Here is a 57079-nt window from a genome sequence, read left to right as displayed (position 1 = left end):
GAGGTATTCCTCGCTGCCGGGTTTGAGGGGGGTGTTCTCGCAGAGTTCGTAGCCGGAGTAGACGCCCCAGGTGGGGGAGAGGGTGGCGGCGAGGACGGCGCGGAGTTCGAAGGCGGGGCGGCCGCCTTCCTGGAGGAAGGCGTGGAGGATGTCGGGGGTGTTGACGAAGAAGTTGGGCCGCATGTAGGCGGCGGCTTCCCCGGCGAGTTCGGTGGCGTACTCGGTGAGTTCCTGTTTGGTGGTGCGCCAGGTGAAGTAGGTGTAGGACTGCTGGAAGCCGGTGGCGGCCAGGGTGTGCATCATCGCGGGGCGGGTGAAGGCCTCGGCGAGGAAGATGACGTCGGGGTCGGTGGTGTTGATGTCGGCGATGACCTGTTCCCAGAAGAGAACGGGTTTGGTGTGGGGGTTGTCGACGCGGAAGATGCGGACGCCGTGGTCCATCCAGTGCCGCAGGACGCGGGTGGTCTCGGTGATGAGGCCGGGCAGGTCGGCGTCGAAGGCGATGGGGTAGATGTCCTGGTACTTCTTCGGCGGGTTCTCCGCGTAGGCGATGGTGCCGTCGGGGCGGTGGTGGAACCACTCGGGGTGTTTCTGCACCCAGGGGTGGTCGGGGGAGCACTGCAGGGCGAAGTCCAGGGCGATTTCCAGGCCCTGGGCGCGGGCCTCGGCGACGAAGAAGTCGAAGTCCTCGATCGTGCCGAGATCGGGGTGGACGGCGTCGTGGCCGCCCTCGGGGGAACCGATCGCCCACGGCACGCCGACGTCGTCCGGTGTCGGGGAGAGGGTGTTGTTGCGGCCCTTGCGGTAGGTGGTCCCGATCGGGTGGATCGGGGGCAGGTAGACGACGTCGAAGCCCATCGCGGCGATGGCCGGCAGGCGGCGGGCGGCCGTGCGGAAGGTTCCGTGGGGCTGCTCGGGGGTGCCCTCGGAACGCGGGAAGAACTCGTACCAGGAGCCGTACAGGGCCCGTTCACGCTCCACCAGCAGCGGCAGCGGCTCGGAGGACGTGACCAGTTCGCGCAAGGGGTGGTGGGTGAGGACCTCGTCCACCTCCGGCGCCAACGCCGCCGCCAGACGGGAGGAGTCGGGGCGCGTGGAGTCCCGTAGCGCGTCCACGGCGGCGCGGAGCGTGCCCCGGCCGGTCCCGCCCTCGGGGATGCCGTCGGCGGCGCGCTCGTGGAGGCGGGCGCCCTCCTCCAGGACGAGTTCGGTGTCGATGCCCGCCGGGACCTTGATGCGGGCGTGGTGCCGCCAGGTGGCGATCGGGTCGCCCCAGCCCTCCACGGCGTAGGACCACAGGCCCTCGCTCGGTACGGCCACGGTGGCGCCCCAGCGGTCGGTGCCGGGGGCGAGTTCGCGCATCGGGGTCCAGTCGGCCGGGCGGCCCTCCGGGTCCCTGAGCACGACGTTGGCGGCGACCGCGTCATGGCCCTCCCGGATGACGACGGCCGAGATCTCGAAGGCCTCGCCCACGACGGCCTTCGCCGGACGGCGGCCGTGGTGGACGGTCGGCCGTACGTCCATGACCGGTATCCGCCCGATCGTGGGGGCGCCCGGAGTCGTGGGGGGTGCCGGGGGCGGCGCGGACGGCGCGGGCGGGCCCGTGTGCGCCGGGCGTACGGGCTGTGCGGCGGTGCTGTCGGGTGGTGCGGTGGTGGTACTGGTCGTCGGGGGTGGTGACGAGTGGTGCGTGGCGGGCATGACCGCTCCTGTCCGCGTCAACGTGGGTGGGCGGATGAGGGTGTGGGGAGGTGGGGCCATTGGGGCGTACCGGTGGAGCCTTCCCACACAGTGCGGGTGGGCATTCCGGCACTTTGTTAACTACTCACGCGTATGTCTACACACAAGACCGGCCTCGTCCGAGCAGGGCGAGACCGGTCACTGTAGTCGCTCTGGGTAAAGGGTCGTTCACCTGTGGTGTTACGGCGCCCTACGGATTGTCGACGTGCAGAAGCCTGTTCGGGGAGCCCGGATATCTGTCCTTGACCTTGCCCGAAACCGCACGCTTCACCAGCGCCCTGCCCACATCGGCCGGGGCCGCCCGGGGATGGTCGGCCAGATACAGCGCCGCCGCGCCCGCCGCGTGCGGGGTGGCCATGGACGTACCGGAGGAGGTCACCCTGCCGGTGTCGCTCCGGTGGGAGGCGGAGGTGATGGACGCACCGGGGGCGAACAGGTCAAGGCTCGGGCCCCAGTTCGAGAAGGGGGCGCGGACGTCCTTCCTGTCGGTGGCGCCGACGGTGATCGCCTGTTTGACCCGGGCGGGTGAGGAGAGGCCCGCGGCGCGCCCGTCGTTGCCGGCGGCGACCGTGTAGGTGACCCCGGACGCGATGGAGTTGCGTACGGCCGTGTCGAGTTGGGCGTTGCCGTTGCCGCCCAGGCTCATGTTGGCGACGGCCGGTTTCCGCGCGTGCCGGGTCACCCAGTCGATACCCGCGATGACCTGGGCGGTCGTCCCGGCGCCCGCGTCGTCGAGTACGCGTACGGCGACGACCTTCGCCTTCTTGGCGACCCCGGCCGAGGCGCCGGCGACGGTGCCCGCGACATGGGTGCCGTGGCCGTTGCCGTCCTGGGCGGTGCGGTCGTTCTGCACGAAGTCCCAGCCGTCGACCGCCCGGCCGCCGAACTCCTTGTGGGTGATCCGGACTCCGGTGTCGATCACGTACACGGTGACGCCCTTGCCCGCCGAAGTCGGCCAGGTGAAGCTCTTGTCGAGGGGCAGGTCCGGCTGGTCGAGGCGGTCCAGGCCCCAGGAGGGCGGGTTCGGCTGGCGGCGGTCGGGGGCGGCCCGTGTGTCGTCGTGAGCGGCCTTCGTGTCGACGTATTCGGCCTGTGTGTCGTCGTAGGCGACCTTCGTGTCCTGGACGACCGAGGCCACACGGGAGTCCGCCGCGAGCCGTCTGGCCTGGCGCTCACCGGCCGTCACGGAGTAGCCGTTCAGGGCGGTGCTGTACATGTGGCGTATTTTCGCCCCGTACTTCGCCGCTATGCCCTTCCCGGCCTTCGACGGAGCCTTCGTTCCCGCCTTGAGGGTGACGATGTAACTGCCGCTGACGGAGCCGGCTTCACCGGCTCCGAGGACGATCCCCTCCGTCGCGGCCCGCGCCGGCGGCGAGATGGCCGAAAGTGCGGCGACCGTCAGTACCGCCGTGAGCCCTCCCGCCCAGCGCCTGTGCCTGCTTCTCGCCTCTGTCGGATCGTGCATGCGTGAGAACCCCCTCCCCGGCCGAGGTCGGCCGGTGCTCCACTGGGCAGCCTCTCGTGCGGTGTGAAGCCCCACAAGGCCGCGCAGAGGTGTGGAATCGGCCATATCGGCTGCGGGATGCACACATGGGGTACATGTGCGGCTTGTGTCCGGGGTGCGGCGAATTCCGGACTGAACTCCCCGGGGTGGACTGCCCGGCGGGGCGGCCGGGGTACGGATGCGCCGTAATCGCATACCGAGGGGACGCCCCGTGGTTGCCGGGCCCCCGCGCCGCTACCGTCGGGGGGAGACGAACGGCGCACAGCGGAGTGCGTCCCCCCGGCCCGTACGTCCTGGCGCGAAGGTGGAACCCTCTGTGAAGGCCATCCGCAGATTCACCGTCCGACCCGTCCTGCCCGAAGCCCTGCGTCCGCTCAGCGAACTGGCGCGCAATCTGCGCTGGTCCTGGCACGCCGAGACCCGTGACCTCTTCCAGTCGGTCGACCCCGAACGCTGGGCCGCGTCGGGCGGTGACCCCGTCCGCCTCCTCGGCTCCGTCTCCGCCCGGCGCCTCGCCGAACTCGCCGAGGACCGGCGCTTCCTGCGCCGGCTGACCGCCGTCGCCGACGACCTGCGTGACTACGTCACCGGGGACCGCTGGTACCAGGAGCAGGGGCGGGGGCAGAGCCACGGCCTGCCCCGGGTGCCGGGGCAGGCGCCGGCGCGGCCCCCCGGACAGGCGCCGGCACAGGCGCCGGAGGCGCCGGAGCCGCAGGCCGCCGTCACGTCCGAACTCCCCGCCGCCATCGCCTACTTCTCGCCCGAGTTCGGCATCACGGCCGCCCTGCCGCAGTACTCCGGCGGCCTCGGCATCCTCGCCGGCGACCATCTGAAGGCGGCCAGCGACCTCGGTGTCCCGCTGATCGGTGTCGGACTGCTCTACCGGCACGGCTACTTCCGGCAGACCCTGTCCCGGGACGGCTGGCAGCAGGAGCACTATCCGGTGCTCGACCCCAACGAACTGCCCCTGGTACCGCTCCAGGACACCGACGGCACCCCGGCCCAGGTCGGACTGGCCCTGCCCGGCGGGCGTCGGCTGCACGCCCGTATCTGGCAGGCCCAGGTCGGCCGGGTACCGCTGCTGCTGCTCGACTCGGACGTCGAGGAGAACGACCTCGGCGAACGCGGGGTGACCGACCGGCTGTACGGCGGCGGCAGCGAACACCGGCTCCTCCAGGAGATGCTGCTCGGCATAGGAGGTGTGCGGGCCGTACGCGCGTACTGCCGGATCACCGGGCACGCGGGCCCCGAGGTCTTCCACACCAACGAGGGGCACGCCGGCTTCCTCGGCCTGGAGCGGATCGCCGAACTCTGCGACGAGGGGCTGGACTTCGACGCCGGGCTGGAGGCCGTCCGCTCCGGCACGGTGTTCACCACCCACACCCCCGTCCCCGCCGGCATCGACCGCTTCGACCGCGAACTGGTCGCCCGCCACTTCGGCCCCGACGCCGAACTCCCGCGCCTCGATGTGGGCCGCATCCTCGGGCTCGGCATGGAGACGTACGGGGACGGCGACCCGAACGTCTTCAACATGGCGGTGATGGGGCTGCGGCTCGCCCAGCGCGCCAACGGTGTCTCCCTGCTGCACGGGCAGGTCAGCAGGGAGATGTTCTCGGGTCTGTGGCCGGGCTTCGACCCGGACGAGGTGCCGATCACCTCGGTCACCAACGGGGTGCACGCGCCGACCTGGGTGGCCCCGGAGGTGTTCCGGCTCGGCGCCCGGCAGATCGGCGCCGAACGGACCGAGGACGCCATGTCCGTCGGCGGCTCCGAGCGCTGGGACGCCGTCGGCGACATCCCCGACCAGGACATCTGGGAGCTGCGCCGGGACCTGCGCGAGCAACTGGTCACCGAGGTACGGGAACGCCTGTCCGCCTCCTGGCGGCAGCGGGGTGCGGGCACGGCGGAGTTGGGCTGGATCGACGGGGTCCTGGACCCGGACGTCCTCACCATCGGCTTCGCCCGCCGCGTCCCCTCGTACAAACGCCTGACCCTGATGCTGCGCGACCCCGACCGTCTGATGGAGCTGCTCCTCCACCCGGAGCGCCCGATCCAGATCGTGATCGCGGGCAAGGCGCATCCGGCGGACGACGGCGGGAAGCGGCTGATCCAGGAGCTGGTGCGGTTCGCGGACGACCCGCGCGTCCGCCACCGCATCGTCTTCCTCCCCGACTACGGCATGGCCATGGCCCAGAAGCTGTACCCGGGCTGCGACGTGTGGCTCAACAACCCGCTCCGCCCGCTGGAGGCGTGCGGGACGAGCGGAATGAAGGCGGCCCTGAACGGCTGTCTCAACCTGTCCGTCCTGGACGGCTGGTGGGACGAGTGGTTCCGGCCGGACTTCGGCTGGGCCATCCCCACCGCCGACGGTACGGCGACGGCCGAGGACCAGGACCGCCGGGACGACGTGGAGGCCGCCGCCCTCTACGACCTGCTGGAACAGCGGGTCGCCCCGCGCTTCTACGAGCGCGGACCGGGCGGGCTGCCCGACCGCTGGATCGAGATGGTCCGCGAGACCCTCACCCATCTCGGGCCGAAGGTGCTGGCGGGCCGCATGGTCCGCGAGTACGTCGAGCGCCTGTACGCCCCGGCCGCGCGGGCCCACCGGGCGCTGGTCCCGGACACGGCCCGCGAGCTCTCCGAGTGGAAGGCACGGGTCCGGGGCGCCTGGCACCGGGTGACCGTGGACCATGTGGAGACCTCGGCGGCGCCGCTCGATACGGCCGCGGAACTGGGCGCGACGCTGGTGCTACGGGTCCGGGTCGGGCTCGGCGAACTGTCCCCGGACGACGTGGAGGTCCAGGCGGTCTCCGGCCGCGTCGACACCGAGGACCGCATCACGGACGCGACGTACGTCCCCCTGAAACCGGTGACCGGCCCCGACGGGGAGGGCCGCTGGTCCTACGAGGGCCCCCTCTCCCTCGACCGCACCGGCTCCTTCGGCTACACGGTCCGCATCCTCCCCACCCACCGCCTACTGGCCGCCCCCGCCGAACTGGGACTGCTGGCGGTGCCTTCGGAGGAGCTGGGGGTGGAGGCGGGGGTGTTGATGCGGTAGTCCGGAGGTCGGCCCGGATCACTCCTTCGGGTCCCCCGCCAGCCGTCGCAGTATCACTCCGCAGCGTCGTGCGTACGCGTGTTGCAGGCCCCGGGTCGCGGGGCCTGCTGCTCGGGCGTACCACTTGGCGGGGCGGCTGAAGGCGGTGACCGTGAGCCAGACGGTGCCGTCGCCGGTGCGGTCGACTATGAAGGCTTCTTCGCCGCACTCCGGGTGGCCCGGGAGCGTGCCGTAGGCCCAGCCCTTGCGGCGGGGGTCGTCGACCGTCCAGACGACGCGGCAGGGGGCCTTGATGAGGCCGCCCAGGGTCACGGTCACGTCGACGCCCGGGGCGGCCTCCGCCGCGTCCGTCCGTATGCCCACGCCCATCGCGCGGTGCATCTCCCACGTGCTGACGGCGTGCGCGGCCCGCTCGAACACGTCCGTGCCCTCGCCTATGCGGGAGCGGACGTGGAGGGGGCTGAAGTCGGGCGGGCAGTGGCCCTCGCGGGTCGCGCCGACCGCGTCGTAGGTGAAGGGGCCCTCGGGGAGCGGGCCGAGGGGGCCATTGGTTTCGGGCATGGCGCACAGACTAGGGCGGTACCCGGAGTCGCCTTCTCTCCGGGTACCGCCCCGAGCAGCCTAGGAACCGGGCCGCGAGGTCACGCGGTCACGTTGACCGCCGCCCACGTCGCGTTCACCGCCGCGTACTCCGCGCTGCTCGCGCCGTAGAGCGAGGACGCCGCGTTCAGGGTCGCCGTACGGGCGCCCTTGTAGTTCGTCGTCGACGTCATGTACGTGGTCAGCGCCTTGTACCAGATCTGGATGGCCTTGGCGCGGCCGATGCCCGTGATCGTGGCGCCGTTGGAGGTGGGGGAGTTGTATGAGACCCCGTTGATCGTCTTGGCGCCGCTGCCCTCCGAGAGGAGGTAGAAGAAGTGGTTCGCCGGGCCCGAGGAGTAGTGGACGTCCAGGCCGCCGAGCGAGGAGGACCAGTAGTTGGCCGACGAGCCGTCCTTGCTGGGCTGGTCCATGTAGCGCAGCGGGGTGCCGTTGCCGCGGATGTCGACCTTCTCGCCGATCAGGTAGTCGCCCGGGTCCTTGGTGTTGGCGGCGTAGAACTCGACCGCCGTGCCGAGGATGTCCGAGGTGGCCTCGTTCAGACCGCCGGACTCGCCCGAGTAGTTGAGGCCCGCGGTGTTCGAGGTGAGGCCGTGGGTCATCTCGTGGCCCGCCACGTCCAGCGAGGTGAGCGGCTTGACGTTGCCGGCGCCGTCGCCGTACGTCATGCAGAAGCAGCTGTCGGACCAGAAGGCGTTCTGGTACGCGTTGCGGAAGTGGACGCGGGAGTAGGCGGCGACGCCGTTGTTCTTGATGCCGTTGCGGCCGAGGACGTTCTTGTAGAAGTCCCAGGTGACCTGGGCGCCGTAGTGGGCGTCCACGGCGGCGTTCTGGTCGGTGGAGGAGCTGGAGACCGTGCCGGTGCCCCAGACGTCGTCCGCGTCGGTGAAGAGTGTGCCCGTTCCGGACTCCGACGACGAGCGGGCCTTGTTGTACGTCTTGTGGCCACCACGGGCGGTGTCGTTCAGCTGGTACGTCGAGCCGGACAGCGAGGTGCCGATGGTGACCTGGCCGTTGTACTGGCTGTTGCCGGTACCGGTCTGGATGGCCTCCCACTCGTAGAGCTTCTTGCCGGTCTCCGCGTCGGTGACGACGTGCAGCTCCTGCGGGGTGCCGTCGTGCTGGAAGCCGCCGACGACCGTCTCGTAGGCGAGGGCGGGCTTGCCGTCCGCCGCCCAGACGACCTTGCGGGGCGCCTTGTCGGCCGCCGCCTTGGTGGAGCCCTCGGCCTGCGCTGCCTTGAGCGCCTGCTTCTCGGCGGTGGCCTTGGTGACGGCCGCGGTCAGGTCGGTGACCTCGACGGTGGCCTTCGTGGCCTTGGTGACGCTCTTGATGTCACCGGCCTTCGACTCGTGGACGACGAGGTCGCCGCCGAGGACCGGGAGGCCGCCGTAGGTGCGCTCGTAGCGGGTGTGGACCGTGCCGTCCGCGTCCTTGAGGACGTCACGGACGACCAGTTCCTCCTGGGCGCCCAGGCCTATCTCGTCGGCGGTCTCGGCCGTGGCCGCGTCCGCCTCCTTGATCAGGGCGGTGCGCGCGGCGGGGGTCAGAGCGACCGGGGCACCGGCCGGCCGGGCCTTGTCCGCGACGGGCGCGGGCTGGGCGGTGGCACCGGAGGTCAGTCCGGTGGTCAGCAGCGCGCCTGCGGCGACGGCGGTCGCGATGGCGAGGGTGGTGCGCTTGTGACGCGCGTAGAGGGGAGACACACAAGCTCCTTATGTGGGGGAGTGCTGCGGTGCTGGTGCGGCGGGTGGAGGAAGAGTGACACCTGAGTCGTGTTCATGTCAGGAGGGGATGGTGATGTTGGCCGAAAGTCGACTGGCCGGTGAATGTTGCGGGAACATGAACGGGCGCCGCCCCGGCGGGAATTGACCCACCGGGGCGACGCCTGTCAGGAGTGTGGAGCGGGTGCGCGCGGGTGACCTGCCCGTGCGCGCGAGCGGTCTACGGGAACGTCAGCTTCCAGCTGTTGATGTACCCGGTGTCCTGGGCCGCGTTGTCCTGGACCCTCAACCGCCAGACGCCGTTGGCCACTTCGGAGGAGGCGTTCACGGTGTACGTGGTGTTGAGGTTGTCCGCGCTGCCGCCGGTGCCGTACGCCTTCAGCGTGTAGGCCGTGCCGTCGGGGGCGACCAGCTGGACCTGGAGGTCACCGACGTAGGTGTGGACGATGTCCACGGCGACCGCGAGGTTGGAGGGTGCGTTTCCGGTCCGGCCGGAGACCGTGACGGGCGAGGTGACCGCCGCGCCGTTGTCCGGAATCGATACGTCGGTCGTGCTCTCGAACGACGTACCGCCGCCCCCGCCACCGCCGGGCCGGGTGCCCACGTTGACGCCCGCCCACGCGTTCGCCACGGCCGTGTACTCGGCGGACGTGGTGCCGTACAGCTCACCGGCGGCCGCGAGGGTGCCGGTGCGGGCCGCCGCGTAGTTGGTGGTCGAGGTGAACTTGGTGGTCAGCGCGCGGAACCAGATCTTCTCCGCCTTGTCCCGGCCGATGCCGGTCACCGGCAGGTTGTCCGAGGTGGGCGAGTTGTAGCTGACGCCGTTGATGGTCTTGGCGCCGCTGCCCTCGCTCAGCAGATAGAAGAAGTGGTTCGCGGGGCCCGAGGAGTAGTGCACGTCGATCGAGCCGATGCCCGAGTACCAGGCGTCCCGGGACGAGCCGTCCTTGCTCGGCCGGTCCATGTAGCGCAACGGCGTGCCGTCGCCGTTGATGTTGATCTCCTCGCCGATGAGGTAGTCACCGACGTCGGAGGAGTTGTTGGCGAAGAACTCGACGGTCGAGCCGAAGATGTCCGAGGTGGCCTCGTTCAGACCGCCGGACTCGCCGGAGTAGTTGAGGCCGGCCGTGTTGGAGGTGAGCCCGTGGGTCATCTCGTGGGCGGCCACGTCGATCGAGGTCAGCGGGTTGGCGTTGCCCGAGCCGTCGCCGTACGTCATGCAGAAGCAGGTGTCCTGCCAGAACGCGTTGACGTAGTTGTTGCCGTAGTGCACACGCGAGTAGGCGCCGACGCCGTCCCCGCGGATGCCGTTGCGGCCGTGCACGTTCTTGTAGTAGTCCCAGGTCAGCGCCGCGCCGTAGTGGGCGTCGGCGGCAGCCGACTCCAGGTTCGACGGCGTGCCGTTGCCCCACACGTCGTCCGGGCCGGAGAAGAGCGTCCCGGTGCCGGAGGTGCCGCGGTTCAGGTTGTACGTACGGTGGTTGCCGCGCGCGCCGTCGGTGAGGTTGTACGTCGAACCCGACTGCGTGGTCGTGAGGTTGACCGAGCCGCTGTACACCGTGTTGCCGGTGCCGGTCTCGACGGCCTCCCACTCGTACAGCTTGGCGCCGCTGGTGGCGTCGGTGATGACGTGCAGCTCCTGCGGGGTGCCGTCGTGCTGGAAGCCGCCGACGACCGTCTCGTAGGCGAGGACCGGCTTGCCGCTCGCGGCCCAGACGACCTTGCGGGGCGCGCGGTTGACCTCGGGGCTCTTGGCGTCCTCGGCCTTCGCGGCGCCGAGCGCCTGCTTCTCGGCCTTGCCCGCGGAGACGGCGGGGGTGAGCGACTTGACCGCGATCTTCGCCTTGGTGGCCTTGACGACGTCCTCGGTGGCGCCCGCCTTCGAGGTCTCGACGACCAGGTCGCCGCCGAGGACCGGGAGTCCGTCGTACGTCCGCTCGTAGCGCGTGTGCACGGTGCCGTCGCGGTCCTTGACCACGTCACGGACGACGAGCTTCTCCTTCGCGCCGAGGTTCAGGCCCTCGGCGGTCTCCGCCTTCGTGGCGTCGGCCTCGCGTATCAGCTCGGCCCGCTGGGCGGGGGTGAGCTTGACCGAGGCCGCGCCGGTGGCCTTGCCCGCGGCCGACGGTGCCTTCTCCGGGGCGGCGGTGGCGGAGCCCGACTGGACGGCGGCGGCCAGCAGGGCGGTGACGGCCACGAGCGCGCCGGCGGCCGCGCGGCGCCGGGTGCTGTGGCCGAAGGTGTTACCGGTGTGGGAGGTGCGTCTGTGGGACTGGCGTCTCAACACTGACTCCTTCTGCGTGGCCGCGGTTCGCACGGCCAGGGGAGAACGGACGGCTGGTGGCCGCCCGGGCAGAACAAGGTGAGAACTGATGAGAACTGGTGAACGCGAAACCACATGCGTGGGGGGTGCCGCGCGGCACGGCGCGCGCTCCTTGTGAGGTTGCTGTGCCGCGGTTGTGGGCAGAGTGGCACCAGATCGCGCTTCCTGTCAGGACCGCGTCAAGAAGTTGGCCGGAAACGCTCCGTTGACCGGTTGGTCATGTTCGCTATACGGACTATTCGCCCGACCCTTCCCCGTGCCACCTCCGCCACAGCGCCGCGTACGCGCCCTCCGCCGCCACCAGCTCCTCGTGGGTGCCGAGTTCGGTCAGGAGGCCGTTCTCCATGACGGCCACCCGGTCCGCGTCGTGGGCGGTGTGGAGGCGGTGGGCGATGGCGATGACGGTGCGGCCCTGGAGGACGGCGGCGAGAGCGCGTTCGGTGTGGCGGGCGGTGGTGGGGTCGAGGAGAGCGGTGGCCTCGTCGAGGATGAGGGTGTGCGGGTCGGCCAGGACCACCCGGGCGAGGGCGAGTTGCTGCGCCTGGGGGCCGTCCGTGCGGCGACCGCCCTCGCCGAGCCGGGTGTCGAGGCCCTCGGGCAGGTCACGGACCCAGCCGTCCGCGCCCACGGCCGCCAGCGACGCCCACAACTCCCCGTCCGTGGCCGCCGGTTCGGCGATCAGCAGGTTGTCGCGGACCGTGCCCAGGAACACATGGTGCTCCTGGGTGACCAGGACGACCTGGCGGCGCAGACGCTCGGGGTCGAGGTCGACGACCGGCACCCCGCCGACGGTCACCGTGCCGGACGTCGGCGCGTCGATGCCCGCGAGGAGACGGCTCAGCGTCGTCTTCCCGGCACCCGACGGGCCCACCACCGCGAGCCGTTCGCCGGGCCGGACCGTCAGATCGACACCGCGCAGCACCTCGCCGCCCCGCTCGTACGCGTAACGGACACCCCGCACGTCGATACGGTCGTCCACCGGTTCCGGCGTGGTCGCGGAGCCCGCGCGCGGCGCGCCCGCCAGCCCCTCCACCCGCGCGAACGACGCACCGCTGCTCTGCAACAGCTCGACCCGCATCAGGATCTCGTCCAGCGGGCCGCCGAGCTGCTGCAGATACAGGGCCGCCGCCACCACCGCGCCCAGCGTCACCGAGCCGCGCGCGAGCAGCGCCCCGCCCACCAGCAGGACCAGCACCTGGGGCACGAAGGACGAGACGTCCACCCCCGGGAAGAACACCGTGCGCAGGAACAGGGTGTGGAAGCGGCGCCGCCGGGACGTCTCCAGTGCGTCCCCGCTCGCCGCGATCCGCCGCCGCTCCAGCCGCAGCGCCTCGACCGTACGCGCCCCGGACGCGGTCGCCGCGACGATCTCCGCGACCTCCGAGTTGGCCGCGCCCTCCGCGAGATACCCGGCCCGCGCCCGGCGCAGATACCAGCGCAGCACCACCCCGATCCCGCTCAGCCCGAACAGCGCGCACACCCCGAGCAGCGGGTCCAGCGCGAACACCGCGCCGATCAGGAACAGGGCCTGCACCGAGCTGATCAGCAGCTCGGGGCCCACGACCCGCAGCGTCCGGCCGACCGCGTCCACGTCGGCCGTGCCGCGCGCCGTCAGATCACCGGTCCCCGCCCGCTCCACGACCGAGGCCGGCAGCGCCAGCGTCCGGTCCACGAACTCCTCCCGCACCCGCGCCAGCGTCCGCTCCCCGAACCGGTGCCCCACATAGCGGGCCCAGCGCGCCAGCAGCAACTGCGCCAGCGCGCACAGCAGGATCGCCCCCGCCAGCCGGTCCACCACCCCGACGCCGGCCCCGCCGCGCACCTCGTCGATGATCCGGCCCACCAGCCACGGCGCGGCCAGGCCCGTCGCGGCGGCGGCCCCGTTCAGCCCCAGCACGGCGAGGAACGCCCGCCCGTCGGCCCGCACCAGCCGTACGGTGGCCCGCCGTACGGCCGAGGCGTCGGCGACGGGCAGCCGGCCCGGGGGGTGGGTGGGTGCGGCAGCGGTCACCGTACGGCCTCCTGTGCTGGGGTGTCGTCGTCCGAGTCCTCTGCCGGGGTGTCGTCGTCCGAGTCCGCCGCGTCCCGCGAGCCCTCCGCCTCGCCCGCGTCCCGGGCCACCAGCGCCCGGTATCCCGGTTCGGCGGCGAGGAGTTCGCGGTGGGTGCCCGTCGCCGTGACCTTGCCGTCGACCAGGTGCAGGACGGTGTCCGCGTGGTCGAGGACGAGGGGTGAGGTGGTGGTGACCAGGGTCGTACGGCCCGCGCGGGCGGCCCGCAGCCGCTGGGCGACCCGGGCCTCGGTGTGCGCGTCCAGCGCCGAGGTCGGCTCCACGGCGAGCAGGATCTCCGGGTCGGCCACCAGCGCCCGCGCCAGCCGTACCCGCTGCCGCTGGCCCCCGGAGAGATTGCGGCCGTGCGCGTCGACCGCCGAGTCCAGGCCGTCCGACAGGCCCTGCACGATGTCCTCCGCCACGGCCGCCCGCAGGGCCCGCGCGGCCGTGGCGTCGTCCACGTCCCCCTGTCCGCCGCCGAGCACCTCGCGCAGCCGCCCCGCGAACAGGTCGGCCTCGTGGTCCGCGACCAGGATCCGCGCCCGGACCTGCGCCAGCGGGATCGCGTCGAGCGGGGTTCCGCCCCAGGTCACCGCAGTCGGCGCATACCGGCCGAGCCGGTCCACCACGGCCGCCGCCTCGGCCGGCCGGTCGGCGGCCAGCGCCACCAGCCGCCCCGGCGGCACCCGGACCCCGGAGTCGGGATCGTGCAGCGCCGAGGGCTCGGCGGGCGCGTCCGTGGTGCCGTGGTCCGGCAGCGGCTCCAGGCTCAGGAACCGGACGACCCGCCGCGCGGCCACCACCCCGCGGCTCACCTCGTACCCCCAGTCCACGAAGTACGACACCGGGCGTACGAGCACGGTGACGAACCCGAACACCGCCACCAACTCGCCCACGGTGATGGCCCCTTGCGCGGCGAGCCGGGCCGCCAGCCAGGTCACCACCGCCAGGAACACCGTCGGCAGCCCCACCCCGAGCGCCTGCATCCAGCTGGTCACCGCCCCCACCCGGTACCCCTGCGACCGCAGCCGCCGCGAGTCCCGGTGGAAGGCGTCCGCGACCAGCCCCTTGCCGCCGAGCCCGTTGAGGACCCGCAGCCCGCCCGCGAGATCCGCGATCCGCGCGGTCAGCACCCCCTGCCGCTCCCGGTACTCCGTCTCCCTGCCCTGCAGCCGCCGCATCAACGGCCCCACGACCACGGCCATCAGCGGCATCCCGAGCAGCACGACGGCCGCGATGGGGAGCGAGACCGACATGAGCAGCCCGGCGACCACCAGATACGCGGCGATCGCGCCGACGCCCGGCCCGATGACCGTCAGGGAGGACGAGATCGTGTTGACGTCGCCCACGCCGATGGTGACGACCTCCCCGGCGCCGACGCGGCGCGGCAGCGCGGCGCCCAGCCGGACGGCGTGCGCCACGACGACCTTCACCGTGCGGAAGTTGGCGTCCATCCGGACGCGGGTCATCGTGCGGTGGCGCATGATGCTCAGCCAGGCGTTGAAGGCGCCGACGCCGAAGAGGGTGGCGGTCCAGCCGAACAGGGCGCGGTCGTCGCCCGGTTCCAGGCCGTCGTCGATCGCGCGGGAGAGCAGATACGGGGTGGCCGCGAGCAGGACCATCCAGACGCACGAGATGAGGGAGCCGAGGGCCGAGCGGGGGGCTTGCCGCTTGACCAGCCACCAGAGGTAGTGGGCTCCGCCGCGGCGGTCGGGGGTGCCGGGGTCGTCGTACGGGTTGATCATCGGCCCCCGGTTTCTGTGTGGACTTGGGTGAGTGGGTGAGTGGGTGAGTGGGTGCGATTTCGGGTGCGGGCCCGGTGGGGCTTCTCGCGCAGTTCCCCGCGCCCCTATCGGGGCGCGGGTCTTACGCCAGGCTGTCCCGCCATGCCCGGTGGAGGTCCGCGAAGCGGCCCGTGTCTGCGATCAGGTCGGCGGGGCTGCCGTCCTCGACGATGCGGCCGTGTTCCATCACCAGGACGCGCTCGGCGATCTCGACCGTGGAGAGGCGGTGGGCGATCACCACGGCCGTGCGTCCGCGCAGCACCGTCGTCATCGCGCGCTGGACGGCCCGTTCGCCCGGGATGTCGAGGGAACTGGTCGCCTCGTCCAGGATGAGGACGGCCGGGTCGGCGAGCAACGCCCGTGCGAACGCGACGAGTTGGCGCTGACCGGCGGAGATACGGCCACCGCGTTTGCGTACGTCGGTGTCGTAGCCGTCGGGCAGGGAGGTGATGAAGTCATGGGCGCCGATGGCCTTGGCGGCGCGCTCGATGTCCTCGCGGGTCGCGTCGGGGCTGCCGATGGCGATGTTCTCGGCGACCGTGCCGGAGAACAGGAACGACTCCTGGGTCACCATGACCACCCCGCGCCGCAGCTCGGGCACCGGGAGGTCGCGCAGGTCGACGCCGTCGAGCAGGACCCGTCCGGACGAGGGGTCGTAGAAACGCGCCACCAGCTTGGCGAGGGTCGACTTGCCGGCGCCGGTGGAGCCGACCACCGCCACCGTGCTGCCCGCCGCGAGGGTGAGGTCGAAGCGGGGCAGGATCTCGCCGCCGGTGCGGTACGCGAACCGTACGTCGTCGAACACGACCTCGCGGCCCGGCAGTTCGGAGGCCGCCGCGGGCAGCTCCTTCGGCTCGGCGGGCTCGGGGACCGACGGGGCCTGGGCCAGCAGACCCGCGATCTTCTCCAGCGAGGCCGCCGCCGACTGGTACGAGTTCAGGAACATGCCGAGCCGGTCGATCGGGTCGTACAGCCGCCGCAGATACAGCACCGAAGCCGCCAGCACGCCCAGCGCGAGGGTCTCCGACGCCACCCGGTACGCGCCCCACAGCACGATCGCCGCGACCGTGATGTTGGCGACGACCCGGGAGCAGACCACATAGCGGGCCATCTCCAGGATCGCGTCGCCGTTCTTGCGCTCGTGGTGGCTGTTCAGGGCGCTGAACTCGGCGTCGTTGGCGGCCTCCCGGCGGAACGCCCGCACCGGGCGGATGCCGTTCATCGTCTCCGCGAACTTCACGATCACCGCAGCGATCGCACTGGACCGGGCCGTGTACACGTTCGCCGCGCGCCGCCGGTAGCTCCGCACGAAGCCGTACAGCGGCACGAACGACGCCACCGCCGCCGCGCCCAGCCCCAGGTCCAGCCAGAGCAGCATCGCCGAGATGTAGACGAAGGCGAGGATCACCCCGATGAGCTCCTGCAGCCCCTCGTCGAGCAGCTCGCGCAGCGACTCGACGTCCGTGGTGGAACGGGAGATGAGCCGGCCGGAGGTGTACCGCTCGTGGAAGTCGATGCTCAGCGCCTGCGCGTGCCGGAAGATCCGGCCGCGCAGCTCCAGCAGCACGTCCTGGTTGACCCGCGCGGACGCCCCGATGAACAGGTACTGCAGCCCGCCGGCCGCCAGCGCGCACGCCAGATACCCGGCCGCCACCGCGATCAGCGGCCCGTGCCGCCCGTCCCGCAGCGCCGGTACGGCACTGTCGATGGCGTACGCCACCAGCAGCGGGCCCGCCTGTACGGCCGCCTGCTGGAGCAGAAGCAGCACGCTCGCCATGATGACGCGGGCCCGCATCGGCGCGAGCAGGGAGCGCAGCAGGGCGAGGGTGGCGCCCGGGGGAGTGGGGAGGTCGTCGTGGTCGAAGGGGTCGTCGGAGCCGGGCTTCGCCAAGGAGGTCGCCCTGCCCGGCTTCCCGCCCGGCTCGCCGCCCGACGCCCCCTTCGGTTCCTTGTCCGGCTCCTTGTCCGGTTCCTTGTCCGGCGCGGTGGTCGTGGGCGCCGTCATCGCTCGTCCTCCTCGGTCCCGGACATCAGATGGGCGTACTCCGTGTTCGTGCGCAGCAGTTCCTGGTGGGTGCCCACCGCCGTGACCCGGCCGCCGGAGAGCAGCGCCACGCGGTCGGCGAGCAGCACGGTCGACGGGCGGTGCGCCACGATCAGCGCGGTCGTCTCCGCGAGCACGCGGCGCAGCGCGGCCTCCACCGCGGCCTCCGTGTGCACGTCCAGCGCGGACAGCGGGTCGTCGAGGACCAGGAAGCGGGGTCTGCCGACCACCGCCCGCGCGAGCGCGAGCCGCTGCCGCTGGCCGCCGGAGAGGCTGAGGCCCTGTTCGCCGACCTGGGTGGCGGTGCCCTGGGGGAGCGCGTGCGCGAACTCCGCCTGGGCGATGGCCAGGGCGCGGTCCAGCTCCTGTTCGCCCGCGTCCGCCGGGGCGCCCATGAGGACGTTCTCGCCGACGGTCGCGGAGAAGAGGGTGGGCTCCTCGAAGGCGACGGCGACGAGGGCGCGCAGCGATTCCCTGGGCATCTCGGTGATGTCCTCGCCGTCCAGGGTGATGCGGCCGGACGTCACCTCGTGCAGACGGGGGACGAGGGCGGTGAGCGTGGTCTTGCCGGAGCCGGTGCCGCCGACCAGGGCCATCGACTCGCCGGGGCGGATGTGCAGGTCGATGTGGGCGAGGGTGGGGGCGCTGTCGGGGGCGGCGTCGGGATAGCGGAAGGTGACGTCGTGGAACCGGAGCCCGCCAGTCTCATGGGCCGTCTCAGCTGCGGGCAGTTGTGCCGCTGGGGCGGCACGGGTGGGCGCAGCGGCACCTCGTACCGCCGAGCCGCGGGCCCCGCCTCCGGCCAACGCGAGCGCCGGGCCACCGGGCTCCTTGGTCTCGCCGGACTCCGGCTCTTCGTCCATCACCTCGAAATACCGTTCCGTCGCCGTCGCCGCCTCCTGGCTCATCGCCAGGAGGAAGCCGATGGAGTCGACGGGCCAGCGCAGCGCGAGCGCGGTGGAGAGGAAAGCGACCAGCGTGCCCGCCGAGAGCACACCGTCCGCGACCTGGACCACCCCCAGCACCAGCGCCGCCCCGATCGCCAGCTCGGGCAGTGTGATGATGACGCCCCAGATCGCCGACAGCAGCCGGGCCTTGCGCAGCTCCGTCCCCCGCAGCGTCCGCGACAGCTCACGGAACGCCCGCGCCTGGCTGCGGTGCCGCCCGAACCCCTTGATGATGCGGATCCCGAGCACGCTCTCCTCGACGACCGTGGTGAGGTCGCCCACCTGGTCCTGGGCGAGCCGCGCGACCGACGCGTACTTCCGCTCGAAGAGGACACAGGTGACGATCACGGGGACGGCGGGCCCCAGGATGACCAGCCCGAGCGTCCAGTCCTGCACCAGCATGATGATCACGCCGACCACGATGGTGACCGCGTTGACCAGCAGGAACGTCAACGGGAACGCGAGGAACATCCGCAGCAGCATCAGATCCGTCGTGCCGCGCGAGAGCAGCTGCCCGGAGGCCCAGCGGTCGTGGAAGGCGACCGGCAGACGCTGGAGATGCCGGTAGAGGTCCGCCCGCATCGACGCCTCCACCCCGGCCAGGGGCCGCGCCACGAGCCAGCGCCGCAGCCCGAACAGCAGCGCCTCCGCGAGCCCGAGCAGCAGCAGGTACAGCGCCCCGAGCCACACGCCCGCCGGGTCCCGGTCGGCGACCGGCCCGTCCACCATCCACTTCAGGACGAGCGGGATGACCAGACCCACGCACGACGCGATGATTGCCACGAACGCGGCGACGGACAGCCGCGCCCGCACGGGCCGCACATAGGGCCACAGCCGCAGCAGCGTACGTACGGCGGACCGCCCCTCGGCCCGGCCGGGCTCCTCGGCGGACTGGTCGGGTTCCTCGGCGGTCGCACGTGTCGTGGGCATCAGCAGCGAGCCTACGGATCGGCACTGACAACGCCCACCGAGTTTTGGCCGGACCGTGCTCGTTCGCGAGTCCTACGACCTGCGCGGGGCGCGGGGGCGTACGGGGAGTTCGGCGAGGTCGTAGAGGCGCATCAACCGATCGGCTGATGGCGGTTCGAGCGCGATGGCCGATGCGGTCACCCGTGCTCCGCCGGGATTCTCGACCTATGGCCCACACACCCTCCACACCAGGCTCGTCCATACGCACCCCGTCGACGTCCACCCCGGTCATCGAGGTCACCGATCTCCGTAAGTCCTACGGCGGCCGGAACGTCGTCGACGGGATCTCCTTCACCGTCGAGGAGGGCGAGATCTTCGGGATCCTCGGCCCGAACGGCGCCGGCAAGACCACCACCGTCGAATGCGTCGAGGGCCTGCGGGTGCCCGACGCGGGCCGGGTCCGGGTCGCCGGGCTCGACCCGGTCACCGAGCACGAGGCCACCCGCCGGGTGCTCGGCGCCCAGCTCCAGGAGAGCGAACTGCAGGCCAAGCTCACCGTCCGCGAGGCGCTGGAGCTGTACTCCTCCTTCTACCCGAGCCCGCTCGACTGGCGGCCCCTCGCCGAACGCCTCGGCCTCACCGGCAAGCTCACCACCCGGTTCGCCAAGCTCTCCGGCGGACAGAAGCAGCGGCTGTTCATCGCGCTCGCGCTGGTCGGCGACCCCCGGATCGTCGTCCTGGACGAGCTGACCACCGGCCTCGACCCGCGCGCCCGCCGGGACACCTGGCAGCTGATCGAGGACATCCGCGCGAACGGGGTGACCGTCCTCCTCGTCACCCACTTCATGGAGGAGGCGCAGCGGCTGTGCGACCGGATCGCCGTGATCGACCGGGGCCGGATCGCGGCGCTGGACACCCCGGCCGGGCTCATCCGCCGCTCGGCGGGCGCCACCGTCATCAGCTTCACACCCTCCGCCCCGCTGGACGACCGTGACCTGAACGCGCTGCCCGCGCTCGCGGCGATCGAGCACAAGGACGGCCGCCTCACCCTCTCCGGCACCGACGAGACCGTCAACGCCGTCCTCACCCTCCTCGCCCGCACCCACACCACCGCCCGGCAACTCCGGGTCACCGACGCCACGCTGGACGACGCGTTCCTCGACCTCACCACGGGGACGGGACAGCAGGAGCAGAAGAAGGAGGCAGCGGCATGAGCGGTATCGCCCTCGTCGACACGGCCGTCCTGCGGACCGAGATCCGTCTCTTCCGCCGTGAACCCGGCAGCCTCTTCTGGATCCTGGCGTTCCCCACCCTCCTCCTCGCGATCCTCGGCTCGATCCCGTCCTTCCGCGAGGCCGACCCGGCCTTCGGCGGACTGCGCCCGGTCGACGGCTATGTCCCGGTGAGCGTGCTGCTCGGCCTGATCGTCGGCGGGGTGCAGGCCATGCCGCAGACCCTCACCGCCTACCGCGAACACGGCGTCCTGCGCCGGATGTCCACCACCCCGGTCCGCCCCACCGCCCTGCTGTCCGCGCAGATGGTCCTGTTCGGCGGCGCCGCCCTGCTGTCGGCCCTGCTCGCCCTCGCGGTCGGCCGCCTCGCCTTCGACGTACGGCTGCCCGAGCAGGCCCTCGGCTACGCGGTGGCCCTCGTCCTGGCCGTCCTGGTCGCCCTCGCCCTGGGGGCCGTGATCTCCGCCGTGTCCCGCACCACGAGGATCTCGGCGGCGATCGGCTCCGCCGTGTTCTTCCCGGCGATGTTCTGCGCGGGCGTGTGGATGCCGGTGCAGACCATGCCCGACGTGCTGGCGCGGTCCGTCGGCTACACCCCGTTCGGCGCGGCGGCCCAGGCCCTCAACGAGGCGGCGGCGGGCGACTGGCCCGGCTGGGACCACCTCGGCGTCCTCGCCGCCTGGACGGTACTGCTCACGTTCGCCGCCTCGCGCTGGTTCCGCTGGGAGTAGGCGGGGGCCGGCCATGCAGACTGGGGAGATGACCGCCGCGGACCAGCTGATCGAACGGAGATGGGACCAGTTCCACACCTGGGGGCCCTACGGGCTGCTCGCCGTCAGCGCCGTCCTCGCCCTCGCCACCAGCGAGCTGATGGCCGATGCCGGCGAGTGGTACGTCTGCGGGGCCCTGATCGCCGCCGCCGTCCTGCTCCAGGTGTGGTGGCACCTCGCCCGCCCCCGCCGGACCGACCGCCGCTGCCGGACCCCGTCCCCGGCCGGGACGGGCTACTACGTCGTCCGCTGGGCCATCGCCTTCGCCCTGACCTGGATCAACCCGTTCTTCGCGTTCTACGCCGCCACCGGCTACATGGACGCCGACGAGCTGATCCCGGGCAGATGGCGACGGCTCGGACTCTTCGCCAGCGCGGTCACCGTGGCGGGCGCGCAGTCCAGTGGGCTGCCACCGAGCGGCGTGGGCCACTGGATCGTCTTCGCCGCCCTGCTGGCCGCCAACTCCGGCCTCCAGATGGTGGTCGCCCATCTCACCGAGCAGGAGGAGCAGCGGACCCGCGAGCGCACCGCGACCATCGCCGAACTCGAACGCACCAACACGGCGTTGCAGCAGGCCCTCGACGAGAACGCCGCGCTGCACGCCCAACTCCTCGTCCAGGCACGGGAGGCCGGGGTCGCCGACGAACGGCGGCGGCTGGCCGCCGAGATCCACGACACCATCGCCCAGGGGCTGACCGGCATCATCGCCCAGCTCCAGGTCGTGGCGAACGCCCCCGACCTCGGCCTCGCCCGCACCCACCTGGCCCGCGCCTCCGACCTGGCCCGCCACAGCCTCGGCGAGGCCCGCCGCTCCGTGCACAACCTCGCCCCGGTCGCCCTGGAGCACGACGGCCTGCCCGAGGCCCTGAAGAAGACGGTCACGGAGTGGGCCGAACGCACGGGCACCCGCGCGGAGTTCACGGCCACCGGACGCGTGGAACCCCTCCACGACGAGGTCTCGGCGACGCTGCTGCGCATCGCCCAGGAAGCCCTGTCGAACACGGCCCGGCACGCCGCCGCCGGCCGGGTCGGCGTCACCCTCACCTTCCTCGGCGACGAGGTCATCCTCGACATCCGCGACGACGGCCACGGCTTCGACCCGCTCGCCCTCCCCGAACGCACCCGCACCGGCGGTTTCGGCCTCGCCGGGATGCGCGTCCGCGCCGAACGCATCGCCGGCACCTTCACCGTCGAGTCCGAACCGGGCCACGGCACGGCCCTGTCGGCTCGCGTACCGTTGGTCCGCCATGACTGACGAGGCCCATCCGAAGCAGACCGTCTCCCTCCTGATCGTCGACGACCATCCCGTCGTACGGGACGGTCTGCGCGGCATGTTCGAGAACGCCCCCGGCTTCCGTGTGCTCGGCGAGGCGTCCAACGGCGTGGAGGCGGTGGACCTGACCGCGACCCTCGACCCCGACGTGGTCCTGATGGACCTGCGGATGCCGGGCGGTGGCGGGGTCGACGCCATCCGGGAACTGACCCGCCGCTCGGCCCGCGCGAAGGTCCTCGTCCTCACCACCTACGACACCGACTCGGACACCCTCCCCGCGATCGAGGCGGGCGCGACGGGCTACCTCCTGAAGGACGCCCCGAGGGAGGAGCTCTTCACGGCGGTCCGCGCGGCGGCGGAAGGCCGCACCGTCCTCTCCCCGGCCGTCGCCTCCCGCCTGGTCTCGGCCGTCCGCAGCCCCGCCCACGAGCCCCTCTCCGCCCGCGAACGCGAGGTCCTGACCCTCGTCGCCCGAGGCACCCCCAACCGCGAGATCGCCCGCGAACTCTTCATCAGCGAGGCCACGGTCAAGACCCACCTCACCCACCTCTACACCAAACTGGGCGTCAAGGACCGCGCGGCAGCAGTGGCCAAGGCCTACGAACGAGGCATCCTCGGCTAGTCGCCGCCGAGACCGGGAAGGACCCCCGGCGCGTACGAGACGTCCCGGCTAGTTCGGATACGGCAGCAGACCCGCGGCGACCTTCTCCCAGGCGGTCTTCAGCTCGGCGAGCAGTTCCGGCTCGTCGGGGGCGCGGTCGGCCTGTTCGCGGGCGTCGGCGGCCAGGTTGTAGAGGTGGTCGGTGCCGGTGGCGTCGCGGTAGTACTTCCAGTCGCCGCGGCGGAGTGCGCGGTTGGCGCGGACCCGCCAGAACAGGTCCCGTTCGGGCACCGGTTCACCGCGCAGCAGATGGCCGGCGAGGCTCGTGCCGTCCAGCGGGTACGCGGGGTCCGGGCGGGCGCCGCCCAGTTCCAGCAGGGTCGCCGTCCAGTCGGGGGAGAACACCGGCTCGTCGCTGACCTGCCGGCCGTCGATCCGGGCGGGCCAGCGCAGGATCGTCGGCACCCGGATGCCGCCTTCCAGCAGCACGAACTTCTCGCCGCTGAGCGGCCAGTTGTAGGAGTAGCGCTCGCCGCCGTTGTCGCTGGCGAACACCACGACCGTGTTCTCCTCCTGCCCGGACCGGCGCAGCTCGGCCAGCACCTCGCCGACCGCCGCGTCCAGGCTCTCCACCATCTTGGTGTACTTCTCGACCGAGCCGCCGTCGTAGTGGTTGAGCGCCCGCGTCACCTCGGCCTGCGACTTGGCGTCCCGGATCTTCGCCGCGATCTCGGCGCCGGTCTCCTGGTCGTCCTCCGCGAGCCAGGGCCAGTGCGGGGTGGTGAAGTTGAGGTTCAGCAGCCACGGCCGGTCGTGCCGACGGCCGACGTACTCGACGGCCCGCTCGGTCAGGACCTCCGTGTAGTACCGCAGGTCCTTGTACTCGGCGTCACCCTCGTAGAGGTCGTACGTGCCGAGCTGGCCCAGCTTGGAGAAGTACTCCAGCACGCCCCCGAAGTTGCCGAAGAACTCGTCCCAGCCCGACTTGGTGGGGCTGTAATCAGGCAGCCAGCCGCAGTGCCACTTCCCGATGAGGGCGGTCGCGTAGCCCGCCTTCTTCAACAGTGAAGCCAGCGTGGGGTGGTTCGGGTCCAGCCCCTGCGCCTTGTTCGCGATCGGCTCGGCGAGCCCGCCCGGCGTACGCCCCGGATACCGCCCGGTGTAGAGGCTGAACCGGGTCGGCGAGCAGGTCGCCGACCCCGAGTACGCGTCCGTGAACCGCACCCCCTGCCGCGCCAGCCGGTCCAGGTGCGGCGTCCTGATGTGCGGCGCCCCGTACGAGGAGAGGTCGGCCCAGCCCAGGTCGTCGCCGAGGACGACGAGGAAGTTGGGCCGCTTGCCGGAGGCGGCCGCGGGGCGGGCCTTGAAAGGGCGTTCGGAGGGGACGGCCTCGGCGGCGGTGGCGGCCGTACCGGCGACGGCGGTCACGGCGCCGCCGCCGACGAGACCACCGAAGACACGGCGGGATATGTCAGACATGGGGGTTCCTCGGGCTCGGCGCACCCCGCGACAGGGGCGCGCGAAGGGCAGTGGGGGAGGAGGAGAGAAAGGAGAGCGTGAGCGAGAGAGGGCTACGGCTCAGCGACAGAGGGCGCTGGACTGCCGGCACAGATCGACATGACGGCGCTCCACGAGCGCCGCACACGCGCGCCGGTGGTGGGTGGAGGGCCTCATGGGAGGGGACGTTGCCAGGGGGTGATCACTGCGTCAAGCCGTCGTCCACAGTGCGGATGCGGTGTCCGTCGGCGTGCTCGGCGGCCGGTACGGCCACGGCCGGTGAGAGCGCGAGGACCAGGGGGTGCCGGCAGTACGCGGCGAGCGGTTCCAGCCAGTCGAGCGGGTCGCCGCCGAGTTCGGCGCCGTCGCCCGCGGGTTCCGGGTGCGCCCCGGCCGGCGGAGCCGCGGGCGCCGCCGGGTCCGGTGCCGCGTGCGGTGCGAGGGACGCCCGTGCGACGGCGCGGCGCAGGGCGACCGCCTCGGTGGCCGCCTCCAGCCCCCGGCCGGTGAACCCGTGCGCCGAGAGCCGCCGGCGCGCCGCCGTCTCGTCGTCGGGGTCGCGGAACGGGGCCAGGGCGAGTGTCGCGTCACTGATCTCGATCGTGTACCGGTAGAGCACGAGCGCGGGCTCCGCGCGCAGCGCGGCCGGCAGCGGCAACACCACCTCCGGCACCGCCTCGGTCAGCATCCGCCACAGCGGTTCGAGCCGGCGAAGTCGGCGCCGGTCGGCCCGTGCGCGCAGCCGAGCCGCGAGGGCGGGCCAGGCGATCCCGGCGCTGGACAGCAACAGCGCACCGGTCAGCAGGACCTGCGTGGTGGGCACGACCACGGCGTCCTCGAACAGCGGTACACCGGAGTCGCGCAGGACGAGATAGGCGCACCGGTGCAGGGCGTACACGACGGCGACCGCGGCGCCCGCACCGATCAGGTTGAGGGAGGTCCGCAGCGGTCCCGGCGGGGCCTGCCGGTGGTGGCGCAGGCACATCACCCCGATCGCGGCCACGCCCCAGATCACGTACCCGACGTAGACGGCCCAGTAGGCGGTGTGGGCCGCCGAGTCACCGGTGGTCAGCAGGTACTTCTCCCCGCTGGGGCGGGGCGCCAGGAAGAACGCCGTGCCCAGCGCGCACGCGGCGACCGGAAGGGGCAGCCAGTCACGGGTTCGGCGGCCGGGAGCCTCACCGGCCGGCGCGGACATCCGCCGCACGAACGCCGTCAGACACGTGATCGCGGACATCCCGAGCAGATGGCTGAGCACATTGGTGACGCTCTGCACCCCGGTGACGGCGTCGATCACCCTGCGCACCGCCGGGACCCCTACGGTGACCGACAGGGCGACCAGGGCGACCACCCCGGCGAGCAGCCGGGAGGGCGCGGATCCCGGTACGGCGCGGTCGCGCACCGCCCGGTAGGCGGTGAGCGAGGTGAGCGACCACAGCGTGACGAGCAGGACGACCTCGTACGGTCGGACGGCCGTCATCGGGAACGCACCACCCCGAGGGCGCGGGCCAGGCGGCCGAGGCTCCCGGACCCGTCGTGCAGGGGCGAAGCGCCCTGCGAGGCGCGGTCGGCCGACCGGGCGTGGATCAGGGTGGCCATCAACTCGGCCTGCTGTTCCTGTAGTTCGGTGTAGTCGGTGCGGCCACGGGCGAGCAGTCGGCGGACCATGGCGGGATCGAGGCCGGGGAACAGGGCCTCCATGCCGGGCCAGGCGCCGTCGCCGTCGCGTTCCGTCGTGTGGTCGAGCAGGAGGTGGGAGATCTCGTGCAGGATGATGTGCCGCTGATGGACGGTGTTGGTCGACGTCTCGTAGAAGATGTGGTCGGTGTGGCCGAGGCTGATCCACAGTCCGCACAGGTTGGCGGCGGCTCCCGCCCGCTTCGGCAGCGGGGACAGGGCCAGCCGTCTGCCGTGCCGCTCCTCGATCGCGGTGCGCAGCGCGTCGACCGTCAGCGGCTGGGACTCCCCGAGCGGGAGGCCGTCCAGGATGGCGTCGCACCGGGCGCGGAAGGCGGACCAGGACTTCGCCGGTAACCGGACAGGTTCCCCCATCGCGCGCCGCCCCTTCCCCCTGGACCGCCGGACCGCCCGATGGCCGCCCTACGGTCACCTGTTCTGTCGAACGTTCTGTTGCGCTCTCTGTCGCGGGAAAGTCTAAGCCTGTCGCCCGCCGTGCTCCCGTGACTCGTCGGCGGCCTGTTCGACCAGGTCGCGCACCACGTCCAGGCCGTGCGCGGAGAGGGTGGCCACCGTGGCGGCGCGCAGGGCCACCGCCCGTACGTCGTTGCCGCGCATCGCCGTGATGAGGGCGAGCTGGGCCATGGTCCGGTCGGCGACGGCGTCGTCGACGAAGTAGCCGACCGGCACCCCGAAGAAGGCGGCGAGTGCGCGCAGCGTGCCGATCGTGGGGTTGGGCGCCTTGCCGTTCATCAGCATCGACAGCCGGCCCACGGAGAGCGAGACGCCGCCGTGCTCCTCGACCGCCTTGATGCCGTCGACCACCTCCTGGAGGGTGTGGCGTCTGCCCAGCGGCTGCACGTGCTCGAAGAGGTGGTCGAGGCGGGCGGCCAGCAGCCGCCCCTCTGTGTCACTCACGCTCGCTCACCTCTCGACGTGTCCTGTCACGAGGCATTATCCCGTGCGGCCCAGAGGGGAGCACTCGGCCCGCGAGCATCACATAAATAAGCGCTGAGTGAACCAGGAGAGAGTGCCGTATACCCGGAATATCAGTGCAGAGACTATGCGGTTGGTCTCCTGTCGAGATATGAGCTTTCACTTAAATGAAACCCGTTGCTAGGGTCACAGCCGTCGCACAGCTTCACTCGGCTTCACTTCAACGGGAGGATTCACATGATCGGCAAGATCGCGGCAGCGGTTCTCACGGCGGCGGCGGTGGTGACGCTCACCGGGACCCCGGCCAGCGCGGCGGACGCGGCGTACAACACCCGGAGCCTGTACCTGACCGGCAACCCGACGCCGTCGACCACCGAAGCGTGCACCAGCCGCAGCATCTACCTGGCCGCCGGCACCTACGAGTGGACACATATCCTCAACGCCATCCGCTTCCCGACCCGCGACATCTACCTGGCTGCGGGCACCTACACGTGGAAGGACTGCCTGCGCCCCGGGAACGGGGACTACGCGCACACGTCCAGCCTCGCGAGGTCCGGTTCCGGGGCGGCGACCCTCAGCTCCACGGTCGAGGTCAGCAGCGGCAACCACACCTTCGGCTCGCTGCTCGACCCGTACTTCGCGTGATCGACCCGCGGACATGACCCCACGGGCCGGTCACCGTTTCGGAACCGGCGGAACCGGCGGGACCGGCCCGTGGCCCATGTCCGCGGACCCCGCGGTGGAGTGACCCCCACCGCGGAGGCCGTACCAAGACAGTGAGAAGCGGGATCGCAGATGCACAGTCACACTCCTCGGCGCCTCCTGACGCGATGCCTCGTGGCAGCCGTCGGCGGAGCCGCGCTCCTGATGACGGGGCTCGTCCCCCTGCCGCGGGCCGCCGAGCCCGAAGCCCCGGCCACGACGGCGGCCGCCGTCGCGGAGACGGCCACCGTCTCGCCCATGGCGCAGACCGGGCCGCGGAACATCATCAAGCGGCTGCAGGACACCTACATCACCAATGTGGACAACGCCGACCACTCGCAGGGCCGTGCCCTGCACGTCGGTACGCCCGACAGCGGCACCACGAAGTACCGGAGCTTCCTGCAGTTCGACGTCTCCAAGCTCCGGGGCGCCCCGATCGCGAAGGCCACGCTGCGCGTCTACAACTCCTTCGTCTCCGACTGTGACGCGAAGGCATGGATGGGCGTCTACCCGGTGACCCAGCCGTGGAGCCAGTCCACGATCACCTGGGCCGACCAGCCGACCGTCGGCGCGGGCAAGGGCACCTGGTTCGGCCTCGGCCACCCGCTCTGCCCGGACGTCCCCGACAAGACCGACCCCGCCGCGTCCAACGGCATCCAGCGCATCGACATCACCGACTGGGTGAAGGCCTGGGCCAACGACGCCTCCTTCCCCAACCACGGCATCAGGCTCTCGGCGCGGGAGGACGTCAGCTCCGGCTACAAGGACTTCTGCTCGATGAACACGGTGTCGACCGACTACGCCTGCCACGCCGCGTACAACGCGCCCACGCTGGAGGTCGAGTTCAACCCGGGCTCCACCCCGATCATCTCGGGCAACGTGCACGGCCCGGCCTACCCGGGCAACTACCCCGCCGCACACTCGGCACTGGAGTTCCTCGACTCCACCAAACCGGACGTCTGGCCCGCCTCCGGCCCGTACCAGCGGTGGATCCCGGACGCCTACCACTCGGTCTTCGACACAACCCTCAAGGGCGACTCCTGGGCCGGCGGCACCTCGCACAAGCTGCGCCCCGCGGGCACGTACGGCGACGGACAGGTCCTGGTCACGGGCGACGGCACCAGCGGCTTCGTCGGCGTGATCCCGTACCCGTCCCTCGCCGGCTACCACTGGGCGGTCAACGTCGGCGACCCGAACGACCTGCACGGCGTCGAGATGCTGCCGGACGGCACGGTCGTCGCCGCGTTCGCCTCACGGGTCTTCGGCTCCGAGAAGATCAACGGCGGGCTCGCGGTCTACTCCAAGGCCCAGGGCACGCCGGGCAACTGGAGCGCCACCCCCGTGCAGGAGACCTCCCTGGCCGGCGCGCACGAGGTCCTCTACGACCCGGCGACCAAGTCGGTGTGGGCCCTCGGTGACGAACTCCTCGTGCGCTACGAGTACGTCAACGGCCGGCTCGCCTGGGGCAACGGCCGGGGAGAGTCCTGGCCCCTGCCCAAGCAGACCGGCGACAACAAGGCGTACGGCCACGAACTCACCCCGGTCCACGGCAACCCCGACCGGCTCTGGGTCGGCGCCAACGGCGGCATCGTGCAGTTCTCCAAGGGCGGCGCCGCCGACTGCTACGACGACTCGCAGGGCACCTGGCCGCGGCCGCAGTACGTCACCGGCTCCGCCGAGAAGCGCTGGTGCACCGACTACGCCAACCGCGCCGAGGTCACCGGACGGACCCTCATCAAGAGCGTCGGGAACGACCCCACCACGGGCACCGTGATCTCGACCTGCGCGGGCGGCTGCCCCGAGACACAGACGTCGGGCAACAGCTGGGACACCGCGTACATCCGCTTCGTCCCCACCAGTGGCCCGCAGTCCGTGAAGTCGGTCTCCACGGCCGACCGGCGCTACAAGGCCACCTGGGCCGTACCCGCCTACCAATAGGTACCAGCACGTACCGGTAGGCGTGTCCCCGAGGCCGTCACCCGACCCGCAACAACAACACCGTCCGTGCCGGAACCGTGATCACCGCCCCCGCCCGATGCACCACCCCCGGCCCCTCCCCCTGCTCCTCCCGCGACGTGTCGACGACCACCTCGTAGCGGTCGGCCCAGGGGGTGCCTGGGAGGGTGAAGCCGGTCGGGCGGTCGCCGGCGTGGAGGACGGTGAGGAAGCTGTCGTCGAGGATGGGTGCCCCCCGCGCGTCCCGCCCCGGGATGTCCCGGCCCGACAGATACATGCCCAGCGTCGCGGCCGGCGCGTACCAGTCCCGTTCGGTCATCTCGGTGCCGCGGGCCGTGAACCAGGCCAGGTCGCGCAGGCCGTCCGCCGAGTGGGCGCGGCCGGAGAAGAACGCGCGGCGGCGCAGGACCGGGTGGGCGTGGCGGAGCGCGATCAGCCGGGACGTCAGGTCGAAGAGCGTCTTCCAGCCGGGGTCGTCCATGAGGCTCCAGTCGACCCAGCTGATCTCGTTGTCCTGGCAGTACGCGTTGTTGTTGCCTCCCTGCGTGCGGCCCAGTTCGTCGCCCGCGACCAGCATCGGCACGCCCGTCGACAGCAGCAGCGTCGTCAGCAGGTTCCGCAACTGGCGCCGCCGCAGCGCCCGTACCCGCTCGTCGTCCGTCTCGCCCTCGGTGCCGCAGTTCCAGGACCGGTTGTCGTCGGAGCCGTCCCGGTTCCCCTCCCCGTTCGCCTCGTTGTGTTTGCGCTCGTACGACACCAGGTCCCGGAGCGTGAAACCGTCGTGCGCGGTGATGAAGTTGACCGAGGCGTAGGGCCGCCGTCCGCCCCAGGCGTACAGGTCGCTCGACCCCGACAGGCGGTAGCCGAGATCCCGTACGTCCGGCAGCGCGCCCCGCCAGAAGTCCCGCACCGCGCCCCGGTAGCGGTCGTTCCACTCCGTCCACAGGGGCGGGAAGGCCCCGACCTGGTAGCCGCCCGAGCCCACGTCCCACGGCTCGGCGATCAGCTTCACCCGGCGCAGCACCGGATCCTGGGCGATGACCGCGAGGAACGGGGAGAGCATGTCGACGTCGTGCATCGAACGGGCCAGCGCCGCCGCCAGGTCGAAGCGGAAGCCGTCGACGCCCATCTCCGTCACCCAGTAGCGCAGGGAGTCCGTGATCAGACGCAGGACGTGCGGCTGGACCACATGGAGGGTGTTGCCGCAGCCGGTGTAGTCGGCGTACCGGCGGGCGTCGGACTGGAGGCGGTAGTAGCCCCGGTTGTCGATGCCCTTCAACGACAGCGTCGGGCCCAGCTCGCCCGCCTCGGCGGTGTGGTTGTAGACCACGTCGAGGACGACCTCGATCCCGGCCGCGTGCAGCGCCCGCACCATCCGCTTGAACTCGCCGACCTGCTGCCCCGTCGTGCCCGACGAGGCGTACGCCGCGTGCGGGGCGAAGTAGCCGATCGAGTTGTAGCCCCAGTAGTTGCGCATGCCCCGGCGGAGAAGGTGGTCCTCGTGGGCGAACTGGTGCACCGGCAGCAGCTCCACCGCCGTGACCCCGAGCTTCACCAGGTGCTCGATCGCCGCCGGGTGCGCCAGACCCGCGTACGTGCCGCGCAGTTCCTCCGGGATGCCGGGGTGGGTCATCGTGAACCCGCGGACGTGCAGCTCGTAGATGACCGAGTCCGCCCACGGCGTCTTGGGGCGGCGGTCGTCGGCCCAGTCGTCGTCATCGTGGACGACGACGCCCTTCGGGACGTGCGGCGCCGAGTCCCGCTCGTCGCGCACGGTGTCGGCGACATGCTGCTCGGGCCAGTCCCGGACATGCGCGTACACCTCCGGGGGGAGGGTGAACTCACCGTCCACGGCCCGCGCGTACGGATCCAGGAGCAGCTTCGCCGGGTTCCAGCGGGCGCCGGTCCACGGGTCCCAGCGGCCGTGCACGCGATAGCCGTACCGCTGCCCCGGCAGGACGCCCGGCACGAAGCCGTGCCAGATCTCATGGGTCAGCTCGGTCAGCCGTAGCCGGGTCTCCGCGCCCGCCTCCGAGAACAGGCACAGCTCGACGGCCTCCGCCCCGCCCGCCCACAGCGCGAAGTTGGTGCCCGCGACCCCGTCGGGCCCCACCCGGAAGCGCGCGCCCAGCGGCGTGGACGCCCCCGGCCACACCGGCCTCGGCTCCGGCGCCGCCTCCTCACGCCGACTGCCGTTCACCCCGGGTGCCGGACGCGCGGCCGGCACCCCGCGCGTCCCCCGCACTTCCTCCTGCTCGGCTGCGCTCGACACCTCAGGCCTCCCGCGGCTCGTTGAGCGACGGGAAAGGGGAGCAAGGCGTCCCTGCACTGCTCCCCATCGCGTCGTCCTCCCAAGGGTTCTGCCCAGAGCACGCCTCGCACTCACGTTTCCCGGGGGCGTGCGCCGTCGTTGGGCCGCACGTGAACCACGCACAGACGCACGCGCGCCGCGCCGGGGCCGCCCTGGCCGCCGCACTCACTTGGGCCGGACTGCTGTTCGGTGCCGTCGGATGCACCGCGGGACCGCCACTGACCAGCGGAAAGGCGCCCGGCGACACCATCCGGGTCACTCCGGAGGACGGCAGCAAGGGCGTGCGCCCGGAGCAGCGCTTCGAAGTACGGGTGCCCAACGGGCGCCTGGAGTCCGTGAAGGTGGTGAAGTCACAGGACGCGCAGGAGTCACCCGTCCCGGGCCGGCTCTCCGCCGACGGGCTGACCTGGCGCCCCACCGGCTCACCGAAGCTCGCGCTGGCCGCCCGGTACACCGTGGACGCGGTCGCCCTCGACGGCCACGGCCGCCGCTCGGCACGGCACGTCACCTTCACCACCCACGTCCCCGACGAGCGGTTCATCGCGTACGTCACTCCGGAGAACCGGGCCACCGTCGGCACCGGCATGATCGTCTCCCTGGAGTTCAACCGGGCGGTCGAGAACCGCGCCGCCGTCGAACGCGCCGTCGAGATCACCGCCGAGCCGGCCGTCGAGGTCCGCCCGCACTGGTTCGGCGACGGGCGGCTCGACTTCCGCCCCGAGAGGTACTGGACGCCCGGCACCCGCGTCACCGTCGGACTGCGGCTGCGGGACGTGGAGGGCGCGCCCGGCGTCTACGGCCAGCAGGACAGGACGTTCTCCTTCACCGTCGGCCGCCATCAGGTCAGCGTCGTCGACGCGGCCCGGCACACCATGCGCGTGGAACGCGCGGGCGGCGTGCTCGCCACCCTCCCCATCACGGCCGGGGCGCCCAAGACCACGACGTACAACGGGAAGATGGTCGTCACCGAGATGCTGGAGGTGACCCGGATGAACGGCGCCACCGTCGGCTTCAGGAAGGCGAACGGCAAGGGCGAGTACGACATCCCGGACGTCCCGCACGCCATGCGCCTGACCACCTCCGGCACCTTCCTGCACGGCAACTACTGGGCCCCGGACGCCTTCGGCCGGGCCAACGTCAGCCATGGCTGTGTCGGCCTGCGCGATGTGAAGGGCGGCGACTCCGGCACCCCCGCGGGCTGGTTCTTCGACCGCAGCCTCGTCGGCGACGTCGTCGAGGTCGTCAACAGCGACGACAAAAAGGTCGCTCCCGACAATGGGCTCGGAGGCTGGAACATGGGGTGGAACGCATGGAAAGCGGGTGCTGCGGTGAAGTAGACCGACATGGCACCGGCGCACCGTACGCGCGTGATCATGCAAGTTGGGACTGAACGGTGACATTCACCGAGGTCAATCCCAGCCGATCATCTGGTTAATGTACGGGCGTACGCGCACGCTGCGCGTAGGGGTGCGGGCCTGATCAGGCCGTGCGAGGGGAGAACAGAGAGTTGAACGGGCGACCGATTTCGGGGGCGTCGGTTGGCGCGCGGACGCGGCGGCGCAAGGGGGCTCTGGCGATGCTGCCGATCCTGATGCTGCTCGCCGTCACCGCGTGCGGCGGAGGCGGGGGTTCGGACTCCGGCTCCGGCGGCGACAAGGGGAAGGGCTCCGACCAGAGCGCCTCCTCCGGCAAGGCGGCCACCAAGGCCTCGGAGGCCGTGGTCTCCATCGCGCCGGAGAACGGCGCCGACTCCGTGGCCACCAGCGGCGCCCTGAAGGTGAGCGCCGCCAAGGGCAAGCTGTCCGAGGTCACGGTGGAGAACGACAAGGGCGAGAAGATCGCCGGTGAGATAGCCGAGGACGGCTCCAGCTGGAAGCCGTCCATCCATCTCAACTCGGCCACCGAGTACAAGGTGCACGCCGTCGCGAAGGACTCCGAGGGGCGTGAGGCGGCCGAGGACTCGTCCTTCACCACGCTGACCCCGAAGAACACCTTCGTCGGCATCTTCACCCCCGAGGACGGCTCGAAGGTCGGCGTCGGCATGCCGTTCTCGATCCGCTTCACCCGGGGCATCACCGCCCCCGAGGACGTCGAGAAGGCCATCACCATCAAGACCGAGCCGGCCGTCGACGTCGAGGGCCACTGGTTCGGCAACGACCGGATCGACTTCCGCCCGGAGAAGTACTGGAAGGCCGGGACGAAAGTCACCGTCGACCTCAACCTCGACGGCGTCGAGGGCCGCGAGGGCGTCTACGGCGAGCAGAGCAAGAAGGTCTCCTTCACCATCGGCCGCAGCCAGGTCTCCACGGTCGACGTCAAGAAGCTCACCATGAAGGTCGAGCGCGACGGCAAGGTCATCAAGACCATCCCGGTCACCACCGGCAAGCCCGGCATGGAGACCTGGAACGGCCAGATGGTCATCAGCGAGCGCCTCAGCGTGACCCGGATGAACGGCGAGACCGTCGGCTACGGCGGCGAGTACGACATCAAGGACGTGCCGGACGCCATGCGGCTGACCAACTCCGGCACCTTCATCCACGGCAACTACTGGGGCGGCGACGCCTTCGGCAACTACAACGCCAGCCACGGCTGCATCGGCCTGCGCGACACCCGCGGCGGCTGGGACCGCAAGGCGCCGGGCGCCTGGTTCTTCGACAACTCGATGATCGGTGACGTCGTGGTCGTCAAGAACTCCAACGACCGCGTCGTGGACCCGGACAACGGCTACAACGGCTGGAACATGGCCTGGGACAAGTGGAAGGCGTAGCCCTCTCCGCTCGACGTACGGCTCCGGTGTGCTGTGACACAGCACACCGGAGCCGTTGTCGTTAGTGCCCGTTAACCTGCCTTCATGACCGTGCATCTCGAAGTCGCCGAAGGCGTGGGCACCATCCGCCTGGACCGCCCGCCCATGAACGCCCTGGACATCGCCACCCAGGACCGCCTCAAGGAACTCGCCGAGGAGGCCACGGACCGGGCCGACGTCCGCGCGGTCGTCCTCTACGGAGGAGACAAGGTGTTCGCGGCCGGCGCGGACATCAAGGAGATGCAGGACATGGACCACGCGGCGATGGTCGCCCGGGCCCGCGCCCTCCAGGACTCCTTCAGCGCCGTCGCCCGAATCCCCAAGCCGGTCGTCGCGGCCGTCACCGGCTACGCCCTGGGCGGCGGTTGCGAGCTGGCGCTCTGCGCGGACTACCGGATCGCCGGGGAGAACGCGAAGCTCGGCCAGCCGGAGATCCTGCTCGGGGTGATCCCGGGCGCGGGCGGCACCCAGCGGCTGTCCCGTCTCATCGGCCCCTCCAAGGCCAAGGACCTCATCTTCACCGGCCGGATGGTCAAGGCGGACGAGGCCCTCGTCCTCGGCCTGGTGGACCGGGTGGTCCCGGCCGACGAGGTGTACTCCGCCGCGCACGAGTGGGCCGCGCGGCTGGCGCGCGGGCCGGCGATCGCGCTGCGGGCCGCCAAGGAGTCCATCGACGCGGGCCTGGAGACCGACCTGGAGACCGGTCTCGCCATCGAACGGAACTGGTTCGCGGGCCTCTTCGCCACGGAGGACCGCGAACGCGGCATGCGCAGCTTCGTGGAGGAGGGGCCGGGCAAGGCGAAGTTCGTCTGACGGCGGTGGAAGTGGAATCGGATCCGGTCGGCCGCCGCTGGCGGCCCCCGAAATCCGGCTCACAAGTTCCGCTGATCGACTTGCAGTTGACGCGGTGTATTACCCGCGTCCCCCGAAGGAGCGGTTTATCCGTACCTTAAGGCAGCCTTAAGAGAGCCTTGCCCAAGGCTCTTGACGCTGACCGGAGTTCAGGGTGTTCGTGCAGGTCAGAGCGGCTACCGCAGACGGCTTACTGCCACTGGCATATGTCAAACGAAACCCCCGGAATGGTTGGTTCCGGGGGTTGTATTCCTGCGGAACGGCCCCGAAAGGGGCTCGGGGCGGCCATGATGGGGGCATGGCGGGGCTGGAGGGTATCGAACAGCCGCGGCGGCACGGGAGTGCGACCGCGGCGCGTTGGTCACCTGCGATCGAGGACGAACGGGCGCAGAAGGCACTGGAGTTGTTCGGCAACCCGACCGAGGCGGAGGTCCCGCTGCCGTCCCGTCCCGAGTCCGCGGCCACGGCCCGCCGGCTCGCCCAGGTCGTCGTCCTCCGCCAGTGGCGGCTGTCGCCGAAGATGACCGAGGACGCGGTCTTACTCGTCTCCGAACTCGTGGGCAACGCCGTACGCCACACCGGCGCCCGCGTCTTCGGACTCCGCATGCGCCGCCGCCCCGGCTGGATCCGCGTCGAGGTCCGCGACCCCTCCCGGGGGCTGCCCTGTCTCATCCCGGTCCAGGAGATGGACACCAGCGGCCGCGGCCTGTTCCTCGTCGACAAGCTCTCGGACCGGTGGGGCGTCGACCTACTTCCCCGCGGCAAGACGACCTGGTTCGAGATGCGGGTAGCGGACCGTTAAGTGTCTTGCCCTGTGAGCTGAAGAATGTAGTACCGGATATGCGGTGGCATCTTTTCCGGCAGGTTCCCGGAAGCGGTGAGGCGAAGTTCCTGTCCTTCACCGACAACGAGTTCGCTCTGCACTCCCTCCCAGGAGCCGAGGAACACATGGGGTGGGGTCTTGCCGGGCTCGTAAGCGGCCACCGTGACCTCTTCGATCGTGTCCGGGACGATGCCCGTCTCTTCCTTGATCTCCCGAAGGATGGTGTCCGTCGGAGTCTCGCCAGGCTCCGGGCCACCCCCGGGCAGGGACCAGTGCCCCGGCCAACAGATGCCGGGCTTGTCGTCCCGAAGCTGAAGCAGCACTTCGCGGCGGCTGTTCACGATCACCGCGACGCATCCGGGTGTCTTCTTCGGGGCAGCAGCCACAGCGGTAATTCCTCCGTGCTCACGAAACGACAACACCCCCACCGTAATCCGTACCGGCGGGGGTGAGCTGTTCGTAGCCTCGTTACGGCTCCACGGCGGCGTCCGTGTTCTCGCGGGCGGCACGCTCGTACCCGTACGACAGGTATCGCTCCCAGTGGGCAGGCGCATTCGGGCAGATCCGGTCCAGCGCGACCAGCCCAGCCATGATCGTGGCGCACAGCTCGTCATACACGTCGGTCGCTGATGCGTTGGTGACACCGTCCGTGCCCCAGCCGCGAGAGCGCCGGTACTTCTCGACGGATTCACCGGCTTCTTCGGAGACCTTCGCCAGGAGCAGCAGTGTTTCCACCTCAGGGTCACCGGCCCGGAGGCGGCGTTCGTCACGGCCGCGCAGTGCACGAATCCGCGTGAACAGGTCGGCGTGCTGGGGCTGGGGCATGTGGGTCTCCCGTCGTGTCGTCGGCGGCCCGCCCGGCTGGGTCAGGCCCTGGGGTGCTGTACAGGGCGGCCGAGTTGATGCACGGTCCAGCCGGCGGCCGTCCATGCGGAGGTGTCGATGGCTGTGCGTACGTCGACCAGGACGCGGCGGCGTACCACTCGGGCCGCTGTCCCGGGAAGGGCGGCGTCCTTGGTGAACTCGGGCCATTCGGTGGCCAGGACGACGATGTCGGCGCCGTCGAGCGCGGTGCGGATGTCCTCGGCGTAGGTGTATTCGGGGTGCAACTGCCGTGCGGCGGCGACCGATTCGGGGTCGTGGATGACGGTGCGGGCGGCGGAGGAGTGCAGGAGACCGGCCAGGCGCAGTGCGGGGCTGTTCCGTACGTCGCTGGTGCCCGCCTTGAAGGAGGCGCCGAGGACGGCGATCGTCGCGGTGTCGAGCGGGCCGCCGTGAGCTTTCTCCACCAGGTCGCGCGCGGCGTCCATCCGGGCGTGGTTGACGTTCTCCACGGCGTTCAGCAGCTCTGCGGCGCCAGTGGCTCCGATCTCTCCGACGCGGTGGGTGAAGGCGGCGACGTCCTTGGGCAGGCAGCCTCCTCCGTAGCCGATGCCGGGCCGCATGCCGCCGTGGCCGATGCGGGGGTCGATGCCGATGCCGTGGGCCACGGTGGCGACGTCGGCGCCGGTGATCTCGCAGACCTCCGCCATGGCGTTGATGTAACTGATCTTCGCGGAAAGGAACGCGTTCGCCGCGCTCTTGAGGACCTCGGCCGTGGCCGGGTCGGTGACGATCAACTCGGTGTCCTTGCGATCGAGGATCGGTGCGTACACCGCACGTACGGCCTTCTCCGCAGCAGGGGAAGTCAGGCCCACGACGATACGGTCGGGGTACAGGGAGTCCTCGACGGCGTGGCCCTCCCGCAGGAACTCGGGGTTCCAGACGAGGTCGACTCCGGCCGATCCGGCGTGCTCGGTGATGATCTCCTGGAGGCGGGCGACGGTACCGACGGTGACGGTGCTCTTGCCGACGATGGTGGCGGGCCGCCGCAGTAGTGGTGCGAGGGCGCGTACGGCGCCGACGACCTGGCCGACGTCGTAGCCCCGGCCGTCTGCCCGCAGCGGGGTTCCGACCGCGACGAAGTGGAGGTCGGCGAACTCGGCGGCCTCGCTCAGGCTGGTGGTGAACCGCAGGCGCCCTGCGCGGATGTGCCGGTCCAGCAGTTCGTCCAGGCCCTTCTCGTAGAAGTGGCCCCGGCCGCTCTGGAGCATCTTGACCGTCTCCGGGTTGAGTTCGACCCCGATGACGTCGTGACCGAGTTCGGCCATCGCGGCGGCGTGCGGAGCACCGAGGTGCCCGCAGCCGATCACCGAAACGCGCATTGCTGTTCCTTGGTGTGGGTGGTTGTCGTGGGTCGCACAAGGAGTGCGCCCCACGACGCTATCGCCCCCGGGCCGAGGGGAGTTGAGCCTTGGCCATGGGCTGTTCAGAGGGTGATGCCGAGGTGGTCACACAGTCCGGTCAGGGCGGGAATGGCCCCCGACCGGACGACGACGTCGCCTTCCCGCGCTCCTTCGATGGGGTACTCCTTGAAGGCGCCGTTCTCCATCAGGCCTTCAGGGTCCACGTAGAAGATCCGCATGCCCCGTTCCCGCGCACGGGCTTGTACCTCCCGCCGGTCGGCGTGCAGACCGACTACGAGCAGGGCCTTGGCCTTGTCGAGAAGGGGTACGGGTGGGATCTTCTGGTCGTAACGGCGGACGAAGACCTCCGGTAGTCCCGCGCGTGCCGACAGTGTGTCGAAGTTGTGGGTGATGGCAGGGCCGACCATGAGCCCGGCGTCGTGGAGTGCCTTGAGGGCCCGGTGCGCGGGGGTCGGCTCGGCCACGAAACACGCGGCGAACATCCGCGTGAGGTGCTCGGCCTTGGTCAAGGGGGAGAGGAGCATCTCCTGGACGAGCGTGTCCGCCGCTGGATCGAGGGTGAAGGCGTGGGCCTGGGTGAGCGTGTTGTCGCGCCGGTCGGTGACCCGGTACACCTCATGGAGATAGTGCAGCGGCGGGACACCGGCCTCGATGCTGGTGCCGCAGCCGACTTCCACCTGGAAGGGAAGGAAGTCGAGGAGGCCCGTCAGGTCCTCGGCGTACGCAGGGTTGCCCCGTTGTTCCTTGACCCGGATGCCGCCGGCGAGGACGTCCCAGGGGAGTTGGCGCATAGGCCGGGGCGGGGTGAGGTAGCACTCGGAGGCAAACCGTACGTCCAGGGAATGGAAGCCGTCGGGCGTGGGCCGGTCGGCGCGCTCGTCCTGGGGGTGGATGTCGTACTGGGTGGCGACGACGGCCAGGTCGCCACGGTGCCATCCGCCCGCTGTGCTCTCTTTCCACCTGCCCTCGGCGATCCAGCCCTGGAACTGCTTGGCGTACGCGCGGATCTCCTCGGCCGGCGCCGTGTACGACACGTACAGGTACAGCTCCGCCAGGACCAGTCGGGGTACGGGGAACGTGTAGTCGAGGTCGTAGTCGTAGCGGTAGTGCACGATGCGGCGGCGGCCGGTGGAGTCCTTGCTCCATCCGGACTGCTCGGCGTTGGCCGGGTCCTGGGTACGGCGCCAGATGCCTTCCTCGACGCTGCGGGGGCGCTCGTGCCCCGTACCGGCGAAGTACTTGTTCCACGTCCGTACCTGCGTCTCGTTCAGCTGCTCGATGACAGGGTGGGGCAAGTACAAGGGCGAGACCATGAGGGTTCTCCTTCACGGATGGTGCAGTGTGGGGTGAGAGGACGTTCCGGAGTCGGCTCAGGCGGAACGTGGCGTGAGCGGCGGGGCGTCCCCGTGCTCGGCCGTCGGCATCTCCGCCGCCTGCGCCCGTCTGCGCACGGCGAACGTCAGGAACTGTTGGACCGTGTCCGGGTCGGCGAGGGCACCAGGGATTCTTGTCGGAACGCACCAGTACGAGCGCTCCGCGTCCGGATCGACGGCCTCGGGCCGTGGCACACCCACGTAGGAGCCCATCCCCAGGAACTCCATGTCCGAGTCGTGGCGCGGTCCGGTGGTTCGCCATTCCGGACGCCGCCTGGCGCTCGACGGCACGAGGACGTAGTACCACCGGGCGTGCCTGTCCATGAACACGGGGTGGCCTTGCAACGCCTCGGAGAGGAAGACGTCCACATCCCGAGCGATGTTCGTGTCGGCAGCCGCGTACACCAAGGCGGTGGAGATCCGGACGGTGCTGAGGAGGCCGCCGCACCCAATGAGTGCCAGCCCTCCTTGTGCCCACTGCTCTCGGGCTTTCTCCGGTTCGAACGCGGCGGCCAGGAGCCAGGATCGGACGTGGGCTGCGAGGTCACGATCCTTGCCGGACTCCGGCTCGGCGGGGGCGCCTACCGCTGGAGGGCTGGTTGGTCCTGCGTCTTCGGGGTGGGGCATCAAGGGACTCCCTGGTCCACGGTCGTGCTCTTTCCGGGTACTCAGACAACCGCCGCACCAATGCTGTTGGCGATGCCGTTTGGACCGGGCGTCGCTCGCAAAGCACCTGCCGTTTTGGCATTCTCTTTACTCTTGGTCCGGATGCCCCGCTCTAACGTTCAGTCATGCCGGGAACACGGAACGAAGCGCTCGCATCGTGGATGCAGCGGCATGGAGTGCTTGTCAGGGAGCTGATGTCCCTGGTCAACAAGGCGATCGAAGATTTGACCGGCTGTTATGGGAAGGTCAACGAAAGGCACATCTTCAAGCTGCTGAGCGGCGAACACCGCTCTCCCAACGGTCAGTTGAGGACGGCACTTGAGAACATCACAGGTCTGCCGGCTGCGGAGTCAGGCTTTGTTCCTCGGGGGAGGAAGAACGTAGATTCCTGCCCCACACCCGAGGACGACCCCTTGTATCGCCGCACTTTCCTTGCCGCGGCCGCCGCCGCTGGAGCCTCACTGACCGCGCCGTCCGCCGAGCGCCGCCGACTCGGCTCCGCCGATGTCGACCGTATGAATGCCAAGCTGGCGGCCGTGGTCAGCATGGACGACAAGTACGGAGGAACGCGGGAGCTCCAACAGCACGCGGCAAAGCTCGCCGAAGAGACCGCGCAATTGCAGAACACGCACATGGCGTCGGCGCGTATTCGGTCGGAGTTGTATGGCGTCGCAGCCGCGTTCACGGCGAGCGCCATGTGGGCGGCCATCGACGGCCGACGGCTCACCGAGGCGGAGCCCTATCTCAACCGGGCGGTGACGCTCGCCGGTCTGGCCAAGAACCGGCAGGTACTTTTCCGCGTGTGGGGCCACGCTGCGATCATGTATCGCCACCTCGGTCGCCCCGCTGACGCCGTCGCGGCAGCCGAGGCAGCCCGCGCGACATCCATCACCCGATGCGACTCGCTGTATGCCTCGCTCGCGACGGCCCGACTCGCCACCTATCACGCCGACATGGGAGACGACCGTAGCGCTCTTCGTGCCATCGGTCTCGCACAAGCCGGCTACGACCGTGCCGACCAGGCGAGACACCGCCCGCCGTGGATGGCATTCTACGACCAGGCTGAACTGGACAGCCTCGCCACCTTCGCCTACCTGCGGCTTGGCAGGTGGGAGGACGCCGAGCGCCACGCTCACCGATGCCTCGCGGGCCTACGGCCCGACCTCGCACGCAACCGTGCACTGACGTACGCGAACCTCGCCTTGGCCCAACTTGGCCAAGGCGACATCGAGCCGGCCGTCGCCACAGCTCAGAACGTCCCCGCCGCGATGACCGTAAACGGCCGTGTGAGCACGCTTTTGAAGGACTTCACCACCCGACTCGTGACCGTAGCGCCGCGCAGTGCCGAGAGCGCCGCGTGGCTTGAGTACCGGAGGACAGCCACTTGAGCGGCACGATCACCTATCGCAGGACCCGCGATGTCGCCGAAGTACGGCAGCTCATCATCGATATTCACGTGGAGGTGCGTGGAGAGTTCGGACTGATGGATCGGCCGTTCTACCAGCGCGACCGGTTCGACGAGCGGCTGTCGGCGTACTCTTCCCGCCCCGGCTGGGAGGCCGTCGTCGCCTACCACGGTCAGGAACCGGTCGGGTACGTCTTCGCCGTACCGCTCGGCGAGAGCACCGCCTGGTGGTCTGCGGAGCGGGAACCGCTCCCTGACGCGTACGTGAAGGAAGACGGCAAGCGAACCCTCGCGCTCAACGAGATCCTCACTCGCCGACCGTGGCGCGGTGCCCACGGCCAAGGCGTCGCCAGGGCTCTGCACGAGGAACTGCTGTCGCAGCGCCAAGAGCAGCGCGTCACTCTGCTGGTCAACCCTGCTCTGTCCGATGGTCGCCTCAAGGCGGTCTACGAGTCCTGGGGGTACAAGCAGGTCGGCTGTCAACAACCGTTCGACGACTCGCCGGAATTCGCCACGATGGTTCGGGACCCTTTGCGTCAGCCGACACCTTCTGCAAAATGAGGCCGTCGGCCGCCTGAGCCCACCCGACGCGGATCTCCGTCAAACGGGCCAATCGCCGAAGATTTCCGTTCCGCTCTCTATAACTGTGCGCGTGACGACGCCCCCCGATCTCAGCCCGCGCGCTCCGAAACAGCGCACCCACACCCAGCACAACCTCGTGCAGCGCACGATCCTCGCCGCCGCTGTTCTCGTCGCCGTCGCCGCGTGCGGTTCTGCGGCCAGGACCGACGAGCAGCAGCAGCGCATCCGGGCCGACCGGGCCGCCGCCGAAGCCGAAGCCGCCGAGCGGAAGAAGAAACAGCGGGCGGCGATCCGGGGACTGCACGGCATGCCGCCCGTGCTGGACCCCAAGGACGTCTACGCCGCCGACCGCCCCAACCGGCTCTCCCCGGTGGTCAAGGACTTCCCGTCCCGGGTCTACGTCCCCAACAGCGAGTCCGACACCGTCACCGTCATCGACCCGGAGACGTACGAGATCGTCGAGACGATCCCGGTGGGCCGCCAGCCCCAGCACGTCGTGCCGTCCTGGGACCTCAAGACCCTGTGGGTCAACAACAACCGGGGCCACACCCTCACCCCCATCGACCCGAAGACGGGGAAGGCGGGCAAGCCGGTCGAGGTGCACGACCCGTACAACCTGTACTTCACCCCCAACGGCGAGTACGCCGTCGTCATGGCCTCCCTCGACCGCGAACTCGTCTTCCGCGACCCGCACACCATGAAGCGGGTCAAGACCGAGCCGGTCACCTGCTACGGCGTCAACCACGCCGACTTCTCGATGGACGGCAGGTACTTCATCGTGTCGTGCGAGTTCAGCGGGGAACTGCTGAAGGTCGACACCGAGAAGATGAAGGTGATCGGACAGCAGAAACTGCCGTTCGAGGGCGCGATGCCGCAGGACGTGAAGATCTCCCCGGACGGCAAGCGCTTCTACATCGCCGACATGATGGCCGACGGCATGTGGGTCCTCGACGGCGACACGTTCGCCGAACCGACGCTCCTGCCCACCGGCAAGGGCACCCACGGCCTCTACGTCGGCCGCGACTCCCGCGAGATGTACGTCTCCAACCGCGGCGAGGGCACGGTGTCGGTCTTCGACTTCACCGAGAACAAGCTCACCAAGAAGTGGCACCTCCCCGACGGCGGCAGCCCCGACATGGGCGGCGTCTCCGCCGACGGCAAGGTCCTGTGGCTCTCCGGCCGCTACGACTCCGAGGTGTACGCCCTCGACACCCGCACCGGGGAACAACTCGCCCGCATCCCCGTCGGCAGCGGCCCGCACGGCCTCGCGGTCTACCCGCAGCCCGGCCGCTACTCGCTCGGCCACACGGGCGTCTTCCGGTGACCCGTGACCACCCGCGGTGACCGATGACAACCGTCTGGGCTGACACGCCTCCGTACGAGTGACGGTCCCCGGCCCGGTGCCGCGCAGCCGAGATCGTGCTGAGCATGATCACTTCTCGTGCGCGGCGCCGGGCCGCCGCCGTCGTCCTGTCCCTCTCCGCCGTTTTCGCGACCTCCGCCGCGACCGCTCCGGCACAGACCGCCCCCGCTACGCCGGCCAAGGCCGCCGCCCCCACCTGTCCCCGGTTCGACGACCCGGTGCACGCCGCCGCCGACCGCCGCGTGGACGTCGACCGCATCACGCCCGACCCGGTCTGGCGCACCACCTGCGGCACGCTGTACCGCAGCGACAGCCGGGGCCCGGCGGTCGTCTTCGAGCAGGGCTTCCTCCCCAAGGACGTCATCGACGGGCAGTACGACATCGAGAGTTACGTCCTGGTCAACCAGCCCTCGCCGTACGTCTCCACGACCTACGACCACGACCTGTACAAGACCTGGTACAAGTCCGGCTACAACTACTACATCGACGCCCCGGGCGGGGTGGACGTCAACAAGACCATCGGCGACCAGCACAAGTGGGCCGACCAGGTCGAGGTCGCCTTCCCCGGCGGCATCCGGACGGAGTTCGTCATCGGTGTCTGCCCGGTCGACAAGAAGACCAAGACGGAGAAGATGAGCGAGTGCGAGAGCAACCCGCACTACCGGCCCTGGCACTGACCCCCACCGCGCCCACCGCGCCCGGCGGCCCCGCCGGCTACCGGGCGCTGAGCAGTATCTCCGAGCCCACCGGCCGGTAGCCCGCCGACTGGAACGCCCGCACGCTGCGGGCGTTCCCCGGCGCGATCTGCGCCCACAGCGGCTCGGTGACCAGATGCCGCGCGGCGGTCACCAGCGCCCGGCCCAGCCCCCGCTGCCGCGAGGCCTCGTCCACCTCGACCGAGACCTCCAGCCGCCCGGCGATACCGCGGCCCGTCGTCAGCACACCGCCGGCCGCCGCCCAGACCCGTACCTCGTCCCGGCGGTGCCGCGCGTACGCGACGCGCGGGTGCCCGGCGTCCTCGATCTCCCGCAGCGGCAGCGGCGGTTCGCCCGGCAGGGGCGCGGCGACCAGCATCGCGTCGATGGTCTCGGCCGTACGGCCGGTCCGTTCCATGAAGGCCGCGAGGAACCGCGGGTTCATGCTCGCCGAGAGCGCGTCGCACTCCATCGACGCCAGGCTCTCGCGCACCCACTCCGGATCCTCGTCCGTGAAGACGACGGAGTGCGCGGTGAAGCACAGGACCCCCGCGTCCCGGGGGGAGTGCTGGGCGACAACCGTCGTACGGCCGTCCGCCGGCGGGAAGACCCCGAGGGCCGCCGCGTCGAGAATGTCCCGCAAGCTCTCCATCGCCGGACCTCTTCCCCCGCTCCTTGAGTCTCCACCCACTGGAAGGCCCACACTCGCAGACATGATCGAGAACGGCACCGGCCTTTTCACCATCGGGCAGCTCGCCCGCGGCTCCGGTCTGTCCGTGCGCACCATCCGCTACTGGTCCGACGAGGGTGTCCTGCACCCGGTCACCCGCAGCGCGGGCGGCTACCGGCTGTACGACGCCGCGTCCGTGGCCCGGCTCGAACTCATCCGCACCCTGCGGGAGTTGGGGCTCGGCCTGGACGACGTACGGCGGGTGCTCACCGGCGAGACGACCGTCGCGGAGGTCGCGGCCACCCATGTGGCCGCGCTGGACGCGCAGATCCGGGCCCTGAAGATGACCCGGGCGGTGCTGTCGACCGTGGCGCGACGCGGCTCGACCGCGGAGGAGATGACCCTGATGAACAGACTGGCCCGGCTGTCCGCCGCCGAACGCGGGCGGATCATCGACGACTTCATGGAGGAGACCTTCGGGGGGCTCGACACCGCCGACCCCGACATCCGTACGCGGCTGCGGTTCAGCCTCGCGGATCTGCCGGAGGACCCCACGCCCGAGCAGGTCGACGCGTGGGTGGAGCTGGCCGAGATGCTGCAGGACCCGGCGTTCCGGGCGCGGATGCGGCAGACGGTGGAGTTCAACGCGGCGGACCGGGGGCCGCGGGTGCCGTCGGGCACCTCGCTGTGGTTCATGAGCCGGCTGGTGCAGCTGGCGGGGGAGGCGCTCAGGGACGGCGTCGACCCGGCCTCGGCCGCCGCCGACGAGGTGCTGTCCGGGCTGCTCGGCGACGCGGACCGGGCCGTCCTGCTGGAACGCGTCACCTCGGCGGCCCACGCCGAGCTGGCCCGGTTCCGGGAGCTGGCCTCGCTGGTGCGGGGTGTGGAGCCGCTGTCGGCGCACACGGAGGAGTTCGCGTGGGTGGTCGCCGCACTGCGGGCCCGGGTGGCCGGTTAATCTGACCTGCGTCAGTAGGACTGTAGGCAGGACTGTCTCACAGAGGCAGGGCACCAAGAAGGGGCGGATCGGTGGCGGACATCGAGGCAGCGCGCAAGGAGTTCCAGCGGATCGACGTGGACGGTGACGGGTTCATCACCGCCGCCGAGTTCAAGACCGCCCTGGCCCAGGGGGGCGACTGGAACGTCACCGAGTCCGTGGCGGAGGTCATCATCCGCACCCGCGACCTCAACGGCGACAAGCTCCTGTCGTTCGACGAGTTCTGGGCCCACCTGAACAAGTGAGCCAGGGCCCCGGGGGCGCTCCCGTCGCATACGACGGGGGCGCCCCCGCGTCGTCAAAGCAGCAGGGCGCGCCGGAATAGGAGTGCGTACGGCGCGGTTGGCCCCAGTAGTGCATGCACATGCATGAAACGCGACGCAAGGGGCGACCTGTCATGAAGATCGGCATCATCGGCGCGGGCAACATCGGCGGCAACCTCACCCGACGGCTCACCGCCCTCGGCCACGAGGTGTCCGTCGCCAACTCCCGCGGTCCGCAGACCCTCACCGCACTGGCCGAGGAGACGGGCGCGACCCCGGTCCCGGTGGCGGAGGCGGCGCGCGGCGCCGAGGTCGTGGTGATCACGATCCCGCTGAAGGCGGTCCCGGACCTGCCGTCCGGCCTCCTCGACGGCGCGGCGGACGGTGTCGCCGTCCTCGACACCGGCAACTACTACCCGCGTCAGCGCGACGGCAGGATCGCCGCGATCGAGGACGACGGCCTCACCGAGAGCCGCTGGACCGAGCAGCACATCGGCCACCCCGTGATCAAGGCCTTCAACGGCACCTACGCCCAGGACATCCTCGACCGCCCCCGCCCCGCGGGCGACGCCGACCGCCTCGCCCTCCCCGTCGCCGGCGACGACGAGGCGGCCAAGACCAGGATCCGCGCCCTCATCGACGACCTCGGCTTCGACACCGTCGACGCCGGCGGCCTCGACGACTCCTGGCGCCAACAGCCCGACACCCCCGTCTACGGCCTCCGCGCGGGCACCGAGGCCGTGACCAAGGCCCTGGCCGAGGCTTCGCCGGAGAGGCCGGCGGAGTTCCGGGCGTAACCGAAGCCCGGGCCGGCGGGTTCACGGACAGCGGCCCCGAAGGCGCACAGGTCGTCGGACCGTGCGGCTTCGGGGCCGGTTGTGTGTGCGGCGGTCGCTCGGGTCAGCTGCTGCTGCCGCTGGAGCGGCCGAAGAACTCGATCTCGGCTATGGCCACCTGCTTCTTGTCGTCGGCGCCGAAGGAGGAGCGGATGGTGAAGCGGACGGTCTCGGCGCTGCCGACGCGGAACTTGCGGCTCTGGGCGCCGGCGGTCTGGTCGAGGGTGATGAACTTGGTGGACTTGGTGCCGTCGGCGGCGGTGATCGTCGCCTCGATGCGGTGCGGGCGGGCCGACTCCGCGAGCTGGTCCGGCTTCTTCGAGACGCCCGGAGTGATGACCACGTCCAGCAGCCGGAGGGGTTGCTCGAAGTGGGCCTCGATCCACTCCCCTTCGCCGGCCTGGGTGACGCCCGGACCCCACCACGTGTTGTTGTAGTTGTCGAAGGCCAGCTTCGGGTTGTGACCGGGGAACGAACGGGACGCCTTGTAGGTGACCGCGTAGACCTTGGTGCGCTTGGCGAAGTGGTCGCGGGTCGCCTGGTAGCCGTCGTCGGCCTGGAAGGCGAGGGTGACGACCAGGGCGACGACGACGGCGGCGATCACCCAGTTCATGATCGCGCCGAAGCCGCGGCGCAGACGCGGGCGGTCGCCCGCCCACGGGGTCTCCGTGCTGCGGCCGTTCAGCATCCGGCGCCACCACGGCAGCCGTCCCGGCGCCTCCGGACGGCCGGCCATCGGCATCGCGCAGCGTGCGCAGAAGTGCCGGTCCGGTCGGGTCGGGGTCCCGCACCACGGGCACGGCACACCGCCCTCAGTGCCGAACTCCGGTCCGGGAGTGCGTACTTGGGGCCGCTGGACATCCGGGCGGCCCGGCAGCACGGGTGCGACGGCCGGCTCCGCCGGGGCACGGGGTTCGGGATCGGCCACCGGGACGAGGAGGGACCTGGCCCGGTCTGCGGCGGAGGGGGCGGGTGCGGCAGGGGTGGGGAGGGGGGTGGTGGGGGCCTCGTCGTCGTGTCGGGGGTGGGGTGCGGGGGTCGGATCGGGGGTGGCCGCCGGGGGAGCGGCTGGGGGTGTGCTGCTCGCGGGGGTCGGTTCGGCGGTGGGGGGCGCGTCCGTGCGTACCGTCGTGGCGGTCTCGGGGGCGGTGGCCGTGGCCGTTCGCGGCTGGCCGGTGTCGTGGGCGGTGCGGGCCGTGCCCGTGCCGGCGCCCGGGTGGGCGAAGGCGTCCCAGCCGGGCTCGCCGGGAGCCGCCGCGCGACCCGCGCCCGCACCCGCGCCTGCACTGGCACTGGCGACTGCACCCGCGCTTGCCGGTGCGCTCGCCGGTGCGGCGGCCGGGGCCGGGTCGGTCGGGCGGTCGGGGGCCGGGTCCGTCGTACGGGCGGCGGTCGCCGTGGCCGGGGCCTCGCCCGTGGTGGCGCCCGCGGTCGCTCGGGCCGGGGTTCCGGACCAGCCGAGTACCGCGCCGCAGGCGTCGCAGAAGGACTGGCCGGGCTCCCCGCGGGTTCCGCATTCGGCGCAGCTCTGGGCCTGGCCGGTGCCGGGGGTCGGGCTGGTCATCTCTCGGGGATCCTTTCGGCGGCGGTCACCTGGACCGTGTAGGGCATGTGGGCGGGGCGGGCGGCGGCCACGAGGCTGTCCAGCCGGTGTTCGTCCGCCGGGGTGGGGTGGGGCAGGCGCAGGAGTACGTGCAGGCGTGGGCGGGGCTCGCCGGGGACCGGGCCGAGGGGGCGGGCGTCCCAGGTGGCGGCGCCGCTCTCGGTGATCTCCGGGGTCACACCGAAGACGAGGCGTACGGCTTCGGAGAGGCCTCGGCGGGTGCCGCGTACCCGGTGCAGGTACGCGGCGGCGGCGACGGCCGCGCGCAGGCGGTCCTCCGGTTCCGTGCCGTCCGTCTCGGCGCCCACCCAGCCCGCGAGCCACTGGGTGAAGTCCACCGGGGCGAGGGACGGGGTGAAGTAGGAGTCGAGGCAGTCGAGGACGGAGAGGATCGGGGCGAGGACGTCGTCGAGGCCGCCGACGAAGCGTTGGGCGAGGTCGTCGTCGGCGAACACGGCGGGGAGCATCGTGCCGATGGGGTGGGAGGAGCCGAGGTTGTCTATGGAGCCCCTCATATGTGGCCTCCGAGTGCGCCCAGGAGCTCGGGGGGTGCGGTGCGTCGGCGGCTGCGGGTCCGTCGTGGTTGCTCGCGCAGTTCCCCGCGCCCCTTTTGGGGCTGCGCCCCATCAAGGGCCGTCCTCATGGCTTGTCCCCGATCACTCGGACCCGGTGGTCGAAGGAGAAGACCAAAGACGGCGGTGAGAGGTCGATGCGGTTGGTGGGGTCGCCTCGTTTGCCGGTGAGGGGGTCGGCGGGGTGGAGCTGGACGTCGTCGACGAGTTCGACGCCGGGGACGCGCTGGAGGACGGCGAAGACCTCGCCGGACTGGACGGGGCGGCCGAAGGGCCAGCCGCGGCCGTCGGCGCCGCCGGTCAGCGGGTCGAGATGGCGGTAGAGCGCGTCATGGGCCTGGCGGCGGACGCGGTCGGTGTCCACGCCCCGGAAGGCGTGCAGCGTGGCGACGACCGTGATGCCCTGGTAGAAGGGCGGGCCGACCGCCAATCGCGTCCCGATCAGGCGCCGTTCGTCGAGGTGGCGGGTGATCCGGCGCAACAGCGCGTCGCCGGGCACCAGTTGCTCGAAGCGGAGCCGGCCGCCCGGGTCCGGGACCGCCTGCGGGACCACCAACACCCGTACCGCGTACGCCCCGTGCTCGCCCTCCTCGCCCTCCAGGCAGGTGATGCGGGCGGTCTCGGGGGCGGCGCGGCGGGCCAGTTCCTCGTAGTCGCGCAGGGTCACGGCACGCTCCTGGGCGCGCAGGGTGATCGGCGCCCGGACCTTCGCCTCCTGCACGGTCTCCGCGTCGACCCCGCCGCGCGCGGCCTCGCGGTTGACGACCTCGGAGACGTACGGGACGGAGGTGCGCAGCACCCGGATGGCGCCCCGGGCGACGTTGCCGGCCCGGCCCCCGCCGGTGCGGTAGCGCACGGCGCGGATGACGGCGCCCTTGGGGGCGACGGCCCCGTACTCGCGCAGGGTGCCGTCGGGCTCCCGTACCGCCGGGCCGAAGGCGATCTCGCCGGTGGCGGAGTCCAGGGTGATGTGCCGGTCGTAGGAGGTGGACGCGGCGAAGGAGGGGACGACGTCCCAGTCGGTCCAGCCGTCGTGCTCGGCGGTCTGCAGGAGGACGGGCGGGGTGTCGCCGACCACGGGGAAGTGGGCGAGGCGCAGCCGCTGGCCGGGCAGACCGGTGGACTCGCCGAGCGCCTCGTCGTACACGGTCTCGGCGTGTACGACGGTGGTGGTGCCGCCGATGGTGAAGGCCTCGGCGGCCCGGACGGTCGGCGAGGTGGTGTAGAAGGGCTGGTCGGGGAGGGGGTCGGTGACCCGGCAGCGCAGCCAGCCGGCCTCCTGGCCGCCGGTGCGGGACAGGGTGTGCGCGCCGGGCATGTGCAGCACGACCTCGCCCGGACGGTTCAGACCGCCCGTGCCGTCACGGTCGATCTCGCACTCCGTCCAGCCGTCCTCGGTCCACGCCTCCCAGACCAGCGGCGGCTGCCGCGGGTCCACGCCGACACCGTCGACCACGCTGTCCAGTTCCAGCACGATCGCGCAGTGCGGGACGGCGGCGGTCAGGCCGAACAGCATGCAGTCGCCGGGCCGCGGGGACTCGGCGAAGCACATCAGGTCCTTGCCCTCGGCGAGGTCGGCCGTCCGGTCGGCGACCGGCTCACCGGGCCGCTGGGTGACCAGATACCGCAACTCGCAGGGGACGACGCTCAGTTCACGCTCGGTGGCGAAGACCACCGCCTCCTCGCTCTCGGTGCGCAGCGTCGCGACCTCCGTGCCGACGGGCAGCGGCACCGGCTCCTCCTGCGGCGCCGACAGCCAGAACGTCACGTCCGTCCGGGCGGCCGAGGGCGGGAACAGGGTGATGCCCACCAGGTCCAGGAACGCCAGATGGTTCTTCTCCGGCACCCGATTGAGCCGGTAGACGATCTGGTCGGCCATGTGGGCGACCGTCTCCACCAGGGTGACACCGGGATCGGAGACGTTGTGGTCGGTCCACTCCGGGGCCCGCTGCTGGATGTAGCGCTTGGCGTCGTCGACGAACTGCTGGAACCGGCGGTCGTCGAGGTTCGGGGAGGGCAGGGCCATCAGCGGTCGCTTTCGGGACGGTCGGAGCCTTCGGGAGCGAGGTCCGGCTCGTCGTGGGAGGGGATGACGTAGAACGGGAAGACCAGGCTGCGCGGGTTGTTGGTGCCGCGGATCGAGTACTGCACGTCGATGAAGAGGACGCCCTGGTCGGCGCCCGCCGTCACCTCGACGTCGGTCACCTCGATCCGTGGCTCCCAGCGGTCGAGGCTCGTGTACACCTCGTGCTGGATCCGGCCGGCGGTGGCCTCGTTGACCGGCGCGAACACCAGGTCGTGGATGGCGCAGCCGAACTCGGGGCGCATCGGCCGCTCACCCGGCGCGGTCGCCAGCACGAGCCGGATGGCCTCCTCGACCTCGCGCTCCCCGCTGACCAGGGCGATGCCCCCGGTGGGTCCGATCCGCAGCGGGAACGCCCAGCCGGATCCGACGAACTGCTCGGCCATCAGTGGGCCACCCCTTCCTTCTCGAAGCTGTTGTGAAGCTCGACGCTGTTGTGAGGCTCGAAGCTGTTGTTGAGCCGGGCCGTCCGGGTCATCCGAACGGGTACTTGATCGTGTTCACGGAGAACACACCCATCAGGTCGACCTTGAGGCCCTTGAGGCCCAGCAAGCCCGCGGCGGTGACCTGCACGGTGCCGACCGAGGTGAGGTTGAGGGCGGCCGCCGCGGTGATGTTGACCGCGCCGCCCGCCCTGACGCTGACGAGCCCCCCGCCCTGGATGTTGAGCGGGCCGCCGCTCCTGAGGTTCAGGGTTCCGCCCGCGGTCAGGGAGAGATTCGTACCGGCCCGCACGGACACCGAGGTGCCGCCCTTGATGGAGACGGCCCCCTTGCTGTCCACCGTGATCTCGGTCTTCGTCCGGTCCAGGTTGATGATCAGCCGGTCGTTGCCGGTGGCGAGGCGTACGCCCTGCTTGCGCAGTCCGGTCTGCTGGCTGAGCAGGTCGACGCGGTTGCCCTCCCGGTCGGACAGGGTGTGCCGGATCGCCTTCTTCTTGACGGGGTCGTGCAGCCACACGTCCTTCACCGGGGTCGGCTTGTCCACGCCGTTGTAGAGACCGCCGATGACGAACGGATGGTCGAGGGTGCCCCGGTCGAAGGCGACCAGCACCTCGTCGCCGACGTCCAGCGGGAAGATCCCGCCGCCGCCCTTGCCGCCCAACTGCACGGTCCGCGTCCAGTCGCTGACATAGGTGTCGTCCAGCCACGGGAACTGCAGCTTCACCCGGCCCTGCTTCAGCGGGTCCTGGACGTCGGTGACCAGCGCGTTGGCCACACTGGGCATCCGCGGGGCCGCCGTACCGCCCCCCGAGGTCAGGCCGAAGAGCGAGCGCCACTGCCGGCCGCTGACGGTCACCCAGGTCTCGTAGTGGCTGCCGTCGCCGAAGGTGTGCCGTACGGAGGTGCAGGTGTACTTGCCCTCGAACGGGGCGCCCACGTCCGAGAGCGTGATCGGCACGCCGGGGCGCAGCAGCGGGTTGCCGCGCACCATGACCTCCAGCTCCGCGAAGGAGGAGGTGATGTCGTCGGCGAGGGAACCGGCCGCGTGCGTGACCTCGGTCTGCAGGTCGTACGGGGTCTCGGTCTCGACCAGTTTGGCGGCCTTGAACGGGTTCGAGGCCTTCTGCGGGGTGGTGCCGATGGCGATACCGGGGTTGGCGCTCGCCTTCGTCAGCGCGGTGATCTTCCTCTTCGTGGTGACGTTCCAGCCGCGCGCCTCGACCTTGTCGACCTGGTCGGCGGCGGTGACGGCGGCCCGGCAGCGCAGGATGTCCACGCCGGCCTTCAGCTCGTAGGGGTCCTTCTTGCCGGGGGCGGTCGCCGGGGGTGCGCCGGACGCCGGCTTCGGCTTGACGAACTGGAACTTGCCCTTGGCGTCCAGCGACATCACCATCTCGTTCTCGTCGGCGAGCCGCGCGAGGAAGTCCCAGTCCGTCACATTGGACTGGCTGATGAAGTCGTAGACGGTCTTGGTGGACTGCACCTGGCCGATCGGGACGCCGTTCAACCCGGCCAGCTTGCGGGCGATGTCGGCGGCCGTCTGGTTGCGGTACGCCGCCACCCTGCGCACCCGCATCAGCCGGTGGCCCGCGTCGTAGCCGCGGACCACGGTGAAGGTGCCGGTGCCGTCGTAGTCGGTCTCCATGCCGGTGACCTCGCCGGTGAACACCGGGGAGCCCGCGCCCTTGCCGCCGGCCACGGGCGAGATGACGACCAGGGAGCCGAACCTGACGTTCAGTTTGCCCAGCACCAGCCCGTGCGGGTCCCGGAAGGTGAGCCGGAACGCGCCGGGCACCCCGGCCCCGAGATCGACCCAGCCGCCGACCAGCAGGTCGGCGTAGTCGGTCGGCAGTTTCCTGCCGTCGACGGTGACCTCGATGATGTTGGAGAAGGACGGGTCTCCGGCCTGGCCGCCGCCCATCAGTAGGCCACCTCCCCGGCCGCCGGGAGGACGAGTTCGGTGCCGGTGGGCAGGTGGTTCGGGTCGTCGATGTCGTTGGCCTCCGCGATCGCCCGCCACGCGGACGCGTTCCCGTACTCCCGCCACGCCAGCGACTGCAGCGAGTCGCCCGCCACGACCCGGTGCACACTCCGCGCGGTGAGCGCGCCCGACGTCGGGTTCTGCCCCTCGGTACGGCTGGGGATCTCGTGCAGCGTCAGCCGGCAGGCGGCCCGGATCGGCACACCCGTCGTCCCGAACAGGGAGTAGGTGACGTCCACGGAGCTGACGTACGCCGTGAAACGGGCCGTCGAGAACGCCCCCCACTGGAACACCACCCACGGCGGCGACGGCTGCTTCGCGGCGAGACTCTTGGCCGTCACCTCGCAGCACGACAGCAGGGTGTCCACCTTCTTCAGCACCGTGGTGCCGCTCGGCTTGTCGGAGGAGTCGAGGAAGATCTCGACGTTCATCTCCCGGGGGTCCGGCCCCATGAACTCCGGCAGCGCGCCGTCGCGTACGGCCGCGCTCGTCGTCCGCTTCCACTGGGCGCCCTGGCGCAGGGTCAGCTCCGCCGGGTTGAACTCGAAGTTGAACGTCTTCTTCAGCCCGCCCGGTGTGGTGCTCGTCCCGACCGGCGGCTCGTGAATGGCCAGTGTGGCCCGCACGAGGCTCTTGCCCGCGCCGCCCTTGCTGCCCTTCGCCATCTGCTGTCCCTGCCCCTGTTCCTGTGCCTGTCCGTGCCCTGGCCGTGCCCTGGCCGTGCCCTGTCCGTGTCCGGGTGTCTCCGCCGGTCAGTCCGTGAAGCCGTGGTGCGTGATCTCCAGGACCTCGGTCGCCACGCTCGGGTTCGCCGGGTCCAGGGACGGGCCCTGCCAGCTCACCGGCAGGACGTCGATCAGGCCCCAGTGCGCCACCTCCGAGCCGTCCGCGCGCAGCGCCGCGATCTGGGCCGTCGGGCGCTTCACGCCCGTCGCCACGGACGAGATCCAGGCCGCGACCTTCGCCGTGTCCGGGGTCAGCGGGCGCGTCAGCCGGATGTTGGAGAACGTCACGCGCGACGGGAACTGCCAGACGAACCCGTTGTTCCCGCCCTCCTGGCGGTGCTCGATCTCCACGGTCGAGGACAGCCCCTCACACCCGTTGAAGTAACCGAGGCTCTCGCCGTCGATCGTCAGGGTGAAGAAGATGGTGGAGCCCGGGTCGAGATCGCGGGGCATCGGGGTGGGCCTTTCTGGTGGTGCGGGTCGGTGGCGGTCAGTGGCGGGGGTCGCGGAGCTTGCCGATCCGTTCGCGGTCCATACGGAGTTCGGTGCGGACGAGGCGGGTGATCCGGCCGATCAGCTTGTGCGTGAGTTCGTCCAGCTGGAAGTCGGTCAGGGCGCGGGGGTCGAGCTGGGCGCCGGGGGCGGCGTTCTCGTCCACGGCGGAGTAGGCGGGCGGGTCGGCGGGGGTGGCGGTGGCGGTGCGGTGCGGTGTTTCGGCCGGGGGGAGCGCGGTGGCCGTGACGGGTGTGACGGCTGTGGTTGTGGTGGCGGGGGTGGGGGTGAGGGGGGCTTCCGGGGCGCGCTGGATGGGTGCGGGTGCGGGTGCGGGTGCCTGGGGGGTGAGTGCTCTGGTGCGCTGGGGTGTCTGCGGGGGTGTGGTGGGGGTGACGGCGAGCGGGAGGGCGGTACGTGACGCTGACGTGGGGCCGGCCGTCGTGAGGCGTTGTACGGCGGGGCCGGTGCCCGGGGTGGCCGGGCGGCGCAGGGGTACGGCGGTGGGGGTGGTGCGGCGTTGCACGGCCGGGGGTGGGGTGGGGGTGGGCAGGGCCGAGGTGAGGGCGCGGGTGGGGGTGAGGGGGCGGGCCGGGAGGGGGGATCGCGGGAGGGGGTGGTGGGTTGGGGTGGTGAGCGGCTGCGGGTTCGTGGTGGCTGGTCGCGCAGTTCCCCGCGCCCCTGCTGGGTGCGGGGCGGGGTTTTTGGGGGGCACTGGGGGTGGTGTCGTCGCTCGTTGTACGGGGTTCGCGCCGCCGCCGGGGGAGAGGGGTTTCGTGTCCTGGGGCGGGGTGGAGAGGGGGGCGCCGAGCAGGGGGCGTTGGCGGGGGGCGGGGGTGGTGACGGTGGGCTGGGAGGGGGTGGTGGCTGTGGTCGGGAGGGTTGGTGAGGCCGGGGTCGGGGCCGGGGAGGTCGGGACGGGGCCCGAGGTGGGGGCGCCGAGGCCCATGCGCCTTGGCCCGCTGGGGGTGCTGCGCTGAACGGGGTGGGGGGCAGGGGCGGGGGCGGGGGTCGCTTTCCGGACGCCGCTCGGGCCGACTGCCGTGCCGCCGGGGGCGGTTGGCGTCGCCGGGGGGCTGGTGGGGGCACCGGCGGGCGAGGTCGTCGTATGGCCGGGGGTGCCTGTTTTGGTGTCGGAGCCGGAGGTGGTGGGGCGCGGGGGTGTGCCGGTGGTGGACGTGGGGCCGTTCGGGGTGGCACTGGGGGTCATCGGGGCGCGCTGGATGTTCGCCACCGGGGTGCCGGGGGCGGGTGTCCGCGTGGCGGGGGTGGTGGGCGCGGGGCCGGGGCCGCTCGCCGTACGGGCCGAATGGTTCGCCGTCGTGGTGGCGGGGCGGGCCGCTGGCTGCTGGGGGTTCGCCGTTGTGGTGGCGGATATGGGGGTGCCGAGGCCGGAGGCCCTGACGGTGCCCGGGCTGGTCGTGGTGTCGCCGGGGCTGCTTGCGGTGCCACGAGGGCCGACTGCGGCTTCGGCGGAACCGGTGGCCATGCTCCCGGCGCCGGCCGCCGTACCCGTGGACCCTGTCACCGCCCGTTGGACGCCTACAGGGGTGCCCGGGGTGCCTGCGGAACTGCGCGCCGCACTGCTGGGGATGGCCGCGGGGCCGCTGGGGCGCGTCGCCGAACTGGTGGGGCTGACGCCGGGGTTGGCGGCGGTGGCGCCGGGGGCGGTCGCCGTGCCGCCGGGGGTGGCCGCGCTCCTGCCGGAATCGGTCGCTGACCGGGCGGGACTGGTCGCCGAACTCGGGTGGCTGGAGGGGCTGGTGGTCCTGCCCTCGGGGGTGGCTGCGCCCCCGCTCGGGTTTGCGGCTGCGCTGTGGGGGCTGCTTGCCCTTGTGCCGGAGCCGGCCGCCGAGGTGCCGGGGCTCGTGGCCGAGCCGCCGGGGGTGGTGGGCCTTCCGGCGGGGCCTGTGGCTGTTTCGGTGGGGTTGGGTGTCGTACTGCTGGAACTCGTCGCTGTAC

The 57079-nt window shown here is 71.3% G+C and carries 47 protein-coding genes and 1 pseudogene (1 of these 48 running past the window's edge); 19 read left to right on the top strand and 29 right to left on the bottom strand.

Annotated elements, in window-relative coordinates; all coding sequences use genetic code 11:
- Together ACZ7MG_RS40195 and ACZ7MG_RS40190 are read right to left on the bottom strand one after the other, a co-directional pair.
- Window positions 1–1701 carry the 5' portion of an alpha-1,4-glucan--maltose-1-phosphate maltosyltransferase gene (locus ACZ7MG_RS40195; RefSeq protein WP_471946674.1) on the bottom strand. It extends 438 nt beyond the left edge of the window, so the window shows 1701 of its 2139 coding nt (coding positions 1–1701); it begins with the start codon at window positions 1699–1701; its stop codon lies beyond the left edge, outside the window.
- A 229-nt stretch (window positions 1702–1930) separates the two neighbouring features.
- Window positions 1931–3205 (bottom strand): S8 family peptidase, encoded by a 1275-nt coding sequence (locus ACZ7MG_RS40190; protein ID WP_471395986.1) that lies wholly within the window; start codon window positions 3203–3205, stop codon window positions 1931–1933.
- 355 nt (window positions 3206–3560) lie between these two features.
- On the opposite strand from ACZ7MG_RS40190, the gene ACZ7MG_RS40185 reads away from it, so the two are divergent.
- Window positions 3561–6302 carry a glycosyltransferase family 1 protein gene (locus ACZ7MG_RS40185; RefSeq protein ID WP_471395988.1) on the top strand — a complete coding sequence of 914 codons (2742 nt, stop codon included), beginning with the start codon at window positions 3561–3563 and terminating at the stop codon, window positions 6300–6302.
- An 18-nt stretch (window positions 6303–6320) separates the two neighbouring features.
- On the opposite strand, the gene ACZ7MG_RS40180 is transcribed toward ACZ7MG_RS40185, so the two are convergent.
- The 7 genes from ACZ7MG_RS40180 to ACZ7MG_RS40150 form a co-directional block, all read right to left on the bottom strand.
- On the bottom strand, window positions 6321–6863 hold the full coding sequence (locus ACZ7MG_RS40180; RefSeq protein ID WP_471395989.1) for a DUF1990 family protein: 543 nt from the start codon (window positions 6861–6863) through the stop codon (window positions 6321–6323).
- A gap of 80 nt (window positions 6864–6943) precedes the next feature.
- Window positions 6944–8608, bottom strand: coding sequence for a M4 family metallopeptidase (locus ACZ7MG_RS40175; RefSeq protein WP_471395991.1), 1665 nt, complete (start codon window positions 8606–8608; stop codon window positions 6944–6946).
- Window positions 8609–8846: 238 nt separating this feature from the next.
- Window positions 8847–10913: a M4 family metallopeptidase gene (locus tag ACZ7MG_RS40170; protein WP_471395993.1), complete on the bottom strand. Its 2067-nt coding sequence runs from the start codon at window positions 10911–10913 to the stop codon at window positions 8847–8849.
- A 271-nt stretch (window positions 10914–11184) separates the two neighbouring features.
- A complete protein-coding gene (locus ACZ7MG_RS40165; RefSeq protein WP_471395995.1) occupies window positions 11185–12960 on the bottom strand; it encodes an ABC transporter ATP-binding protein in 1776 nt (591 codons plus the stop codon).
- Window positions 12957–14747 carry an ABC transporter ATP-binding protein gene (locus ACZ7MG_RS40160; protein WP_471395997.1) on the bottom strand — a complete coding sequence of 597 codons (1791 nt, stop codon included), beginning with the start codon at window positions 14745–14747 and terminating at the stop codon, window positions 12957–12959. Before ACZ7MG_RS40160 ends, ACZ7MG_RS40165 begins: the two co-directional genes overlap by 4 nt.
- A gap of 121 nt (window positions 14748–14868) precedes the next feature.
- On the bottom strand, window positions 14869–16791 hold the full coding sequence (locus tag ACZ7MG_RS40155) for an ABC transporter ATP-binding protein (RefSeq protein ID WP_471395999.1): 1923 nt from the start codon (window positions 16789–16791) through the stop codon (window positions 14869–14871).
- A complete protein-coding gene (locus ACZ7MG_RS40150; RefSeq protein WP_471396001.1) occupies window positions 16788–18707 on the bottom strand; it encodes an ABC transporter ATP-binding protein in 1920 nt (639 codons plus the stop codon). The genes ACZ7MG_RS40155 and ACZ7MG_RS40150 overlap by 4 nt, the downstream gene beginning before the upstream one ends.
- A gap of 206 nt (window positions 18708–18913) precedes the next feature.
- Between ACZ7MG_RS40150 and ACZ7MG_RS40145 the strand changes: the two genes are divergently transcribed.
- Genes ACZ7MG_RS40145 through ACZ7MG_RS40130 form a run of 4 tightly spaced genes read left to right on the top strand, consistent with a single transcriptional unit; the run spans window position 18914 to window position 22583 of the window.
- Window positions 18914–19900, top strand: coding sequence for an ABC transporter ATP-binding protein (locus ACZ7MG_RS40145; protein WP_471396003.1), 987 nt, complete (start codon window positions 18914–18916; stop codon window positions 19898–19900).
- Entirely contained in the window at window positions 19897–20649 is a 753-nt protein-coding gene (locus tag ACZ7MG_RS40140; protein ID WP_471396005.1) for an ABC transporter permease, read from the top strand. Before ACZ7MG_RS40145 ends, ACZ7MG_RS40140 begins: the two co-directional genes overlap by 4 nt.
- A 28-nt stretch (window positions 20650–20677) precedes the next feature.
- Window positions 20678–21943, top strand: coding sequence for a sensor histidine kinase (locus ACZ7MG_RS40135; protein ID WP_471396007.1), 1266 nt, complete (start codon window positions 20678–20680; stop codon window positions 21941–21943).
- Window positions 21936–22583 carry a response regulator gene (locus ACZ7MG_RS40130; RefSeq protein ID WP_471396009.1) on the top strand — a complete coding sequence of 216 codons (648 nt, stop codon included), beginning with the start codon at window positions 21936–21938 and terminating at the stop codon, window positions 22581–22583. The genes ACZ7MG_RS40135 and ACZ7MG_RS40130 overlap by 8 nt, the downstream gene beginning before the upstream one ends.
- Window positions 22584–22631: 48 nt before the next feature.
- Here the strand turns inward: ACZ7MG_RS40130 and ACZ7MG_RS40125 are convergent, their stop codons facing one another.
- The 5 genes from ACZ7MG_RS40125 to ACZ7MG_RS40105 form a co-directional block, all read right to left on the bottom strand.
- The gene (locus ACZ7MG_RS40125) at window positions 22632–24041 is read right to left on the bottom strand and encodes a sulfatase family protein (protein ID WP_471396011.1); all 1410 of its coding nucleotides are present in this window, start codon (window positions 24039–24041) and stop codon (window positions 22632–22634) included.
- Window positions 24042–24140: 99 nt separating this feature from the next.
- The gene (locus ACZ7MG_RS40120) at window positions 24141–24236 is read right to left on the bottom strand and encodes a putative leader peptide (protein ID WP_471396013.1); all 96 of its coding nucleotides are present in this window, start codon (window positions 24234–24236) and stop codon (window positions 24141–24143) included.
- Between the two features lie 25 nt (window positions 24237–24261).
- The gene (locus ACZ7MG_RS40115; protein ID WP_471396015.1) at window positions 24262–25539 is read right to left on the bottom strand and encodes an MAB_1171c family putative transporter; all 1278 of its coding nucleotides are present in this window, start codon (window positions 25537–25539) and stop codon (window positions 24262–24264) included.
- Complete coding sequence (locus ACZ7MG_RS40110) at window positions 25536–26111, bottom strand: hypothetical protein (RefSeq protein ID WP_471396017.1); 576 nt, start codon at window positions 26109–26111, stop codon at window positions 25536–25538. Before ACZ7MG_RS40110 ends, ACZ7MG_RS40115 begins: the two co-directional genes overlap by 4 nt.
- Window positions 26112–26213: 102 nt before the next feature.
- The gene (locus tag ACZ7MG_RS40105) at window positions 26214–26654 is read right to left on the bottom strand and encodes a hypothetical protein (RefSeq protein WP_471396019.1); all 441 of its coding nucleotides are present in this window, start codon (window positions 26652–26654) and stop codon (window positions 26214–26216) included.
- 255 nt (window positions 26655–26909) lie between these two features.
- Between ACZ7MG_RS40105 and ACZ7MG_RS40100 the strand changes: the two genes are divergently transcribed.
- Window positions 26910–27317 (top strand): hypothetical protein, encoded by a 408-nt coding sequence (locus tag ACZ7MG_RS40100; RefSeq protein WP_471396021.1) that lies wholly within the window; start codon window positions 26910–26912, stop codon window positions 27315–27317.
- A gap of 192 nt (window positions 27318–27509) precedes the next feature.
- Entirely contained in the window at window positions 27510–29312 is a 1803-nt protein-coding gene (locus ACZ7MG_RS40095; RefSeq protein ID WP_471396023.1) for a DNRLRE domain-containing protein, read from the top strand.
- Between the two features lie 37 nt (window positions 29313–29349).
- On the opposite strand, the gene glgX is transcribed toward ACZ7MG_RS40095, so the two are convergent.
- Window positions 29350–31602 (bottom strand): glycogen debranching protein GlgX, encoded by a 2253-nt coding sequence (gene glgX / locus ACZ7MG_RS40090; RefSeq protein ID WP_471396025.1) that lies wholly within the window; start codon window positions 31600–31602, stop codon window positions 29350–29352.
- A gap of 149 nt (window positions 31603–31751) precedes the next feature.
- Between glgX and ACZ7MG_RS40085 the strand changes: the two genes are divergently transcribed.
- From ACZ7MG_RS40085 to ACZ7MG_RS40070, 4 genes are all read left to right on the top strand, one after another.
- Window positions 31752–32978, top strand: coding sequence for a L,D-transpeptidase (locus ACZ7MG_RS40085; protein ID WP_471396027.1), 1227 nt, complete (start codon window positions 31752–31754; stop codon window positions 32976–32978).
- Between the two features lie 239 nt (window positions 32979–33217).
- Window positions 33218–34408, top strand: coding sequence for a L,D-transpeptidase (locus ACZ7MG_RS40080; protein ID WP_471396029.1), 1191 nt, complete (start codon window positions 33218–33220; stop codon window positions 34406–34408).
- Between the two features lie 84 nt (window positions 34409–34492).
- Window positions 34493–35260: an enoyl-CoA hydratase/isomerase family protein gene (locus ACZ7MG_RS40075; protein ID WP_471396031.1), complete on the top strand. Its 768-nt coding sequence runs from the start codon at window positions 34493–34495 to the stop codon at window positions 35258–35260.
- Between the two features lie 337 nt (window positions 35261–35597).
- Window positions 35598–36101 carry an ATP-binding protein gene (locus tag ACZ7MG_RS40070; protein WP_471396033.1) on the top strand — a complete coding sequence of 168 codons (504 nt, stop codon included), beginning with the start codon at window positions 35598–35600 and terminating at the stop codon, window positions 36099–36101.
- On the opposite strand, the gene ACZ7MG_RS40065 is transcribed toward ACZ7MG_RS40070, so the two are convergent.
- The 5 genes from ACZ7MG_RS40065 to ACZ7MG_RS40045 form a co-directional block, all read right to left on the bottom strand.
- Window positions 36098–36508: an NUDIX domain-containing protein gene (locus ACZ7MG_RS40065; RefSeq protein WP_471396035.1), complete on the bottom strand. Its 411-nt coding sequence runs from the start codon at window positions 36506–36508 to the stop codon at window positions 36098–36100. The genes ACZ7MG_RS40070 and ACZ7MG_RS40065 overlap by 4 nt on opposite strands.
- Before the next feature lie 82 nt (window positions 36509–36590).
- The gene (locus tag ACZ7MG_RS40060) at window positions 36591–36947 is read right to left on the bottom strand and encodes a nucleoside triphosphate pyrophosphohydrolase family protein (RefSeq protein WP_471396037.1); all 357 of its coding nucleotides are present in this window, start codon (window positions 36945–36947) and stop codon (window positions 36591–36593) included.
- A gap of 41 nt (window positions 36948–36988) precedes the next feature.
- Window positions 36989–38326 carry a UDP-glucose dehydrogenase family protein gene (locus ACZ7MG_RS40055; protein WP_471396039.1) on the bottom strand — a complete coding sequence of 446 codons (1338 nt, stop codon included), beginning with the start codon at window positions 38324–38326 and terminating at the stop codon, window positions 36989–36991.
- Between the two features lie 104 nt (window positions 38327–38430).
- Window positions 38431–39681, bottom strand: a complete 1251-nt coding sequence (locus tag ACZ7MG_RS40050; protein WP_471396041.1) for a hypothetical protein — start codon at window positions 39679–39681, stop codon at window positions 38431–38433.
- 57 nt (window positions 39682–39738) lie between these two features.
- The gene (locus ACZ7MG_RS40045; protein WP_471396043.1) at window positions 39739–40368 is read right to left on the bottom strand and encodes a hypothetical protein; all 630 of its coding nucleotides are present in this window, start codon (window positions 40366–40368) and stop codon (window positions 39739–39741) included.
- A gap of 233 nt (window positions 40369–40601) precedes the next feature.
- On the opposite strand from ACZ7MG_RS40045, the gene ACZ7MG_RS40040 reads away from it, so the two are divergent.
- The 4 genes from ACZ7MG_RS40040 (at window position 40602) to ACZ7MG_RS40025 (ending at window position 44434) form a co-directional block, all read left to right on the top strand.
- Entirely contained in the window at window positions 40602–41795 is a 1194-nt protein-coding gene (locus ACZ7MG_RS40040; protein WP_471396045.1) for a Tat pathway signal protein, read from the top strand.
- Window positions 41792–42373, top strand: coding sequence for an N-acetyltransferase (locus ACZ7MG_RS40035; RefSeq protein WP_471396047.1), 582 nt, complete (start codon window positions 41792–41794; stop codon window positions 42371–42373). The genes ACZ7MG_RS40040 and ACZ7MG_RS40035 overlap by 4 nt, the downstream gene beginning before the upstream one ends.
- Window positions 42374–42464: 91 nt before the next feature.
- On the top strand, window positions 42465–43718 hold the full coding sequence (locus ACZ7MG_RS40030) for a YVTN family beta-propeller repeat protein (protein ID WP_471396048.1): 1254 nt from the start codon (window positions 42465–42467) through the stop codon (window positions 43716–43718).
- Window positions 43719–43822: 104 nt separating this feature from the next.
- The gene (locus ACZ7MG_RS40025) at window positions 43823–44434 is read left to right on the top strand and encodes an ADP-ribosyltransferase (RefSeq protein WP_471396051.1); all 612 of its coding nucleotides are present in this window, start codon (window positions 43823–43825) and stop codon (window positions 44432–44434) included.
- Window positions 44435–44471: 37 nt separating this feature from the next.
- On the opposite strand, the gene ACZ7MG_RS40020 is transcribed toward ACZ7MG_RS40025, so the two are convergent.
- Window positions 44472–45104: a GNAT family N-acetyltransferase gene (locus tag ACZ7MG_RS40020; protein ID WP_471396053.1), complete on the bottom strand. Its 633-nt coding sequence runs from the start codon at window positions 45102–45104 to the stop codon at window positions 44472–44474.
- 61 nt (window positions 45105–45165) lie between these two features.
- Here ACZ7MG_RS40020 and ACZ7MG_RS40015 point away from each other — a divergent pair, with 61 nt between their 5' ends.
- The 3 genes from ACZ7MG_RS40015 to ACZ7MG_RS40005 all read left to right on the top strand — a co-directional run bounded on the left by ACZ7MG_RS40015 (window position 45166) and on the right by ACZ7MG_RS40005 (window position 47179).
- Window positions 45166–46080: a helix-turn-helix domain-containing protein gene (locus ACZ7MG_RS40015; protein WP_471396056.1), complete on the top strand. Its 915-nt coding sequence runs from the start codon at window positions 45166–45168 to the stop codon at window positions 46078–46080.
- Window positions 46081–46151: 71 nt separating this feature from the next.
- Entirely contained in the window at window positions 46152–46364 is a 213-nt protein-coding gene (locus ACZ7MG_RS40010; RefSeq protein WP_471396058.1) for an EF-hand domain-containing protein, read from the top strand.
- 152 nt (window positions 46365–46516) lie between these two features.
- Complete coding sequence (locus ACZ7MG_RS40005) at window positions 46517–47179, top strand: NADPH-dependent F420 reductase (protein WP_471396059.1); 663 nt, start codon at window positions 46517–46519, stop codon at window positions 47177–47179.
- Window positions 47180–47282: 103 nt separating this feature from the next.
- On the opposite strand, the gene ACZ7MG_RS40000 is transcribed toward ACZ7MG_RS40005, so the two are convergent.
- The 8 genes from ACZ7MG_RS40000 to ACZ7MG_RS39965 all read right to left on the bottom strand — a co-directional run bounded on the left by ACZ7MG_RS40000 (window position 47283) and on the right by ACZ7MG_RS39965 (window position 55643).
- The gene (locus tag ACZ7MG_RS40000; protein WP_471396060.1) at window positions 47283–48782 is read right to left on the bottom strand and encodes an NADase-type glycan-binding domain-containing protein; all 1500 of its coding nucleotides are present in this window, start codon (window positions 48780–48782) and stop codon (window positions 47283–47285) included.
- Window positions 48779–49336 (bottom strand): phage tail protein, encoded by a 558-nt coding sequence (locus ACZ7MG_RS39995; RefSeq protein ID WP_471396061.1) that lies wholly within the window; start codon window positions 49334–49336, stop codon window positions 48779–48781. The genes ACZ7MG_RS40000 and ACZ7MG_RS39995 overlap by 4 nt, the downstream gene beginning before the upstream one ends.
- A gap of 124 nt (window positions 49337–49460) precedes the next feature.
- Window positions 49461–51419, bottom strand: coding sequence for a putative baseplate assembly protein (locus tag ACZ7MG_RS39990; RefSeq protein WP_471396062.1), 1959 nt, complete (start codon window positions 51417–51419; stop codon window positions 49461–49463).
- Window positions 51419–51862 carry a GPW/gp25 family protein gene (locus ACZ7MG_RS39985; RefSeq protein WP_471396064.1) on the bottom strand — a complete coding sequence of 148 codons (444 nt, stop codon included), beginning with the start codon at window positions 51860–51862 and terminating at the stop codon, window positions 51419–51421. The genes ACZ7MG_RS39990 and ACZ7MG_RS39985 overlap by 1 nt, the downstream gene beginning before the upstream one ends.
- An 88-nt stretch (window positions 51863–51950) precedes the next feature.
- Window positions 51951–53840 carry a VgrG-related protein gene (locus ACZ7MG_RS39980; RefSeq protein WP_471396066.1) on the bottom strand — a complete coding sequence of 630 codons (1890 nt, stop codon included), beginning with the start codon at window positions 53838–53840 and terminating at the stop codon, window positions 51951–51953.
- Window positions 53840–54565, bottom strand: a complete 726-nt coding sequence (locus tag ACZ7MG_RS39975; protein ID WP_471396069.1) for a CIS tube protein — start codon at window positions 54563–54565, stop codon at window positions 53840–53842. The genes ACZ7MG_RS39980 and ACZ7MG_RS39975 overlap by 1 nt, the downstream gene beginning before the upstream one ends.
- A gap of 87 nt (window positions 54566–54652) precedes the next feature.
- Window positions 54653–55078: a phage tail protein gene (locus ACZ7MG_RS39970; protein ID WP_037695699.1), complete on the bottom strand. Its 426-nt coding sequence runs from the start codon at window positions 55076–55078 to the stop codon at window positions 54653–54655.
- Window positions 55079–55115: 37 nt separating this feature from the next.
- Window positions 55116–55643, bottom strand: coding sequence for an extensin (locus ACZ7MG_RS39965; RefSeq protein ID WP_471946662.1), 528 nt, complete (start codon window positions 55641–55643; stop codon window positions 55116–55118).
- 604 nt (window positions 55644–56247) lie between these two features.
- Between ACZ7MG_RS39965 and ACZ7MG_RS39960 the strand changes: the two are divergent.
- Window positions 56248–57079, top strand: a pseudogene (locus tag ACZ7MG_RS39960) (hypothetical protein); the annotation flags it as partial.

The organism is Streptomyces sp. NPDC107538, assembly GCF_055657445.1.
Note: the sequence above shows the minus strand (reverse complement) of the source record. Positions and strands in the feature narration are given on the sequence as shown.

What these genes read in the sequence shown, in the direction of transcription:
- ACZ7MG_RS40190 (WP_471395986.1), bottom strand. Translation starts at nt 3,205, where the DNA reads ATGCACGATCCGACAGAGGCGAGAAGCAGGCACAGGCGCTGGGCGGGA.
- ACZ7MG_RS40180 (WP_471395989.1), bottom strand. Translation starts at nt 6,863, where the DNA reads ATGCCCGAAACCAATGGCCCCCTCGGCCCGCTCCCCGAGGGCCCCTTC.
- ACZ7MG_RS40160 (WP_471395997.1), bottom strand. Translation starts at nt 14,747, where the DNA reads ATGATCAACCCGTACGACGACCCCGGCACCCCCGACCGCCGCGGCGGA.
- ACZ7MG_RS40155 (WP_471395999.1), bottom strand. Translation starts at nt 16,791, where the DNA reads ATGACGGCGCCCACGACCACCGCGCCGGACAAGGAACCGGACAAGGAG.
- ACZ7MG_RS40150 (WP_471396001.1), bottom strand. Translation starts at nt 18,707, where the DNA reads ATGCCCACGACACGTGCGACCGCCGAGGAACCCGACCAGTCCGCCGAG.
- ACZ7MG_RS40145 (WP_471396003.1), top strand. Translation starts at nt 18,914, where the DNA reads ATGGCCCACACACCCTCCACACCAGGCTCGTCCATACGCACCCCGTCG.
- ACZ7MG_RS40140 (WP_471396005.1), top strand. Translation starts at nt 19,897, where the DNA reads ATGAGCGGTATCGCCCTCGTCGACACGGCCGTCCTGCGGACCGAGATC.
- ACZ7MG_RS40135 (WP_471396007.1), top strand. Translation starts at nt 20,678, where the DNA reads ATGACCGCCGCGGACCAGCTGATCGAACGGAGATGGGACCAGTTCCAC.
- ACZ7MG_RS40130 (WP_471396009.1), top strand. Translation starts at nt 21,936, where the DNA reads ATGACTGACGAGGCCCATCCGAAGCAGACCGTCTCCCTCCTGATCGTC.
- ACZ7MG_RS40125 (WP_471396011.1), bottom strand. Translation starts at nt 24,041, where the DNA reads ATGTCTGACATATCCCGCCGTGTCTTCGGTGGTCTCGTCGGCGGCGGC.
- ACZ7MG_RS40120 (WP_471396013.1), bottom strand. Translation starts at nt 24,236, where the DNA reads ATGAGGCCCTCCACCCACCACCGGCGCGCGTGTGCGGCGCTCGTGGAG.
- ACZ7MG_RS40115 (WP_471396015.1), bottom strand. Translation starts at nt 25,539, where the DNA reads ATGACGGCCGTCCGACCGTACGAGGTCGTCCTGCTCGTCACGCTGTGG.
- ACZ7MG_RS40110 (WP_471396017.1), bottom strand. Translation starts at nt 26,111, where the DNA reads ATGGGGGAACCTGTCCGGTTACCGGCGAAGTCCTGGTCCGCCTTCCGC.
- ACZ7MG_RS40100 (WP_471396021.1), top strand. Translation starts at nt 26,910, where the DNA reads ATGATCGGCAAGATCGCGGCAGCGGTTCTCACGGCGGCGGCGGTGGTG.
- ACZ7MG_RS40080 (WP_471396029.1), top strand. Translation starts at nt 33,218, where the DNA reads ATGCTGCCGATCCTGATGCTGCTCGCCGTCACCGCGTGCGGCGGAGGC.
- ACZ7MG_RS40075 (WP_471396031.1), top strand. Translation starts at nt 34,493, where the DNA reads ATGACCGTGCATCTCGAAGTCGCCGAAGGCGTGGGCACCATCCGCCTG.
- ACZ7MG_RS40070 (WP_471396033.1), top strand. Translation starts at nt 35,598, where the DNA reads ATGGCGGGGCTGGAGGGTATCGAACAGCCGCGGCGGCACGGGAGTGCG.
- ACZ7MG_RS40060 (WP_471396037.1), bottom strand. Translation starts at nt 36,947, where the DNA reads ATGCCCCAGCCCCAGCACGCCGACCTGTTCACGCGGATTCGTGCACTG.
- ACZ7MG_RS40055 (WP_471396039.1), bottom strand. Translation starts at nt 38,326, where the DNA reads ATGCGCGTTTCGGTGATCGGCTGCGGGCACCTCGGTGCTCCGCACGCC.
- ACZ7MG_RS40050 (WP_471396041.1), bottom strand. Translation starts at nt 39,681, where the DNA reads ATGGTCTCGCCCTTGTACTTGCCCCACCCTGTCATCGAGCAGCTGAAC.
- ACZ7MG_RS40045 (WP_471396043.1), bottom strand. Translation starts at nt 40,368, where the DNA reads ATGCCCCACCCCGAAGACGCAGGACCAACCAGCCCTCCAGCGGTAGGC.
- ACZ7MG_RS40040 (WP_471396045.1), top strand. Translation starts at nt 40,602, where the DNA reads ATGTCCCTGGTCAACAAGGCGATCGAAGATTTGACCGGCTGTTATGGG.
- ACZ7MG_RS40025 (WP_471396051.1), top strand. Translation starts at nt 43,823, where the DNA reads ATGATCACTTCTCGTGCGCGGCGCCGGGCCGCCGCCGTCGTCCTGTCC.
- ACZ7MG_RS40020 (WP_471396053.1), bottom strand. Translation starts at nt 45,104, where the DNA reads ATGGAGAGCTTGCGGGACATTCTCGACGCGGCGGCCCTCGGGGTCTTC.
- ACZ7MG_RS40015 (WP_471396056.1), top strand. Translation starts at nt 45,166, where the DNA reads ATGATCGAGAACGGCACCGGCCTTTTCACCATCGGGCAGCTCGCCCGC.
- ACZ7MG_RS40005 (WP_471396059.1), top strand. Translation starts at nt 46,517, where the DNA reads ATGAAGATCGGCATCATCGGCGCGGGCAACATCGGCGGCAACCTCACC.
- ACZ7MG_RS40000 (WP_471396060.1), bottom strand. Translation starts at nt 48,782, where the DNA reads ATGACCAGCCCGACCCCCGGCACCGGCCAGGCCCAGAGCTGCGCCGAA.
- ACZ7MG_RS39995 (WP_471396061.1), bottom strand. Translation starts at nt 49,336, where the DNA reads ATGAGGGGCTCCATAGACAACCTCGGCTCCTCCCACCCCATCGGCACG.
- ACZ7MG_RS39990 (WP_471396062.1), bottom strand. Translation starts at nt 51,419, where the DNA reads ATGGCCCTGCCCTCCCCGAACCTCGACGACCGCCGGTTCCAGCAGTTC.
- ACZ7MG_RS39985 (WP_471396064.1), bottom strand. Translation starts at nt 51,862, where the DNA reads ATGGCCGAGCAGTTCGTCGGATCCGGCTGGGCGTTCCCGCTGCGGATC.
- ACZ7MG_RS39980 (WP_471396066.1), bottom strand. Translation starts at nt 53,840, where the DNA reads ATGGGCGGCGGCCAGGCCGGAGACCCGTCCTTCTCCAACATCATCGAG.
- ACZ7MG_RS39975 (WP_471396069.1), bottom strand. Translation starts at nt 54,565, where the DNA reads ATGGCGAAGGGCAGCAAGGGCGGCGCGGGCAAGAGCCTCGTGCGGGCC.
- ACZ7MG_RS39970 (WP_037695699.1), bottom strand. Translation starts at nt 55,078, where the DNA reads ATGCCCCGCGATCTCGACCCGGGCTCCACCATCTTCTTCACCCTGACG.